The sequence below is a fragment of the Corynebacterium sp. HMSC076C10 genome, assembly GCF_001812455.1.
GTDB lineage: Bacteria > Actinomycetota > Actinomycetes > Mycobacteriales > Mycobacteriaceae > Corynebacterium > Corynebacterium jeikeium_D.
The window spans coordinates 1-57,671 of record NZ_KV809111.1 but is presented as its reverse complement, the minus strand read 5'-3'; the positions used below and the strand labels follow the sequence as shown (position 1 = coordinate 57,671).

The 57,671-nt window shown below is 58.8% G+C and carries 51 protein-coding genes and 1 pseudogene (1 of these 52 running past the window's edge); 47 read left to right on the top strand and 5 right to left on the bottom strand.

Features of this window, described 5'->3' with window-relative positions; genetic code table 11:
- The 43 genes and pseudogenes from HMPREF2857_RS05055 to secG form a co-directional block, all read left to right on the top strand.
- Nucleotides 1-46 carry the end of a replication-associated recombination protein A gene (locus tag HMPREF2857_RS05055; protein ID WP_232250888.1) on the top strand. It extends 1,280 nt beyond the left edge of the window, so the window shows 46 of its 1,326 coding nt (coding positions 1,281-1,326); its start codon lies beyond the left edge, outside the window; it ends in the stop codon at nt 44-46.
- 128 nt (nt 47-174) lie between these two features.
- Nucleotides 175-2,835, top strand: a complete 2,661-nt coding sequence (gene alaS, locus HMPREF2857_RS05050; protein WP_016422696.1) for an alanine--tRNA ligase — start codon at nt 175-177, stop codon at nt 2,833-2,835.
- A gap of 37 nt (nt 2,836-2,872) precedes the next feature.
- Entirely contained in the window at nt 2,873-3,376 is a 504-nt protein-coding gene (ruvX, locus tag HMPREF2857_RS05045; RefSeq protein WP_070642991.1) for a Holliday junction resolvase RuvX, read from the top strand.
- A 259-nt stretch (nt 3,377-3,635) separates the two neighbouring features.
- On the top strand, nt 3,636-4,862 hold the full coding sequence (gene mltG, locus HMPREF2857_RS05040; RefSeq protein WP_070642989.1) for an endolytic transglycosylase MltG: 1,227 nt from the start codon (nt 3,636-3,638) through the stop codon (nt 4,860-4,862).
- Nucleotides 4,863-4,876: 14 nt separating this feature from the next.
- The gene (locus HMPREF2857_RS05035; RefSeq protein WP_070642987.1) at nt 4,877-5,692 is read left to right on the top strand and encodes a shikimate dehydrogenase; all 816 of its coding nucleotides are present in this window, start codon (nt 4,877-4,879) and stop codon (nt 5,690-5,692) included.
- Nucleotides 5,693-5,718: 26 nt separating this feature from the next.
- Nucleotides 5,719-6,330 (top strand): prepilin peptidase, encoded by a 612-nt coding sequence (locus tag HMPREF2857_RS05030; protein WP_070642985.1) that lies wholly within the window; start codon nt 5,719-5,721, stop codon nt 6,328-6,330.
- 94 nt (nt 6,331-6,424) lie between these two features.
- A complete protein-coding gene (gene aroC, locus HMPREF2857_RS05025) occupies nt 6,425-7,612 on the top strand; it encodes a chorismate synthase (RefSeq protein ID WP_187400145.1) in 1,188 nt (395 codons plus the stop codon).
- A gap of 40 nt (nt 7,613-7,652) precedes the next feature.
- The gene (locus tag HMPREF2857_RS05020) at nt 7,653-8,174 is read left to right on the top strand and encodes a shikimate kinase (RefSeq protein WP_048731844.1); all 522 of its coding nucleotides are present in this window, start codon (nt 7,653-7,655) and stop codon (nt 8,172-8,174) included.
- A gap of 87 nt (nt 8,175-8,261) precedes the next feature.
- Nucleotides 8,262-9,371, top strand: coding sequence for a 3-dehydroquinate synthase (aroB, locus tag HMPREF2857_RS05015; protein ID WP_070642984.1), 1,110 nt, complete (start codon nt 8,262-8,264; stop codon nt 9,369-9,371).
- The gene (aroQ, locus tag HMPREF2857_RS05010) at nt 9,368-9,844 is read left to right on the top strand and encodes a type II 3-dehydroquinate dehydratase (RefSeq protein WP_016422704.1); all 477 of its coding nucleotides are present in this window, start codon (nt 9,368-9,370) and stop codon (nt 9,842-9,844) included. The genes aroB and aroQ overlap by 4 nt, the downstream gene beginning before the upstream one ends.
- Complete coding sequence (locus HMPREF2857_RS05005; RefSeq protein WP_070642983.1) at nt 9,841-11,013, top strand: M24 family metallopeptidase; 1,173 nt, start codon at nt 9,841-9,843, stop codon at nt 11,011-11,013. The genes aroQ and HMPREF2857_RS05005 overlap by 4 nt, the downstream gene beginning before the upstream one ends.
- Nucleotides 11,014-11,100: 87 nt before the next feature.
- A complete protein-coding gene (efp, locus tag HMPREF2857_RS05000) occupies nt 11,101-11,664 on the top strand; it encodes an elongation factor P (RefSeq protein WP_016422706.1) in 564 nt (187 codons plus the stop codon).
- Nucleotides 11,665-11,712: 48 nt separating this feature from the next.
- A pseudogene (nusB, locus tag HMPREF2857_RS04995) lies at nt 11,713-12,234 on the top strand (transcription antitermination factor NusB); the annotation flags it as partial.
- Nucleotides 12,235-12,669: 435 nt separating this feature from the next.
- Complete coding sequence (gene pyrR / locus HMPREF2857_RS04990) at nt 12,670-13,239, top strand: bifunctional pyr operon transcriptional regulator/uracil phosphoribosyltransferase PyrR (RefSeq protein ID WP_070642981.1); 570 nt, start codon at nt 12,670-12,672, stop codon at nt 13,237-13,239.
- Nucleotides 13,236-14,189 carry an aspartate carbamoyltransferase catalytic subunit gene (locus HMPREF2857_RS04985; RefSeq protein WP_016422709.1) on the top strand — a complete coding sequence of 318 codons (954 nt, stop codon included), beginning with the start codon at nt 13,236-13,238 and terminating at the stop codon, nt 14,187-14,189. Before pyrR ends, HMPREF2857_RS04985 begins: the two co-directional genes overlap by 4 nt.
- Nucleotides 14,190-15,551, top strand: coding sequence for a dihydroorotase (locus HMPREF2857_RS04980; RefSeq protein ID WP_049193729.1), 1,362 nt, complete (start codon nt 14,190-14,192; stop codon nt 15,549-15,551).
- A gap of 38 nt (nt 15,552-15,589) precedes the next feature.
- Nucleotides 15,590-16,822 (top strand): glutamine-hydrolyzing carbamoyl-phosphate synthase small subunit, encoded by a 1,233-nt coding sequence (carA, locus tag HMPREF2857_RS04975; RefSeq protein ID WP_371441564.1) that lies wholly within the window; start codon nt 15,590-15,592, stop codon nt 16,820-16,822.
- 24 nt (nt 16,823-16,846) lie between these two features.
- Nucleotides 16,847-20,206 (top strand): carbamoyl-phosphate synthase large subunit, encoded by a 3,360-nt coding sequence (carB, locus tag HMPREF2857_RS04970; RefSeq protein ID WP_070642978.1) that lies wholly within the window; start codon nt 16,847-16,849, stop codon nt 20,204-20,206.
- A gap of 1 nt (nt 20,207) precedes the next feature.
- On the top strand, nt 20,208-21,077 hold the full coding sequence (pyrF, locus tag HMPREF2857_RS04965) for an orotidine-5'-phosphate decarboxylase (protein ID WP_070642975.1): 870 nt from the start codon (nt 20,208-20,210) through the stop codon (nt 21,075-21,077).
- A gap of 421 nt (nt 21,078-21,498) precedes the next feature.
- Complete coding sequence (gene mihF / locus HMPREF2857_RS04960; RefSeq protein WP_016422714.1) at nt 21,499-21,825, top strand: integration host factor, actinobacterial type; 327 nt, start codon at nt 21,499-21,501, stop codon at nt 21,823-21,825.
- 5 nt (nt 21,826-21,830) lie between these two features.
- Nucleotides 21,831-22,403 carry a guanylate kinase gene (gene gmk / locus HMPREF2857_RS04955; protein WP_016422715.1) on the top strand — a complete coding sequence of 191 codons (573 nt, stop codon included), beginning with the start codon at nt 21,831-21,833 and terminating at the stop codon, nt 22,401-22,403.
- Between the two features lie 117 nt (nt 22,404-22,520).
- Nucleotides 22,521-22,799, top strand: coding sequence for a DNA-directed RNA polymerase subunit omega (gene rpoZ, locus HMPREF2857_RS04950; RefSeq protein ID WP_005510796.1), 279 nt, complete (start codon nt 22,521-22,523; stop codon nt 22,797-22,799).
- Nucleotides 22,800-22,826: 27 nt separating this feature from the next.
- Nucleotides 22,827-24,107, top strand: a complete 1,281-nt coding sequence (gene coaBC, locus HMPREF2857_RS04945; protein ID WP_070642973.1) for a bifunctional phosphopantothenoylcysteine decarboxylase/phosphopantothenate--cysteine ligase CoaBC — start codon at nt 22,827-22,829, stop codon at nt 24,105-24,107.
- Nucleotides 24,108-24,225: 118 nt separating this feature from the next.
- Entirely contained in the window at nt 24,226-25,443 is a 1,218-nt protein-coding gene (gene metK / locus HMPREF2857_RS04940) for a methionine adenosyltransferase (protein ID WP_070642972.1), read from the top strand.
- 49 nt (nt 25,444-25,492) lie between these two features.
- Nucleotides 25,493-27,529 carry a primosomal protein N' gene (locus HMPREF2857_RS04935; protein WP_070642969.1) on the top strand — a complete coding sequence of 679 codons (2,037 nt, stop codon included), beginning with the start codon at nt 25,493-25,495 and terminating at the stop codon, nt 27,527-27,529.
- Nucleotides 27,530-27,589: 60 nt separating this feature from the next.
- On the top strand, nt 27,590-28,093 hold the full coding sequence (def, locus tag HMPREF2857_RS04930; protein ID WP_016422719.1) for a peptide deformylase: 504 nt from the start codon (nt 27,590-27,592) through the stop codon (nt 28,091-28,093).
- Between the two features lie 94 nt (nt 28,094-28,187).
- On the top strand, nt 28,188-29,162 hold the full coding sequence (gene fmt, locus HMPREF2857_RS04925) for a methionyl-tRNA formyltransferase (RefSeq protein ID WP_016422720.1): 975 nt from the start codon (nt 28,188-28,190) through the stop codon (nt 29,160-29,162).
- The gene (locus tag HMPREF2857_RS04920; RefSeq protein WP_070642967.1) at nt 29,163-30,620 is read left to right on the top strand and encodes an RsmB/NOP family class I SAM-dependent RNA methyltransferase; all 1,458 of its coding nucleotides are present in this window, start codon (nt 29,163-29,165) and stop codon (nt 30,618-30,620) included. It begins immediately after the preceding gene.
- A gap of 11 nt (nt 30,621-30,631) precedes the next feature.
- A complete protein-coding gene (gene rpe, locus HMPREF2857_RS04915) occupies nt 30,632-31,300 on the top strand; it encodes a ribulose-phosphate 3-epimerase (protein ID WP_070642965.1) in 669 nt (222 codons plus the stop codon).
- Nucleotides 31,301-31,316: 16 nt separating this feature from the next.
- Nucleotides 31,317-32,369: a bifunctional diaminohydroxyphosphoribosylaminopyrimidine deaminase/5-amino-6-(5-phosphoribosylamino)uracil reductase RibD gene (gene ribD, locus HMPREF2857_RS04910; protein WP_016422723.1), complete on the top strand. Its 1,053-nt coding sequence runs from the start codon at nt 31,317-31,319 to the stop codon at nt 32,367-32,369.
- 69 nt (nt 32,370-32,438) lie between these two features.
- Entirely contained in the window at nt 32,439-33,026 is a 588-nt protein-coding gene (locus HMPREF2857_RS04905; protein ID WP_016422724.1) for a riboflavin synthase, read from the top strand.
- Between the two features lie 11 nt (nt 33,027-33,037).
- The gene (locus tag HMPREF2857_RS04900; RefSeq protein ID WP_070642964.1) at nt 33,038-34,300 is read left to right on the top strand and encodes a bifunctional 3,4-dihydroxy-2-butanone-4-phosphate synthase/GTP cyclohydrolase II; all 1,263 of its coding nucleotides are present in this window, start codon (nt 33,038-33,040) and stop codon (nt 34,298-34,300) included.
- Entirely contained in the window at nt 34,301-34,783 is a 483-nt protein-coding gene (gene ribH, locus HMPREF2857_RS04895) for a 6,7-dimethyl-8-ribityllumazine synthase (protein WP_016422726.1), read from the top strand. It abuts the gene before it with no gap.
- A 2-nt stretch (nt 34,784-34,785) separates the two neighbouring features.
- Nucleotides 34,786-35,280 (top strand): PH domain-containing protein, encoded by a 495-nt coding sequence (locus HMPREF2857_RS04890; protein WP_069358696.1) that lies wholly within the window; start codon nt 34,786-34,788, stop codon nt 35,278-35,280.
- A gap of 29 nt (nt 35,281-35,309) precedes the next feature.
- On the top strand, nt 35,310-37,358 hold the full coding sequence (gene uvrC / locus HMPREF2857_RS04885) for an excinuclease ABC subunit UvrC (RefSeq protein WP_070642962.1): 2,049 nt from the start codon (nt 35,310-35,312) through the stop codon (nt 37,356-37,358).
- A 112-nt stretch (nt 37,359-37,470) separates the two neighbouring features.
- Complete coding sequence (gene rapZ, locus HMPREF2857_RS04880; RefSeq protein ID WP_070642960.1) at nt 37,471-38,361, top strand: RNase adapter RapZ; 891 nt, start codon at nt 37,471-37,473, stop codon at nt 38,359-38,361.
- Nucleotides 38,362-38,384: 23 nt separating this feature from the next.
- A complete protein-coding gene (yvcK, locus tag HMPREF2857_RS04875) occupies nt 38,385-39,332 on the top strand; it encodes a gluconeogenesis factor YvcK family protein (RefSeq protein WP_048731879.1) in 948 nt (315 codons plus the stop codon).
- A gap of 191 nt (nt 39,333-39,523) precedes the next feature.
- A complete protein-coding gene (gene whiA, locus HMPREF2857_RS04870) occupies nt 39,524-40,522 on the top strand; it encodes a DNA-binding protein WhiA (protein ID WP_049190810.1) in 999 nt (332 codons plus the stop codon).
- 183 nt (nt 40,523-40,705) lie between these two features.
- Entirely contained in the window at nt 40,706-41,710 is a 1,005-nt protein-coding gene (gene gap, locus HMPREF2857_RS04865) for a type I glyceraldehyde-3-phosphate dehydrogenase (protein ID WP_048731894.1), read from the top strand.
- Between the two features lie 110 nt (nt 41,711-41,820).
- Nucleotides 41,821-43,032 carry a phosphoglycerate kinase gene (gene pgk, locus HMPREF2857_RS04860; protein WP_070606620.1) on the top strand — a complete coding sequence of 404 codons (1,212 nt, stop codon included), beginning with the start codon at nt 41,821-41,823 and terminating at the stop codon, nt 43,030-43,032.
- Between the two features lie 69 nt (nt 43,033-43,101).
- Nucleotides 43,102-43,890 carry a triose-phosphate isomerase gene (tpiA, locus tag HMPREF2857_RS04855; protein WP_049190741.1) on the top strand — a complete coding sequence of 263 codons (789 nt, stop codon included), beginning with the start codon at nt 43,102-43,104 and terminating at the stop codon, nt 43,888-43,890.
- A gap of 202 nt (nt 43,891-44,092) precedes the next feature.
- Complete coding sequence (gene ppc / locus HMPREF2857_RS04850; RefSeq protein WP_070642959.1) at nt 44,093-46,921, top strand: phosphoenolpyruvate carboxylase; 2,829 nt, start codon at nt 44,093-44,095, stop codon at nt 46,919-46,921.
- Between the two features lie 101 nt (nt 46,922-47,022).
- On the top strand, nt 47,023-47,259 hold the full coding sequence (gene secG, locus HMPREF2857_RS04845; protein ID WP_005510775.1) for a preprotein translocase subunit SecG: 237 nt from the start codon (nt 47,023-47,025) through the stop codon (nt 47,257-47,259).
- Nucleotides 47,260-47,376: 117 nt separating this feature from the next.
- On the opposite strand, the gene pgl is transcribed toward secG, so the two are convergent.
- From pgl to zwf, 3 genes are read right to left on the bottom strand one after another with little or no spacing between them, the layout of a single operon-like run.
- Nucleotides 47,377-48,144: a 6-phosphogluconolactonase gene (gene pgl, locus HMPREF2857_RS04840; protein ID WP_049190739.1), complete on the bottom strand. Its 768-nt coding sequence runs from the start codon at nt 48,142-48,144 to the stop codon at nt 47,377-47,379.
- The gene (locus HMPREF2857_RS04835) at nt 48,141-49,157 is read right to left on the bottom strand and encodes a glucose-6-phosphate dehydrogenase assembly protein OpcA (protein ID WP_070642957.1); all 1,017 of its coding nucleotides are present in this window, start codon (nt 49,155-49,157) and stop codon (nt 48,141-48,143) included. The genes pgl and HMPREF2857_RS04835 overlap by 4 nt, the downstream gene beginning before the upstream one ends.
- Before the next feature lie 50 nt (nt 49,158-49,207).
- Complete coding sequence (zwf, locus tag HMPREF2857_RS04830; RefSeq protein ID WP_070547093.1) at nt 49,208-50,812, bottom strand: glucose-6-phosphate dehydrogenase; 1,605 nt, start codon at nt 50,810-50,812, stop codon at nt 49,208-49,210.
- 134 nt (nt 50,813-50,946) lie between these two features.
- Between zwf and HMPREF2857_RS04825 the strand changes: the two genes are divergently transcribed.
- From HMPREF2857_RS04825 to HMPREF2857_RS04815, 3 genes are read left to right on the top strand one after another with little or no spacing between them, the layout of a single operon-like run.
- Nucleotides 50,947-51,309, top strand: a complete 363-nt coding sequence (locus tag HMPREF2857_RS04825; protein ID WP_049190738.1) for a GntR family transcriptional regulator — start codon at nt 50,947-50,949, stop codon at nt 51,307-51,309.
- Nucleotides 51,306-52,025 (top strand): AAA family ATPase, encoded by a 720-nt coding sequence (locus HMPREF2857_RS04820; RefSeq protein WP_048731886.1) that lies wholly within the window; start codon nt 51,306-51,308, stop codon nt 52,023-52,025. The genes HMPREF2857_RS04825 and HMPREF2857_RS04820 overlap by 4 nt, the downstream gene beginning before the upstream one ends.
- On the top strand, nt 52,022-52,741 hold the full coding sequence (locus tag HMPREF2857_RS04815; protein WP_049190735.1) for a hypothetical protein: 720 nt from the start codon (nt 52,022-52,024) through the stop codon (nt 52,739-52,741). The genes HMPREF2857_RS04820 and HMPREF2857_RS04815 overlap by 4 nt, the downstream gene beginning before the upstream one ends.
- A gap of 268 nt (nt 52,742-53,009) precedes the next feature.
- Here the strand turns inward: HMPREF2857_RS04815 and tal are convergent, their stop codons facing one another.
- Nucleotides 53,010-54,125, bottom strand: coding sequence for a transaldolase (gene tal, locus HMPREF2857_RS04810; protein WP_070642955.1), 1,116 nt, complete (start codon nt 54,123-54,125; stop codon nt 53,010-53,012).
- Nucleotides 54,126-54,295: 170 nt separating this feature from the next.
- A complete protein-coding gene (gene tkt, locus HMPREF2857_RS04805) occupies nt 54,296-56,395 on the bottom strand; it encodes a transketolase (protein ID WP_070642953.1) in 2,100 nt (699 codons plus the stop codon).
- A gap of 289 nt (nt 56,396-56,684) precedes the next feature.
- Between tkt and HMPREF2857_RS04800 the strand changes: the two genes are divergently transcribed.
- Nucleotides 56,685-57,599: a heme o synthase gene (locus HMPREF2857_RS04800; RefSeq protein ID WP_172954651.1), complete on the top strand. Its 915-nt coding sequence runs from the start codon at nt 56,685-56,687 to the stop codon at nt 57,597-57,599.
- Nucleotides 57,600-57,671: the final 72 nt, after the last annotated feature.

The following is a 57,671-nucleotide window of genomic DNA, read 5'->3' as shown; positions in this document are numbered from 1 at the left end:
ACGCATTCGCCGAATTATCCGGGGGAGCCGCCGGAAATCGAAGTAGCCGAGATCGGTCGGAATCTACGGGGTGCCGGTGGGGTGGTTTTAAAGTTGCTCGAACCGAGCGGGTAGACTGCTAGTTTTGTATTAAACATCTCGGACGCTCGACGTGAAACGAGGAAGTAGAACACCGTGCAGACTCATGAAATTCGAAATCGCTTCATCCAGCATTTCGTAAAGGCGGGACACACCGAGGTCCCCAGTGCCTCCCTGGTTTTGGATGACCCGAACCTGCTGTTCGTTAATGCCGGCATGGTGCCGTTCAAGCCCTACTTCCTCGGCAATGAGACTCCGGACTTCTCCACCGCGACCTCAATTCAGAAGTGCGTGCGCACACTGGACATTGAAGAGGTGGGTATCACCACCCGCCACAACACCTTCTTCCAGATGGCGGGTAACTTCTCCTTCGGAAATTACTTCAAGGAAGGTGCCATCACTCATGCATGGAGCCTTCTGACCGGTGCTGTTGAGGACGGCGGCTTTGGCATCCCGGCTGAGAAGCTGTGGGTGACGGTTTTCCTCGATGACGATGAGGCCCATGACATCTGGCACGAGAAGGTTGGTGTGCCGGAAGAGCGCATTCAGCGCCGAGGCATGGCGGACAACTACTGGTCCATGGGTGTGCCTGGCCCGTGTGGCCCGTGTTCAGAGATTTTCTACGACCGCGGCCCGGAGTACGGCGCTGACGGTGGCCCAGAAGCGGACGAGGATCGCTACATCGAGATTTGGAACCTCGTCTTCATGGAAAACGAGCGTGGCGAAGGAACAGGCAAGGACTCTTTCGAGATTCTTGGCCCGCTGCCGAAGAAAAACATCGATACCGGTATGGGCATCGAGCGCGTTGCTTTCCTGCTGCAGGGTGTCGACAACGTCTACGAAACCGATCTGCTGCGTCCGGTTATCGACGAAGCTGAGCGGCTCACCGGTTCGAAGTACAGCTCCAACCACCAGGACAACATCCGTTTCCGCGTCATCGCTGACCACAGCCGCACCGGCTTGATGCTGATGCTCGACGGTGTCACCCCCTCGAACTCCGATCGTGGCTATATCCTGCGTCGCCTGCTGCGCCGCATCATCCGCTCTGCGCGTCTGCTCGGCGCTAACGGTCCAGTGCTGGAGAAGCTGATTGGTATTGCGGCCGAGACCATGACCCCGTCGTACCCAGAGATCGCGGAGAACTGGAACCGTATTCGCCGCGTCGCCGTCGCCGAGGAAAAGACCTTCACCAAGACTCTGTCCGCTGGTGAGGAGCTGTTCGAGCGCGCTGCCACCAAGGCCAAGGCAGAGGGTAAAACCGTTCTATCCGGTCACGACGCCTTCACCCTGCATGACACCCACGGCTTCCCAATCGACCTGACCATCGAGATGGCCGAAGAGGCCGGCCTGACCATCGACCGCGAGGAATTCGATCGCGAGATGGCTGAGCAGCGTGCGCGCGCAAAGGCCGACAGCCAGGCAAAGAAGCAGTCTCACACCGACCTGCATGTCTACCGCGAGTTCATCGATGAACACCCGACGTCCTTCACTGGTTACGATCGGCTTGCCGACGAATCCACGATTCTTGGCATCATTGCCGATGGCCAGAAGCAGTCGTTTGCCGCAGAGGGCGATGAGATTGAGGTTATCCTCGATCGCACTCCGCTCTACGCCGAGGCCGGCGGTCAGCTGGCTGACCGTGGTCGTATCGTGACTGATTCCGGCGCTGTGGTCCACATCAACGATGTTCAAAAGGTGGGCAAGAAACTGTGGCTGCACAAGGGCATTGTCACCGCTGGTGAATTCACTCCGGGCGTCTCCGCTGAAGCTTTGGTCGACGAGCAGTGGCGTCACGGTGCTCGTCAGGCGCACACTGCAACTCACTTGATTCACGGTGCTCTGCGTCAGGTACTGGGGGATACTGCAACTCAGGCTGGTTCCATGAATAAGCCGGGCTACCTCCGTTTCGACTTCAAGTACGGTGAGCAGCTCACACCGGAACAGCTCCGTGAGATTGAGCAGATCACCAATGAGGCTGTCGACAACGACTGGGCTGTCAATACTGCCGAGATGCCTTTGGAAGAGGCCAAGGCAGCTGGTGCCATGGCATTGTTCAACGAGAACTACGGCGACATCGTCCGCGTTGTCGAGGTCGGTGGCCCGTTCTCAATTGAGCTGTGTGGCGGTACCCACGTTTCGCATTCTTCGCAGATTGGTCCGGTAGCTGTGCTGGGCGAGTCCTCGGTCGGATCGGGCGTGCGCCGTATTGAGGCTTACTCGGGTATGGATTCCTTCCGCTACCTGTCCACCGAGCGTCTCCTGGCTGAACGACTGGCCACTGAATTCAAGGCTCCTTCTGCTGAGCTGCCAGACCGCATTGCAGCACTGGCTGAAAAGCTCAAGGCTGCAGAGAAGCAGCTCGCTGATTTCAAGGCCGGACAGCTGCTGGCCAATGCCGCGTCTCACCTGGAGTCCGCTCGCACCATCGGCGATGTCACCTACCTCGGCCTTAAGCTTCCCGACGGTACGGAGATGAAGGACATCCGTTCGCTGGCTAATGACTTGGCGAAGCGCCTTGCGGATCGCCCAAGCGTCATTGCGTTGATTTCCAACGCTGGCGGCAAGGTTCCGTTTGTGGCCTCGGTTTCGGATGAAGCCGTCAATCGCGGTATTAAGGCCGGCGATTTGGTGAAGCTGATGGGCGCTGAGGTCGGCGGCAAGGGCGGCGGTAAACCGGCAATGGCACAGGGCTCCGGCTCTGATGCTTCAGGAATCGACGCAGCATTGGCCGCGGTTGAGGCCGAACTGTCCAAGTAGCCAATTAACGGCTGTGCTATCGGAAGAGCAGTAAACAATGGCTAAGCCCCGTATTGATACCCCCGGTCAGGATGATCCCGGTCGGGGTCGACGGCTCGGAATCGACGTCGGCGATGTCCGCGTTGGCGTCGCGGTCTCTGACCCCGACTGTATCCTGGCGACCCCGGTTGAAACAGTCACTCGGGCAACGGGGCGAAAAGATCCTGACGGGCCGGATATTGACCGGCTCGTGGAACTTGCCACTGAACATGAGGTCGTCGAGATTGTTGTCGGCATGCCCCTTATGCTCGACGGCTCGTTCGGGACTTCTGCGCGGAAAGCTACTGACGTTGGATTCCGGCTGCAGCGCCGACTCGGTGATCGAGTCGTAGTGCATTACGCCGACGAGCGGATGACGACGGTAATGGCCCAATCACGGCTGCACGCAGCAGGTATTGATGTTAAGTCCGGGCGGAAGATTATTGACCAGGCTGCGGCAGTAGAAATTCTGCAGTCCTGGTTGGACAGACGGGCAAAAGCTTTGGACGAAAATACCGAGTAGGGGCACACAAAAGTTACCGAAAGGTGACAATTCACCCACCTTTGCGCAATTATTAAGTGTGTAATACCTAAGCACGTTTGTCGCGTGCATAGGATTTGAAAAGTTGAAGTGGCGATTCACACCTACAATGCAACCTAGTGCTACGACTTCGTCGTAACGCTATGTCGCACCAGTCGTTATTAGTCGCGTGTCGTACCCGAATGGGAAGACTCCTTGCTGATACCGATGGGAGAGTGAGCTGCATTCGAGGAGATTATTGATGAGTAAAGACGCGCAGACTGCGCGCCGCACTGATAGCGGCGGTGCCGACCGGGACCGCGCTGGTGCTCGCAGCGGTGGGGCAAAGCCTCGAGTTCGTCACCGCCAAACGGCAGTGGCAATCAATGTAACTTCTGTCCTGTTATGCGTGTTGGTCCTCGGAGTGATTGGCCTCGTCTGGAATCGTGGCGGCATTGTTGACGATTACGATGGCAAAGCTGAGGGTCCATTGACGATTGTTGAGGTCAGTGAAGGCACGTCACTTACTGATTTGTCCAACCAATTGGTGGAAAGCGGCGTCGTCAAGTCTTCCCGTGCGTTCATCCAGGCCGCGAATGAGAACTCTCATTCAAGTGAATTGCAGCCTGGTTTCTACCGACTCCATCAGCGGATGAAGGCCGACGAGACCGTCGAGGCTCTTCTGGATGTCGAAAATCAGGTCGGTACCGTTGACATTCCGACTGGCGCCCGTTTCGCCGATACCCGCATTGTGTCCTCATCGGATGTACGTAAGGGAATTTTCTCGCTTATTTCTGAGGCCACTTGTGTTGAAGACAATGACTGCGTATCCAAGGCCGATCTCGAACGTGCTGCTGGCGAGGCCGATTTGGCCGCGCTGGGTGTTCCAGAATGGGCACGGGACGCGGTAGCTGCGCGTGGCAACGACCCTCGTCGTCTTGAGGGACTCATTACGCCGGGTATTCATCACCTTGACCCGCAGCAGACGCCCGAACAGATGCTGGCAAAATTGGTCAAGGAATCGGTGAAGAATTATGAGGACACGGGTCTCATGGCTTCAGCGGACATGGTTGGTCTTACTCCATACGAGCTGATTACCGCAGCTTCTTTGATCCAGATGGAGGCCCCAGATGGCGACTTCGATAAGGTCGCTCGCGTTATTCTCAACCGTCTCGAAGAACCGACGCAGCTGCAGTTCGACTCGACAGTCAACTACGACCTGCCAGATCAGGAAATCGCAACCACGGATGAGGACCGCGCGCGAAAGACCGCGTGGAACACCTACGCCAAGGAGGGGCTGCCGGAAACCCCCATTGCTTCGCCCTCCATCGAGGCGATTCGTGCCATGGAAAATCCGGCAGACGGCACCTGGCTGTACTTTGTCACGGTGGACAAGGAAGGAAATACTGTCTTTAGCACGACCTTCGAAGAGCACGAGGCCGCTATCGACGAGTCACGCAACAATGGCGTGCTGGATTCCAACCGCTAAGAGGTAGAACTCCTATGCCTATAACTCATCGCGCAGCCGTGCTGGGAGATCCGATTGATCACTCGTACTCGCCGGCTATTCACAACGCCGGTTACCGCGCTGCGGGAATGAATGACTGGCACTATGACCGCATTCGCTGCAACGCCGAAGAACTTGCCGACGTCGTTGGTGGCGCAGACCCCAGTTTCCAGGGGTTTTCCGTCACGATGCCCGGCAAGTTTGCCGCGCTGGACTTCGCCGATGAAGTCAGTGAGCGCGCGAGGCTCATTGGTTCAGCGAACACTCTGGTCCGTCGCGATTCGGATTGGTTTGCCGACAACACCGATGGCGACGGCGTACTGGGAGCACTGCGCGAGATAGACTGCACGAACGCACCACGTGGCCGCGCCGTTGTTGTTGGTGCCGGTGGCACAGCACGGCCGGCACTTTGGGCGCTGTCGCAGCTGGGGGTCAATCATGTGACCGTGGTAGCGCGCTCCGAGCGCGCATATGACATTGAACCATTAGCTGCCGCGCTGGGGATGGAATTTGTTTGGGTGACTTTTGATGTTCCAAACCTGGCAGATATTGCTGGTAATGCCGACGTGCTGGTCTCTACGGTGCCGTCAGCCGCAATTGAGTCGGTTGCTGGCTACCTCGCTCGAGCACCGAAGATTCTCGACGCCATTTACAATCCCTGGCCAACCCCACTTGTGAAAGCAGCGGAACGCGGAGGGACACAGGCGGTCGGTGGATTGTCCATGTTGCTACATCAAGCGGTGGGACAGTTTGAGCAGTTTACTGGACGCACTCCCGATGTCGAGGCGATGCGTGCAGCGCTGCCGAACTAGCTCACAACCGTTACAATCCCAAAGTTATGGGGTGGGGAATAACTGAGATAGGGCTGTCTCCGATTGGACAGCACAGGATTGACCCGGTCTACCTTGACCGGGTTTTCTATTTCCTAGTCGTGATGCTTGTACTCGGCTGGGGCGGTATTGGCTGCTGGTTGGATGTGACTCGGCGAAGACTACCGAACTGGTGGTTAGTGCTAGGGGCAGTGGGTCTGATAGCAACCACTGGAATGGTGCTCCAGCAAAAGAGCACCTTGGCTGACAATCTCGCCAGTGCAGTCGCAGCCATAGGAATAGGAATAGGCCTCTGGTTTGGCCTCTATGTAGCAGTCTTCATCTTCAACCCACGCTCTATGGGGGCTGGAGATGTGAAGCTCGCAGCAATTCTCGGGGGCGGTGTCGGTCTGGTATCGGGCGAGCCAGTGGCGACAGCAATTTGGATTGCAGTGGCAATTCTGTTGGCTGCCGGACTCACTCTCCTCATGGCAGGAGTCACCGCGGGAAAGCGGGCCTGGGGTGACCGTCGTAAAGCAAAAACAGCGCCTGTACCGGCGAGCGTGCCTCATGGGCCTGCGATGCTTGCAGCAACCGCCATTGTGTGGGGGATAAGCGGAGGGTACCTACAAGTCCCCTGAAGCGGTAGACCAGCGGCGATGAATTGGGGCATATTTGAAACTTGTATGCCCCCAAATGCACAAGAAGTACGGCAAACGTGACATTATGATACCTATGCTTCGTTGGACTACCGCGGGTGAATCTCACGGCAAAGCGCTTATCGCTCTCGTAGAAGGCGCGCCAGCCGGACTTCCCCTGACTACAGATGACGTATCACGCCACCTCGCACGCCGCCGCCTCGGCTATGGTCGCGGGGCGCGAATGAAGTTTGAGGCTGATGAGGTCACCCTGCTGACTGGCATTCGACATGGTGAGACGCTGGGATCGCCGATTGGCATTATGGTCGGCAACTCCGAATGGCCCAAGTGGACTGAGGTCATGAGCCCGGATCCAGTTGACCCAGTTGTTTTGGATACAGCTCGTGGCGCCACCTTAACCCGCCCGCGCCCGGGGCATGCCGATTTCAACGGCATGCTGAAGTACAACCACACCGATGCTCGAAACATCCTGGAGCGTTCATCGGCTCGCGAGACTGCAGCACGTGTGGCGGCATCGGTTGTGGCACGCTCAATTCTGCGTGAGACTCTCGGTGTGGAAGTTGTCAGCCACGTTATTTCCATCGGTCGTTCGGAGCCCTACGAGGGGCCACTGCCGACCTTCGCTGATCAGGACAAGATTGACGAGTCGCCAGTGCGTGCATTCTCCGCAGCTGCGGAGGAGTCGATGATTGACGAAATCAAGGCCGCCAAGAAGCAGGGCGACACCCTCGGTGGCATCGTCGAGGTCGTTGTCCACGGTCTGCCGGTGGGTCTGGGATCGCACATTTCCGGTGATGCCCGTCTGGATTCGCAGCTTGCGGCTGCCTTGATGGGAATTCAGTCCGTCAAGGGCGTGGAGATCGGCGACGGTTTTGAGGAAGCCCGTCGCCGTGGCACCGAGGCTCACGATGAAATGGTGCGTACCGACGACGGCGTGGATCGGGAAACTAACCGCGCCGGTGGCCTGGAGGGTGGCATGACTAATGCTCAACCTCTCGTTGTGCGTGCTGCGATGAAACCAATTTCGACCGTTCCGCGTGCGCTGAAGACCGTCGATATGGCCAGCGGCGATGCAGCTACCGCAATCCACCAGCGCTCTGATGTCTGCGCGGTCCCGGCCGGCGGTGTTGTCGCAGAGGCAATGGTCGCGCTGGTACTGGCGCGTGCAGTGATGGAAAAGTTCGGCGGCGATAGCCTGGAGGAAACCAAGCGTAACGTTGAGGGCTACTTGGAGCAGACTCGACGTCGCCTTGATTGGAAATAGCGCCACAGTCGCGCACACGAAGAAGGGTAAAACGAGGGGAATGTCCGTTCCTACTATTGTCCTTGTCGGACCGCCCGGATCGGGAAAGTCCACCATCGGTCGTCGACTGTCTCGTGCATTGAGCACAAGACTCACCGATACCGATGAGATGATTGAACAGCGCATGGGCAAGACTTGTGGGGAAGTCTTTTCCGAGCTGGGAGAGCCGGAATTCCGCCGTATCGAGGAACAAATCGTGGCGGAGGCTCTGACCCACGACGGAATCGTCTCACTTGGCGGTGGTGCCGTGATTTCGCAGGCGACCCGTGACCTGCTGGCAGACCATAACGTCGTCTACCTCGAGATCAGCATTGCAGAGGGGGTCCGTCGTACAGCGGGTAACAATTCGCGCCCGGTGCTCCAGGCGGATGATCCTGAGGCTCATTACCGCGCGCTCTATGAGGCTCGCCGAGCTTTTTACGAAGATGCAGCCACTTTCAAGGTGCGTTCCGACGAACGTTCCCCGCAGCGCGTTGTGGCCGAGATCCTCAGCTACCTCGATGAAACCTGCGACGAGGCTTAACTGGCGACTCTTAAAAGGCGGCAGCTAATCACTGCCGTATAACCAGCAACTCCATACATTTCTTACGCTAACGACTAGGGACTGACAATGAACTCAACCCGCACAATCCGTGTTGAAGGCCCATCGCCGTACACGGTGACCATGGGGCATGGACTCACCGAGCAGATTGCGGAGGCCGCTACCTTTGCTTCCCAGGTTGCGGTAATTCACCAGGGGAGCGTTCAAGAGCTGAGCTTCGGCGTCATCAAGGCTCTGGCGGACAAAGGAGTCGACTCCTTCAGCATCCAGGTTCCGGATGCGGAGGAGGGCAAGACGCTCGCAGTTGCTGAAACAGTTTGGGACACTTTTGGTGAACGCGGTCTGGGCCGGCGTGACGCGGTAATCGCGATTGGCGGCGGTGCAGCTACAGACTTCGGTGGATTCGTCGCCGCCGCGTGGATGCGTGGAGTGAAGGTTATCCAGGTCCCGACGACGCTGCTCGGCATGGTCGACGCAGCTGTCGGCGGTAAGACCGGTATCAACACTGCAGCCGGCAAGAACCTGGTCGGCGCTTTCCACGAGCCTGCCGCGGTGTTCTGTGACCTTGATGTCCTGCGCACCTTGCCGAAGGCCGAGCTGATCGCGGGCTCGGCAGAGATTATCAAGGCTGGATTTATCGCGGACACGAAGATTCTCGATCTTTACGAGGCAAACCCGCAGGCCTGCCTCGATGTTGACGGTGACCTGCCAGAACTGGTCGAGCGCGCGATTGCTGTCAAGGCACGCGTTGTCGCTGAGGATCTGAAGGAATCTGGCCTCCGTGAGATCCTGAACTATGGCCACACTTTCGGTCATGCCGTTGAGCACTTTGAAAACTACCGCTGGCGCCATGGCCATGCCGTAGCTGTAGGCATGGTTTATGTTGCCGAGCTGGCCAAGATCACCGGACATATTGATCAGGAACTCGTAGACCGCCACCGTCGCATCCTAGAGTCCATTGGGCTGCCAACGACCTACCAGGCAGGTCGTTTTACCGAGCTCTACGATGCTATGACCAGGGATAAGAAGAACCGCGACGGTGCGATCCGATTCGTTATTCTAGAAAACCCCGGTGAAACAGCCCGTCTTGAAGGCTCGGGAATGGATGACCTCGAGCGTGCATACGAACTGCTCTGCAACAATGGGCACGCCGCATCGGAGGAGTCAGCCCGCTCATGACCTCTCTTCGCGCAGCAACTGATGCCACAACGGCGATTCCGACCGTGCTTGTTCTGAACGGCCCGAACCTCGATCGTCTGGGCAAGCGTCAGCCAGAAATTTACGGTGCCACTACTTTGGCCGATGTCGAATCTGAACTTCGCACCCTAGCCAAGGAGCTTGGCGTCGTAGTGGATTGCCGCCAATCCAACTATGAAGGTCAACTCATCGAGTGGGTTCACGAAGCTGCCGACTACGGTTGGCCAGTCATTATCAATCCAGGGGGGTTGACACACACCTCCGTCGCCCTACGTGACGCGCTTGCCGAAATTGCCGACGGCGCGGGCTTCCACGAGGTCCATATTTCAAACATTCACGCCCGGGAGGAGTTTCGGCACCACTCGTACCTGTCGGCGCTTGCCGCGGGCGTTATCGTCGGATGCGGAACTGATGGGTATTCCATGGCACTGAGAAGGGTGAGTACGAAACTATGACAGATATCTCCACGAACTACGCCGCCCGCCGAGCCGCTCTTATCGACGCATTGTCCGACAACGACTGCGACGGTTTCCTCACAGTCGATCCGACGCATGTTGGTTGGCTTACAGGTTTCCACGGCTCGAATGCTGGTTTGATTGTTGCGGCCAGTGGGGAAGCGCTGCTTTCCACCGACGGCCGCTATACGGTTCAGGCTGGCAAACAGGCACCGGACGTGGAGTTACTCACCGCTCGCAACACCGGCGTGGCACTCGTCGGTCAATGCCGAAAGCTGGATATCTCGCGTCTTGGTGTTGAATCTGAGTTCCTCACTATGGCCGCTTACCAAGAGCTAGAGGATGCCCGGCCACAGGCACTCGAGCTGGTATCGACTACGGGCGTCGTCTCTAAACTGCGGGAGGTCAAGTCCGATACGGAACTCGTCGCTCTGCGCCACGTCGCCGACATCGCGGTCCGCGCATTCGAGGACTTGCTTCACGACGGCATCGTGGTCGCCGGCCGCACGGAGCGCGAAGTCGCCGCAGAGTTGGAGTACCGCATGCGCATGCATGGCGCCGATCGGCCAAGCTTCGACACGATTGTCGCGAGCGGCCCGAATTCCGCCAAGCCACACCACGGAGCGGAAGATCGCGTAATCGAGGCAGGTGACCTGGTCACTATTGACTTTGGCGCCTTTGCCGGGGGCTACAACTCAGATATGACACGTACCCTCTTTGCCGGTGAGGCGGGAACGTCGTCAAACGAAAACGATCCGAACAATACGTCGTCGGATTTGGACGGCGCGATTGTTGCCGGGGTGGAGTTCGCAGACGAGAAGGCCCGAGAGATTTACAATGTCGTGCTGGAAGCCCAGCTGGCTGGCGTAAAAGCGGCCGTGCCAGGGGCTGATGTTGTGACTGTTGACGCAGCATGCCGGAACATTATTGAAAAGGCTGGTTATGGGGAGCACTTCGTTCATTCCACCGGCCACGGAATCGGTATTGAGGTGCATGAGGCTCCATTTGCTGCTCGCACTGGCAAGGGGAAGTTGGCAGCTGGCATGACGTTGACCATCGAGCCTGGTATCTATGTGCCGGGGTTCGGCGGTGTGCGCATCGAAGATACGTTGATTATCACGGACAACGAGCCGGAAATTATTACGCAGCTGCCGAAACCGCGAGCCTAACATCACGGCGTTTTATTTTTCTCTCGATGAGATACGGAGTATCGTGGTTTCGTCAGAGAGCTTTTTAACAATTTCAGGAGAGTTTAGTTGGCTACCACCGCAGATTTTAAAAACGGTCTAGTTATCAAGCACGACAACAAGCTTCAGCAGATCGTGGAGTTCCAGCACGTCAAGCCAGGTAAGGGTCCGGCATTCGTCCGCACCAAGCTGAAGGACGTTCTGACCGGCAAGGTTGTTGACAAGACTTTCAACGCTGGCGTCAAGATTGAGACTGCTACCGTCGACCGCCGCGACATGACGTACCTGTACCACGACGGTGAAGGATACGTCTTCATGGACGACAAGACCTACGACCAGATTTCCATCCTGGACGCTCAGATGCCGGAGGGTGCTAAGTTCCTGCTTCCGGAAACCACCTGCCAGGTGTCCTTCCATGAGGGCAACGTTCTTTTCGCTGAAATGCCTGTTTCGGTTGAACTGAAGGTTGAGCAGACCGACCCGGGTCTGCAGGGCGACCGCTCCACCGGTGGCACCAAGCCGGCAACTTTGGAGACTGGCGCTGAGATTCAGGTGCCGCTGTTCATCGAAACCGGCGACGTACTGAAGGTCGACACCCGTGACGGCTCCTACCTGTCCCGCGTCAACCACTAATTCCCTCATCTAGTTCACCCTTTTGTTGAGAGCGATACATACACATCCATGACTGAAAAGGATCACAAGTCCGTCGAGACCCCGGATGCGCAGGAGTCCGCGAAAGTTCGCGAACCTAACTACAAGCGCCACGGCGCGCGCTACCGTGCGCGCCGTCGTGCGGTAGATCTGCTATTTGAGGCCGAGCAGCGAGGCGTCGACGTCGTCAAGCTTCTTGAAGAGCGGCTGGAAATGGTCCGTAATCCCGATTTGGATGTGAACCCAATTGCGGAGTACACCGAGCAGATCGTGCGCGGTGTAGCTGCGGAAATTATCGGTATCGACTCGACGATTTCTTCGTACCTGACGGAGGAATGGCCGCTGCGCCGTCTACCGGCAGTCGACCGTGCTATTTTGCGTCTTTCCACCTGGGAGCTGTTCTACAACTCCGACGTGCCTCCGCGTGTGGCTGTGGTGGAAGGCGTTGAGCTGGCATCGGAATACTCCACTGATGTGGCGGCACCGTACATCAACGCAGTTCTCGATGCCGAGGCCAAGATTGCCGACCAGGCACGCCTGGCAGCCGCAGCTGTGAGCACTTCGGTGGGCGAGTCCCAGTTCGACGAGGCTATTCAGGCACAGGCTGCTGCAAATGAGGAAGCTGACAAGGCACTGGCTGACTCCGATGAGATGGCTAAGATTACCGGCCTGGACATGAGCGATATTGCCAAGCTGGTGGCTGAAGACGTGGCTAAGAGCGAGAACGGGTCCTAGTCAATCAAAGCGGCCGGGCTCACTGCGAGCCGATCGCAGTCGGTTCTCGCGGATTGTCTGAAACTCCAAGTCCCTTTTTTGGGGGCTTGGAGTTTTGTTGCATTTAGAGGCAATTTAAGTGTGAGTGCTATTCTGGTCAGCGGAAGTTTGCACCGCGACCGTAGTTGCGGGGTCATGCAAGCTGATAATCAAATATCCACAATCAAGACATCCTTTAACGGACCGCACTGAGAGGCGGGGAAGGAGGTCACGATGAGCGAAGGAACGCCGCAAACAACCGAGCTGCTCAATGCAGACGAAGTTGCACGTACCATCGCGCGCATCGCGCACCAAATTATTGAAAAAACTGCGCTGGATAGCCCAAATGCTGGGCGCGTAGTTCTCCTCGGTATTCCATCTGGTGGCGTACCGCTGGCGGAGAACCTAGCCGATTTGATTGAACAGTTCTCCGGCATTCGCCCGGAAACTGGATCGCTTGATATCACCCTGTACAGGGATGACTTGCGCAAGGGCCCGCACCGCGCCCTGCAGCCCACGAACATTCCAAACTCCGGAATCGACGGCACCACCGTTGTTCTCGTAGACGATGTCCTCTTCTCAGGTCGCACGATTCGCGCCGCACTCGACGCTATTGCTGACATCGGTCGCCCGCGAGTAATTCAGCTTGCAGTGCTGGTTGATCGTGGTCATCGTCAACTACCAATTCGCGCCGATTACGTCGGTAAGAATCTGCCAACTTCCCGCGACGAAGACGTCGATGTGCTGGTAGAGGCACTTGACGGCCGTGACGCGGTTATTCTCACCCGGGCGGAGGAACAGTGAAACACCTGATTAGCATTGCGGATTTGACCAAGGATGAAATTGTCGGCCTGATGGATGAGGCCGATCGTTTCAAGGAGGTCATCCGCGGTCGGGAAATTAAGAAGCTGCCGACCCTGCGCGGCCGCACTATTTACAACCTCTTTTACGAGAACTCCACGCGTACCCGCTCTTCTTTTGAGACTGCGGGTAAGTGGATGAGCGCCGATGTTATTAATATCTCGGCTTCCTCTTCCTCTGTGAAGAAAGGCGAGAGTCTGAAAGACACCGCGCTGACTTTGGATGCTATCGGCGGCGATGCCATCGTCGTTAGGCACCCATCGTCGGGCGCGGCACAGCTGATCGCCAAGTGGACTGAGGAATTTGGCAACGGCCCATCGATCATCAACGCAGGTGACGGAAAGCACCAGCATCCGACGCAGGCTCTCCTGGATGCGGTGACGTTGCGTCAGCGCCTCGGTGGAATTGAGGGGCGCAAGGTCGTCATCGTTGGCGATATTTTGCACTCTCGCGTCGCTCGCTCTAACGCCGATCTGCTAAGCAAGCTCGGCGCCGAGGTCGTCTTCGTCGCGCCACCGACGCTGCTGCCGTTTGGCATCGAGACCTGGCCGGTGCGTGTTGCCTACCGCATGGAAGACGAGATCCGCGATGCTGATGCCGTGATGATGCTCCGCGTTCAGCAGGAGCGCATGAACGGAGGCTTCTTCCCATCCCATCGCGAATACGCCACTCGCTACGGGCTGTCGAAGGCTCGCGAGAAGATGCTTCGCGACGACTGCATTGTGATGCACCCAGGCCCGATGCTTCGTGGCATGGAAATTAACGATGCCGTCGCTGATTTGCCGCGCACTGCCGTGCTGCAGCAGGTAGCCAACGGTGTCCACGTCCGTATGGCAGTTCTTTTCACACTGCTGACCTCAGGTGTTTCCGCCAACTTGGAAGGGCAGGCATAAATGTCGAATCGCAATGAGTATGACGAAGCCTCGTACCCCGAGGTAGGACCGCTGGCAGCGTCCGCGAGGGGACAGCTGCTGCTGAAGGGTGTGCGTCCCTACGGTGAAGGCGAAGATGTCGACGTTCTGATTGAAGATGGCGTCATCGCTGAGATTGGTGAAAATCTCACGGCCGAGGACGGGGTAGAGGTCCTGGAGTTCGACTCCCTCGTTCTCTTGCCAGGCCTGGTTGACATCCATGTGCACCTGCGGGAGCCGGGCCGTGAAGATACGGAAACCCTGGCCACTGGTTCCGCTGCCGCAGCACGCGGTGGTTTCACCGCAGTGTTCACCATGGCCAATACCGCGCCGGTAACCGATGACCCCTCGATTGCTGAGTCGGTGTGGCTCAAGGGCCAGGCGCTGAACCTCTGCGACGTTCACCCGGTCGGATCCATTACTAAGGGGCTGAAGGGTGAGACGCTGACTGAGTTCGGCATGATGGCAGACTCGCAGGCGAAGGTACGCATGTTCTCCGATGACGGTAAGTGCGTTGACAATCCGCTGATTATGCGCCGCGCGATTGAATACGCCCGCGGCGAAGACGTATTGCTGGCGCAGCACTGCGAAGATCCGCGTCTGACCGCAGATGCATCGGCTCACGAAGGTCCGACCGCCGCACGACTCGGCCTGACCGGGTGGCCGCGCGTAGCTGAGGAGTCCATCGTGGCCCGAGATGCCATTATGGCTCGCGACTACGGCGGACGCATGCACATCTGCCACGCTTCCACCGAAGGCACGGTTGAGCTGGTCAAGTGGGCAAAAGAGCATGATATTCCGCTGACCGCCGAGGTTACCCCGCATCACCTGATTCTCACCGATGAGAAGTTGGAGACCTACGACGGCGTCTACCGCGTCAATCCGCCGCTGCGCGAGCAGCGCGACACCCTGGCTCTGCGTCAGGCTCTGATTGACGGGATCATTGACTGTGTCGCTACCGACCACGCTCCGCACGGCTCTGAAGAAAAGTGCTGCGAGTTCGAGCACGCTAAGCCCGGCATGCTTGGTCTGGAGACCTCGATGCCAATCATCGCCGAAGAGTTCGTTTTGAAGGGCGATTGTGATTGGCGCTGGCTGGCCAAGGTCATGAGTGAGCGTCCCGCTCAAATCGTGAAGCTACCGGGGCACGGCCGTCCGATTGCTGTCGGTGAGCCTGCCAACCTGACCGTTGTTGACCCGGGCAAAAAGTGGACGGTCCGCGGTGAAGACCTGGCGTCGAAGTCTGAGAACACTCCATATGAGGAAATGGAGATGGCCGTGTCCGTGGCAGCTACCGTGCTGCGCGGTAAGGTGACCGCTCTTAACGGAGAGGTCGCTGGATAATATTCATGTCAACGCATAAACATTCACATGCGTCCCGTATGATTAATGTAAATTCCTCGCACGCTACCCAACTGAAAGGCAATAACGTGAGCAACGAGTCGCAGGCCGCGGCCGCTACAGCGGCAGTCCTGGTATTGGCAGATGGCCGAGTGTTCCGCGGACGCGGTTTCGGCGCCACCGGTACAACCCTGGGTGAGGCAGTTTTTACCACCGCTATGACGGGCTACCAGGAAACCCTGACGGACCCGTCCTACCACCGCCAGCTGATTGTGGCTACCGCACCACAGATCGGCAACACCGGTTGGAACGATGAGGACTACGAGTCCCGCGGAAACAAGATTTGGGCAGCTGGCTTTATTATCCGCGATTTGTCGCGCATTCCCTCCAACTGGCGCTCGGAGCGCAGCTTGGAAGATGAGCTGAAGGCACAGGGCATCATCGGTATCCGCCAGATTGATACCCGCGCGCTGGTGCGCCATTTGCGCGACAATGGCTCGATTGCCGCTGGTATTTTCTCCGGTGAGGACGCACAGCAGCCCGTCGATAAGCTGGTGGAAATCGTTCGCGCTCAGCCTGCGATGAAGGGCGCGGACCTGGCTCGCGAGGTCAGCACCGATGACGCCTATGTTGTGGAAGCACAGGGGGAGAAGAAGGCACGTGTTGTGGCCTACGACCTGGGCATCAAGTCCAACACCCCGCGTGAGCTGGCTAAGCGTGGCCTGGAAGTCGTAGTTGTTCCGGCTAACACTCCGTACGAAGATATTAAGAAGGAATACCAGCCGGACGGTGTCTTCTTGTCCAACGGCCCGGGTGACCCGGCAACTGCTGATGAGATGGTTGCGGTCGCCAAGGCTGCCCTCGATGACGGCATGCCTTTATTCGGTATCTGCTTTGGTAACCAGATTCTTGGCCGCGCACTCGGCCTGAATACCTACAAGCTGGTCTTCGGTCACCGCGGCGTCAATGTTCCGGTGAAGGACCACCGCACTGGCCGTATCTTTATCACCGCTCAGAACCACGGCTTCGCACTTGAAGGCAAGGCCGGCGAGAGTTTCGATACCCCGTGGGGCGAGGCAGAGGTTACGCACACCTGCCTTAACGACGACGTCGTGGAAGGTGTCGCACTGAAGAACGGAATGGCCTTTTCTGTGCAGTACCACCCGGAGTCCGCAGCCGGCCCGCACGATGCGCACTCTCTCTTTGATGACTTCCTGGCGCTGATCCAGAAGGTCGATTTCAACAAGTCCGCAACCGGAAACTCGAACAAGTAGGAAAGGGCTAAGGGACCTAACACCATGCCACGTCGTACAGACATCAACCACGTACTGGTTATCGGCTCCGGCCCGATTGTTATCGGTCAGGCCTGCGAGTTCGACTACTCTGGCACCCAGGCTTGCCGCGTGCTGCGCGAAGAGGGCCTGCGAGTCACGCTGGTTAACTCCAACCCGGCAACGATTATGACCGACCCGGAGTTCGCAGACTCCACCTACATCGAGCCGATTGAAACCAAGTACATCGAAAAGATCCTGGCCAAGGAAGCTGCAGAGGGTAACCCGATTGACGCTGTCCTGGCAACTCTCGGTGGCCAGACTGCACTAAACGCCGCCATTCAGCTGGACCGCGAGGGCATTCTGGAGAAGTACAATGTTGAGCTGATTGGTGCTGATATTCCGGCCATTCAGCGCGGTGAGGATCGCCAGATGTTCAAGGACATCGTCGCCAAGATTGGTGGCGAGTCCGCTCGTTCCCGCGTCTGCCACAACATGGAAGAAGTCCATGAGACTGTTGCAGAGCTCGGTCTTCCGGTGGTTGTGCGCCCGTCGTTCACCATGGGCGGTCTGGGCTCCGGTCTGGCTTTCAACCAGGAAGACCTCGACCGTATTGCAGGTGGCGGCCTAGCCGCATCGCCCGAGGCCAATGTTCTGATCGAGGAGTCCATCCTCGGATGGAAGGAATTTGAGCTCGAGCTTATGCGCGATGGCGACGACAACGTCGTCGTGGTCTGCTCCATTGAAAACGTTGATGCCCTCGGTGTCCACACTGGTGACTCGGTGACTGTCGCTCCGTCGATGACTCTGACCGACCGCGAGTTCCAGACCATGCGTGACCAAGGCATCGCAATTCTGCGTGAGGTCGGCGTTGACACCGGTGGCTGTAACATCCAGTTCGCCATCAACCCGAATGACGGCCGCATCATCACCATTGAGATGAACCCGCGCGTCTCCCGCTCATCGGCGCTTGCTTCCAAGGCAACTGGTTTCCCGATTGCAAAGATTGCCGCCAAGCTGGCTATCGGCTACACCCTCGATGAGATCACCAACGACATCACCGGTGAAACCCCGGCTGCGTTTGAGCCGGTGCAGGACTACGTGATTGTCAAGGCTCCACGCTTTGCTTTCGAGAAATTCCCAGGCGCTGACGACACGCTGACCACCACCATGAAGTCCGTCGGTGAGGCCATGGCTATCGGCCGCAACTACATCGGCGCGCTCGGTAAGGTCATGCGCTCGCTGGAGAACAAGCCAGCTGGTTTCTGGACTGTTCCGGATGAGGACTTCGCCGGTGAGCGCGCAAGCGATGTCAACGCTGTCCTTGAGGACCTGAAGCGTCCGACTGAAGGTCGTATCTACGACGTTGAGCTGGCTCAGCGTCTGGGTGCTTCCATCGAGCAAATCCACGAAGCTTCCGGCCTGGATCCGTGGTTTATCGCCGAGATGGAAAACCTGCAGGATATCCGCAAGGAGCTTATCGACGCTCCGGTGCTGACCTCCGACCTGCTGCGTGAGGCTAAGTACTGGGGCCTGTCCGACGCTCAGATTGCTGCGCTGCGCCCTGAATTGGCCGGGGAAGACGGCGTGCGCGAGCTGCGCTGGCGCCTGAACATCCACCCGTTATTCAAGACTGTCGATACCTGCTCCGCCGAGTTCGAAGCACAGACTCCGTACCACTACTCGGCATACGAGCTGGACCCGGCTGCTGAGTCCGAGGTCGCTCCGCAAGCCGAGAAGGAAAAGGTCATCATCCTCGGTTCCGGCCCTAACCGCATCGGCCAGGGTATTGAGTTCGACTACTCCTGTGTCCACGCGGCGCTCGAGCTCTCCCGGGTTGGGTACGAGACCGTCATGGTCAACTGCAACCCGGAAACGGTTTCCACCGACTACGACACCGCAGATCGCCTCTACTTCGAGCCATTGACCTTCGAGGATGTCCTCGAGGTCTACCACGCTGAGAGCCAGTCCGGAAAGGTCGCAGGCGTCATTGTTCAGCTCGGTGGCCAGACCCCGCTGGGCCTGGCGGAACGTCTGCAGGCCGCAGGCGTTCCGATCGTCGGCACTAGCCCAGAGGCAATCGACCTGGCTGAGGACCGCGGTGAGTTCGGCAAGGTGCTGGCTGAGGCCAAGCTGCCGGCGCCGGAGTTCGGTACCGCCACCTCCTTCGCAGAAGCTCGCCAGGTTGCCGCTGGTATCGGTTACCCGGTGCTGGTCCGTCCGTCCTACGTCCTCGGCGGCCGTGGCATGGAAATCGTCTACGATGAGGCCACTCTGGAGGACTACATCAACCGCGCTACCGAGCTGTCCAATGAGCACCCGGTACTGGTTGACCGCTTCCTGGACAGCGCCATCGAGATCGATGTTGATGCACTGTGTGATGGGGAAGAGGTCTACCTCGGCGGCGTTATGGAGCACATCGAGGAAGCCGGTATTCACTCCGGTGACTCCGCGTGTGCGCTGCCTCCGATGACTCTGTCTGCAGGCATCATCGACAAGGTGCGTGAATCCACCAAGGCACTGGCACACGGCATCGGTGTCAAGGGCCTGATGAACGTTCAGTACGCACTCAAGGACGAGACGCTCTACGTCATCGAGGCCAACCCGCGTGCATCTCGTACCGTACCGTTTGTCTCCAAGGCAACCTCGGTTCCGCTGGCTAAGGCCGCGTCCCGCGTCATGATGGGCGATACTATCGCGGAATTGCGCGAAGAGGGCATGATCCCGTCCAACTTCGACGGCGGCTCTCTGCCTGCTGACGCTCCGATCGCGGTTAAGGAAGCGGTCCTGCCGTTCAACCGCTTCCGCGACTTCGAGGGCCGCGCTCTTGACAGTCTGCTGAGCCCGGAGATGAAGTCCACCGGTGAAGTCATGGGCCTGGCCGACAACTTTGGTGCCGCTTTCGCCAAGGGCGAGCTGGCCGGTTTCGGTGAGCTGCCGACCGAGGGCACGATCTTCGTTTCGCTGGCAAACCGCGATAAGCGCACTCTGGTCTTCCCGATCCTCACGCTGGCGGATATGGGCTTCCGCATCCTGGCAACGGAGGGTACGGCCGGTATGCTGCGCCGCAACGGTGTTGAGTGTGAGGTCGTCGCAAAGCGTACGACTGATTCCGAAGCGCCGACGGACGAGCGCGACATCGTCGACATGATTCGCGACGGTGAGGTTGACATCATTATCAACACCCCGTCCGGTTCTGCTGGCGCACGCTCTGACGGATACGAGATTCGCGCCGCTGCTGTGAGCCAGGGCGTAACTTGTGTGACCACCGCTCAGGGCGCCGTCGCCGCACTGCAGGGCATTCTGGCACTGCGCAACGGTGAGATGAGCGTTAAGGCTCTGCAGGAACTCCACCCGGCAGAGTTGGCTGCTCAGGAGCAGGCCTAACATGACCGCGAAGGCTGAAGGTTCCGCAGTGGGGACAGTCAAAGGTTTCGGCGATCGCCTCAGCGAGGTTGTCGCCGAGCGCGGTCGGCTCTGCGTGGGCATCGACCCGCACCCGGGGCTGCTGGATGCCTGGCAGTTACCGCATTCGGCTGACGGTCTAGAGCGCTTTGCCGCCACATGCGTCGAGGCGTTCGGTGACATCGTTGCCGTCGTCAAGCCCCAGGTGGCGTTCTTCGAAGCCTACGGTTCCAAGGGCTTTGCCGTCCTGGAGCGGACGTTGGCGGATCTGAAGGACGCCGGTGCGCTGTCGATTGCAGATGCCAAGCGTGGCGATATCGGTTCGACGATGGCTGCATACGCTGATGCCTGGCTATCGGATGGCTCGCCGCTGGCAGCCGACGCTCTGACGGTTTCTCCGTACCTCGGGTTCGGTGCTCTTGATCCGGCGGTTTCGTTGGCGTTGGAGAACGGACGCGGCCTGTTCGTGTTGGCCGCAACGTCCAATCCGGAAGGTGCGTCCGTACAGAAGGCGACGGTTTCGGGTGAGAGTCTGGCTCAGACCATGGTCAACCAGGCAGCCGCTATTAATGCCCGCCAGATTGACGCTGGTGCAAAGGCGGGCAGCATCGGCGTTGTTGTTGGCGCAACGCTTGACGACGCCCCGGTGCTCAGTGACCTGCGTGGTCCCATTCTCATGCCCGGTGTGGGAGCTCAGGGTGGAACCCCGGCCGATGTAGATCGTCTGGCAGGGGAATCCAAGGGGCTTGCACTGCCAAATATTTCGCGTGCAATTCTCTCCGCTGGGCCTGATCCTGCTGCGCTGCGGCGCGCAACTATTGAAGCTGCGGCTCCGTTCCTATCCGAGAGTTAGCAGCGAATCGACGATTTGGCAGAGCCCCGCAGGGCGCACCTCATAGAACAGGTGCCCCTGCGGGCTTCTTCCGTACCTAGCTGCCGAGATTTTCCTAATGAGCCTCAGGTGGCGGCGGAGTAGGTATGGGCAAGTTACTGTGACGATTCCTGGGAGATTTCGTACAAAAACCGTGGTCAATTTCCATTCTCCTGGGCAAACGGTGCTACAATCGCCGGAGTTGGTTGACCACGACCGAAAGGTGGGGCGGATAAAGCCCTGGTGTCATTTTTATCGACACCCCGTCAGCATTTGCCTCAACAACCGGTAAGTGCGGTACGGTCTCCAATCGTTAAGCACGGTGTCGTTGCCTGCCCTTGGTGGACGCGAGGCTCGTGCAAGTAAATAAGAAGCTAACCAATCTATTTTTACGGAGGAACACGTGGCCCTTCCGCAGTTGACCCCGGAGCAGCGTGCAGCAGCACTCGAGAAGGCAGCTCAGGCCCGCAAGGTACGCGCAGAGCTCAAGGACAAGCTGAAGCGTGGCGCTATCGACCTGCCAGAGGTTCTCAAGCAGGCTGACGAGAACGAGATCATCGGCAAGATGAAAGTCTCCGCTCTGCTCGAGGCTCTGCCGAAGGTCGGCAAGGTCAAGGCACAGGACATCATGAATGACCTGGAGATTGCTCAGACCCGCCGCCTGCGTGGCCTGGGTGACCGTCAGCGTCGCGCTCTGCTGGAGCGCTTCGGCTACGCAGTGGAGGACTAGTCGCAGTGGCCGGGAATGAAAACGGTCAGCTGGTAGTCCTTGCCGGCCCTGCCGGTGTGGGAAAATCCACTGTTGTCAGTCGGCTCCGTGCCGAGGTTCCCGGACTGTACTTCAGCGTTTCCATGACCACCCGCGCCGCACGGCCGGGTGAGGTCGATGGCCGCGACTATTTCTTCGTGACCCCGGAGAAGTTCCAACAGCATATTGATGCAGGAGAGATGCTCGAGTGGGCTGAAATCCACGGTGGTCTGCAGCGTTCTGGTACGCCGCGTGGCCCGGTGGATAAAGCTCTCGCCGAGGGACGTCCGGTACTCGTTGAGGTGGATCTGGCGGGAGCCCGCTCCATCCGTAAGGTAGCGCCGAATGCTCACCTGCTGTTCTTGGCTCCGCCAAGCTGGGAGATTCTCGTCAGCAGGCTCACTGGTCGTGGCACGGAAACCGAGGCGCAAGTCAAGCGTCGCCTGGAAACCGCGCGAGTGGAAATGGATGCTCAGCACGAATTCGATGAGGTTGTTGTCAACGACAATGTCGATGATGCTGTGGCGGCCATCGCTCGGGCGCTGACTACTGGCAAGTAACAGGGCGACTCCACATCATCGATAGTAGAAATCGTTTCCAAGCAATGGTGTTTCTATTGCTCCGACGGTTTCTATTGTCACCCCAGTAACTCACGTTCTATTGAGGAAAGATTTCTCGTGACCCAGGAAAATACCGCCACCGAGGCAGTGTTCGACCCGCCAATTGGTATTACCAATCCGCCGATCGATGAGCTGCTTGGTAAGGCTTCTTCGAAGTACGCTCTGGCTATCTTCGCTGCCAAGCGTGCACGCCAGATTAATGACTACTACCAGCAGATTGACGAAGGCATGCTGGAGTACGTTGGCCCGCTGGTTACTCCGGGGGTCGCTGAGAAGCCTCTGTCCATCGCTCTTCGTGAAATCAACGCTGGTCTGCTGGACCACACTGAGGGCTAGAGCATTTCCTTAAGGGGAGATATCTGTATGCATGCCGCCGGTAATGCTGACGTATCCGAATGTTTAAAGGTTGTCGTCGGGGTTGCCGGCGGCATCGCTGCATATAAGGCCGCACACGTTGTTCGTGGCTTCAAGGAACTCGGTCACGATGTTCGCGTCGTTCCCACCAAGTCCGCATTGAACTTTGTAGGTGCGGCTACTTTCGAGGCGCTGTCGGGGAACCCGGTGTCGACTACGGTTTTTGACGCAGTCGATGAAGTTCAGCATGTCCGGGTGGGGCAGGAGGCCGACCTCGTCGTCGTGGTTCCCGCGACTGCCGACTTTATGGCGCGTGCCGCACACGGGCGTGCCGACGACCTTCTCACCGCAACTTTGCTTGTGGCGACCTGCCCGGTGGTTCTGGCCCCTGCCATGCACACCGAGATGTGGAACCATCCAGCTACGCGGGATAATGTCGCGATTCTTCGTCGCCATGGCACTATTGTCCTCGATCCGGCCCATGGCCGTTTGACTGGTAAGGACACTGGTCCAGGTCGTCTGCCGGAGCCAGAGCAGATAGTTTCGTTGGCATTAGCGGCAGTCGAGAATCCGCGCCACTTCCGCCGCGACTTCGAGGGCGTGCGCTTCATGATTACTGCCGGTGGCACCCGTGAGGCTATCGACCCGGTACGTTTTATCGGCAACCACTCCTCAGGGCGTCAGGGCTTCGCGCTAGCTGAGATGGCAGCACAGCGTGGCGCTCAGGTCACTGTGGTGGCAGGACATACAGATCAGTTGCCGACACCGCTGGGCGCGAATGTTGTAAAGGTTGATTCCACTTTGGAGATGGCCAAGGCCGCCCACGAACACTCCAAGTTGGCCGATGTCTGCATTTTTGCCGCTGCCGTCGCCGACTTCCGTCCGGCATCGACCGCTGGGGCCAAGATGAAGAAGGGCGTCGCAGACGACGCTTTGAGCAACATCCAGCTCGTAGAAAACCCTGACATTCTGGCTACCACTGTGGAGCGTCGTAAAGCGGGCGAGATTCCGGCAACCACGACGATGGTGGGCTTTGCGGCTGAGACCGGCGACGAGACGACGACGCCGCTCGAGCTTGCGAAGCAGAAAATTGTGCGCAAGGGCTGCGATTTGCTCATGTGTAACGACGTCTCGGGTGGGCAAACTTTCGGTGCGACGGACAATGTCGGATGGTTGCTGTCTCTCGATGGCGAGCAGTGGGACGTGCCGCGAGGCTCAAAATTCTCGGTAGCCGGTTCGATTTTGGATGCAGTCTCCGAGCTGCGACAGGAACCTCAGCCAGCGGAGTAGCCGGTGCCTACTACGGCGACTGAACCGCTTGGTCTATAATTATCGAATCAAACGAAAACCCACGCCGCAGCGACATCGCAGGGCTGGGGAAATGATCTAGAAGAAAGTTGTACTGCTCGTGGCCTCTAATCTTCGGCTGTTTTCCAGTGAATCTGTTACCGAGGGGCACCCAGATAAGATTTGCGACTCGATTTCGGACTCCATCCTTGACGCTATGCTCGCGCAGGATTCTGCATCGATGGTCGCCGTTGAGACTGTGGTGACTACCGGTTTAGTCCATGTTGTTGGCGAGGTTCGCACGAAGAGCTACGTTGACATCCCCGGAATTGTCCGGAGTCGACTGAAGGAGATCGGTTTCGATTCTTCTGAAAAGGGCTTTGACGGCAAGACCTGTGGCGTCTCCATTTCGATCGGTGAGCAGTCTTCAGACATCCACGACGGTGTGCACACTTCTCTGGAAGCACGCAGCTCTGATGGCGAAGTCGAAGCAGAAGATCTCAAGGGCGCTGGCGACCAGGGGCTGATGTTCGGCTACGCTACCAACGAAACTCCGGAGTACATGCCGCTACCGATTGCACTGGCGCACCGTCTGGCTCGCCGCTTGACGCAGGTACGCAAGGAAGGCATCGTCCCATCGCTTCGACCGGATGGTAAGACTCAGGTCACCTTCGCTTACGACGAAGACAATAACCCGGTGTACTTGGACACCGTAGTGGTGTCCACGCAGCACGACCCGGATGTGACCCAGGAGTGGATTACCGAGCAGATTAAGACTCACGTAGTCGATTGGGTGCTCGACGACGCTAACTTGCGCGAGCGCTTTGTTACCGAGGAATTGAATCTGCTGGTCAACCCGTCTGGCCAGTTTATTATCGGTGGCCCGATGGGCGATGCCGGCCTGACCGGCCGAAAGATTATCGTCGACACTTATGGCGGTATGGCTCGTCACGGTGGCGGCGCATTCTCGGGTAAGGACCCGTCAAAGGTGGACCGCTCCGGCGCCTATGCCACCCGTTGGGTTGCGAAGAATGCCGTGGCCGCAGGTCTGGCTGACCGCCTGGAGATTCAGGTCGCCTACGCTATCGGCCGCGCTCGCCCGGTAGGCCTTTACGTCGACTCTTTCGGCACCGGTCACGTTTCGGACGACGCCATCCGCGAGGCTATCAACAAGGTCTTCGACCTTCGTCCGGCCGCTATTATTCGTGACCTGGACTTGCTGCGCCCGATTTATGCGCAGACCTCCACCTACGGTCACTTTGGCCGAACTGACTTGGACCTGCCGTGGGAGCAACTCAACCGTGTTGAAGAGCTCCGCGCAGCCGCTGGCCTGGGATAAACACCACCCGCCAGCATGACCCTGGGGTGGGGAAGTAGAGTAAGACTCTATGACCGACGCCCCCTTCGCACCCGCCGCCGCAGCTGAGAAGCTGCCAGTCGCGCGGGTGCTTCCACTTTTGGGGCTGCCGCAGTTGGATCGCCCCTTCGATTACCTGGTTCCGCGCGCGCTAGCGGAGGAAGCGGTTGTCGGTTGCCGCGTGCGGATTCGCTTCCACGGCCAATTGGTCAATGCGCTGGTACTGGAGCGCTGTGCCACGCCCACTCACGACGGCAAACTGTCCTATCTCAAGGATGTCATCAGCTCTGAGGTTGTCTATCCGCCACAGCTTCGACGGTTGGTGGATTCTCTGGCGGAGTATTACGGCGCAACACGCTCAAACATCATTCGATCCGCCATCCCAACCCGTCATGCACGGGCCGAACGTGCCCGCAAGGAGAAGATGCCCCCAACGTGGGAGGAATTGGGAAAGCTTGCCACCGAGGATCCGGACCTTTCCGCGTGGGGCAACTATGTCTTCGGCGAATCCTTTGTCGATTCCGTCCGCAAGGGCGCCCCGGCACGCGCAGCGTGGCAGCCAGTTCCAGGGGAACAGGTGGCAGCCATGCTCGCCGCGCTCAGCGTTTCGGTCGCCCGCGATGGTGGCGGTGTTCTCATCATTGTGCCGGACGCACGCACGCAGGCACGCTTCGAGAGCGCTTTTCGCGAGCTCATTTCTGCCCGTCAGCTCACTCTTCTCGGGGCTGGTCTCGGTCCCGAGTCCCGCTATCGCCGCTACCTGGATATCCTGCACGGCCAGGGGCGCATAGTCGTCGGAACGCGCTCGGCAGCGTACGCGCCAGTGCAGAATCTGCGTTTAGCAGTGATTGTCGATGATGGCGATGACAACCTCGTAGACCCCCGCGCACCCTACGTCCACTCTCGCGAGGTGCTGGTCACGCGAAGTGCGCAGGAGGGATGCGCTCTTATTTTTGCATCGTATAGCCGTACAGCAGAGGTGCAGCTGCTGGTCTCCTCAGGTTGGGCGCACAATCTGGTTGCAGGCGCCGACGCCCTGGCTGAATCCATGCCGGAGATGATTGCCTCCACGGACACTTCCGAAGACCCGGATGACGTGAGTAGGGGACGCCTTCCTGCCATCGCTTTTCGACGGGCAAAAGCCGCGCTGCGCGAAGAGCTTCCGATTCTGGTCCAGGTACCCCGCAAGGGATATGTACCGACATTGTCGTGTCGCTCCTGTGGCGCGCCTGCGCGCTGTCGCTGGTGTAACGGTCCACTGGGAATTCCACCGTCCGATAACCCGGACGATCCGGCGCCGCCGACCTGTCGGTGGTGTGGCCGCATCGACATCCACCACCGTTGCCATAGCTGCGGTTCCACCAAGATTCGGCCAGTCGTGGTCGGCAGTGAACGTACGGCGGAAGAGTTTGGTCGTATTTTCAGTCCATTCCCAGTCGTCGCTTCCTCTGGCGAACGGATTGTTGACGACATTCCCGAAGGCCCGAGGGTCGTGGTGGCCACGCCGGGAGCCGAGCCTTATGCGCCGGAGGGCTACGGAGCAGTGATGCTGCTGGACACTTGGGCGATGCTCGGCCGGCAGGACTTGCGCGCTCATGAAGAGGCCTATGCGCATTGGTCTCGAGCTGTCACGCTTGCGCGCCCGCGGGAGCGAGGAGGGGCAGTGGTTATCGATGCGGATGCTGCAGTCCCGACTGTGGCCGATCTTCTGGCATGGGACGCGGTAGGCGCTGCGAACAGGGAATTGGCCGACCGTACAGCCGCCGCTCTGCCTCCGGCCTTTCACGTGGCAGCGGTGGACGGGACTGAAGAGGGCCTGCGTAACTTCATGGAGTCCCTGGAGGTTCCATCGGGCGCGGAAATCCTGGGGCCGGTAGACCTTCCCCGCAACGCCAGACCACCAGCAGGCGTGGAACCGGGTACACCTATTCAGCGGATGTTGGTGCGCTGTGACCGTCGGCAAGCACGGGCGGTGGGAGCGGCGTTGAAGGCAGCACAGGTCGTTCGAGCGACCAGGAAGGACCCGACGCCGGTGCGCGTTGTCGTCGATCCGATTAATTTCGGCTAGCTGCTAAAATGAGCGCGTTATCGCTTGATTCACACCAGTTTTCTTGGAGGCTCTAAGTTCATGGCAGTTCGTGAGGTACGTCTTTTCGGCGATCCGGTGTTGCTGTCCAAGGCGGATACCGTCACTGATTTCGACGCGACGCTGTCGCACCTGATTGATGACATGTTCGACACGATGGACGAGCAACAGGGCGTCGGGCTCGCGGCAAACCAGGTCGGTGTGCTGCAGCGCGTTTTCGTCTACGACTGCAATGGCACCCGCGGGCACATCGTCAATCCGGAATGGGAAGCCATCGGCGACGAGACTGTCCACGAAATCGAAGGATGCCTGTCTATCCCAGGTATTAATGGACCCGTGACTCGACACGCACGTGTGCGCGTTACTGGCCAGGATCGCCACGGCACACCGGTGAGCTTCGAAGCTGATGATTTGCTGGCTCGCTGTGTGCAGCATGAAAGCGACCACCTGGATGGTGTGCTGTTTTTGAAGCGTCTCGAGGGCGACGAGCGCAAGACCGCGATGCGTTCTCTGCGTGAGCAGGACTGGTTCCTCAACCGCGGTTAACTCACCTGCGCCTAGCCCCCTGGGTGTGGCGCCCCGAGTTTCATCACTAGATTAACTAGAACAACTAGGTCCACCAGGAAGGAATCCACTTACTGTGCGCCTGATTTTTGCCGGAACCCCGGAACCTGCTGTCGTTGCACTGAAGAAGTTGCTCGAAGACTCCCGTCATGAAATCGTCGCTGTTCTCACTCGCCCCGATGCCCGCCGTGGCCGCGGCAAGTCGCTTTCGCCCTCGCCGGTGAAGGCGCTGGCCTTGGAACACGACATTCCCGTGCTCACCCCGACGACCCTGCGCGATGAAGAGATCCAGCAGCAAATCCGCGAATTAAACGCCGACTGCATCCCGGTGGTCGCCTACGGCAATCTTGTGCCGGAGGAATTGCTCGATGTACCGACGCACGGCTGGGTCAATCTGCATTTCTCACTGCTTCCTGCTTGGCGAGGTGCCGCGCCGGTGCAGGCAGCTATCGCTGCCGGCGATGAAGTCACGGGTGCCAGTACTTTCCGGATTGAAAAGGGTCTGGATACCGGACCAGTTTTCGGTACCGTCACCGAAGCGATTCGCCCGACCGATAATGCCGACGACCTTTTGACCCGCCTGGCATACTCCGGCGCGGATCTTCTAGCCGCCACCATGGACGGCATCGAAGCCGGTGCGTTGCGTCCGACCGCTCAGCCAGAACAGGATGTCAGTTACGCCGCTAAGTTCGGGCCGGAGGATGCCCGAATCGTTTGGACTCAGCCGCGACATCTTCTTGACCGCCGCGCTCGTGCATTCACGCCTGCCCCAGGTGCGTGGACGACTCTCGACGGTGCACGTTTGAAGGTCGGAGAGCTCACCCCGCTTTCCGACGAGGACAGCGCTGCGGTCGACGAGGTGCGAAAGGCAGCTGCTCCGGAGGCGGCAGCCGCCACACCGGGTGAGTTGGTAGTGGAGAAGCACCGAGTATCTGTGCGTTGTGCCGATGGCTATGTGCAGCTGGTGAAGGTGCAGCCACAGGGTAAGAAGATGATGGATGCGTCCGACTGGGCGCGAGGTAGCCAACCCGGCGGAAAGGTCTGCGAGTAAATGGGCAACCACAAACCCCGCCACAACGGTGGCGGACGGCAGCGCGGCAATCGCAGCGGACAGAACCGCAATGACCGCAACCGTAACCGTGACAATCGCGGTGGGGACAACCGTGGTGGCATCGACCAGCCGCGCAAGGTCGCACTGAAGGTACTAGCCGACGTTCGCGAGAATGATGCTTACGCGAACCTGCTGCTGCCCAAGTTGCTGAAGGCACACAAGCTCAAGGGTCGGGATGCTGCTTTTGCAACGGAGCTGACGTACGGCACACTGCGGGCGGAAGGCCTGTTGGATGCCGTGATTGAGGCGTCGTCGTCACGCCCGTTAAACGATATTGCTGGACCGGTGATGGACGTGCTGCGCCTGGGCACGTACCAGCTGCTGCGTACGCGCGTCGACGCCTACGCGGCGGTCGATACCTCGGTGCGGGCAGTGGCGAAGGTGGCGGGACCTGGTGCGCGCGGGTTTGTCAACGCCATTTTGCGGAAGGTCTCCTCGAAGACCGAAAGCGAATGGGTGGCTGAGATTGCACCGGATCCCGCGACCGATCCGATTGGCTACGTGGCAATGAAGCATGCCCACCCGCGCTGGATTGCGATGGAGTTTGCCCGCGCACTCGGTGCACAAGCCGGTGAGCTGCAGCAAGCACTCGCTGCCGACGATGCCCGCCCGCTGGTGCACTTGGTCGCTCGTCCGGGCGAGATTACTGCTGAGGAATTGGCACTGATCACTGGCGGTGAAGAGGGACCGTGGTCGCCGTACTGTGTGCGATTGGACTCCGGTGCCCCAGGAGAATTGGAGCCGGTTCGACAGGGCTTGGCTGCGGTGCAGGACGAGGGTTCTCAGCTCATTGCGCGTGCCGTCACCATGGCACCCGTTGCCGGTGAAGACAGCGGCCGCTGGTTAGATCTGTGTTCCGGCCCCGGTGGTAAGTCAGCTTTCATCGGTGGCATCGCTGCTATTGAGGGCGCGAAGCTCGACGCTGTTGAGGTATCTGCGACTCGCGCAGAACTGGTGAAGAAGGCCACGGCCGGGCTGCCAGTGACTGTAACCGTTGCGGATGGTCGCGATACCGGGCTGGAGGCAGGCTTTGACCGCATTTTGGTAGACGCGCCGTGCTCTGGTTTGGGCTCGCTTCGCCGTCGCCCGGAAGCACGCTGGCGGAAGTCGCCGTCCGATCTGAACTCCTTGACTGCGCTGCAGTTTGAACTGCTCAGTGAAGCTGTGCGTCTGGCACGGCCGGGTGGCATCATCGTCTATTCCACGTGTTCTCCGCATCTGCGTGAAACCAGGGGCATTGTCGATAGGGCAGTGACGGAATTGCCGGTGACGGAGCTGAAGGCACACGAGCTGGTAACGCCGATGACCGATGTCGGACCGTATCCATCTGTGCAGATGTGGCCACACCGCCACGGTACCGATGCGATGTTCTTCTCAGTTTTGCGCAAGAACGACTAGGCTCAGAGGTTATGAGCGCACCAATTATTGCCCCGTCCATTCTCGCTGCTGACTTCGCTCGCCTCGACCGCGAGGTTGAGGCTGTAGCGAATGCAGATTGGCTACATATCGACGTCATGGATGGCCACTTCGTTCCCAACCTGTCTTTCGGCGCTCCGGTGCTGGAGGCCGTAGCTGCGGTGACGGACAAGTACTTGGATGTCCATCTCATGATTGAGAACCCGGAGAAGTGGGTCGACACCTACATTAAGGCGGGGGCGAGCTCCGTTATTTTCCATGTGGAAGCCGCCGACGACGCCATCGCACTGGCACGCCACATTCGTTCCCAGGGCGTGAAGGCCGGGTTCTCGCTGCGCCCGGGTACCCCAATTGAGCCGTGGCTGGATCACCTCGCCGAATTCGACGAGGTGCTGGTCATGAGTGTCGAACCCGGTTTCGGGGGCCAGTCCTTTATGCCGGATCAGCTAACCAAGGTCGAGAAGCTGCGTCAGCGCATTGATGCCGAAGGTCTGGATACTCTGATCGAGATTGACGGTGGTATCTCCGCCAAGACCATCGAATCCGCTGCCGCCGCCGGTTGCGACGCCTTCGTTGCAGGGTCGGCCGTTTTCGGCGCTGATGATCGTGCGGCGGCTGTCGATGAGCTGCGCGCATTGGCCACTACTGCTGCAACTAAGTAGACGGCGGTGAAGCACGGTGGCACAGTTTCCGGATCTCGTCTCCGCACAGCCGCTGACTGACGCTCAAGCTATGGCATTGGCCATAGAAGCCGGCCAGCGAGTTCGGGGCACCACCTATCCCAATCCACCGATTGGTTGCGTCATCCTCGATACCGCAGGGATTGCGGTAGGAGTGGCCGGAACTGAGCCGGTAGGTGGCCGACACGCAGAGCCACAAGCATTAGAAATGGCGGGGGCACGAGCTCAGGGCGGTACTGCAGTGGTCACACTAGAGCCGTGCAATCATATCGGCCGTACACCACCGTGCACCGAGGCACTTGCGGCAGCCGGAGTTTCCCGCGTCATATTTGCGGTCGCCGATCCTAATCCCGTGGCCGCTGGCGGCAGCGAGTGGTTGCGATACAAGGGAATCGACGTGGTCGAGGAGTTCCAACGCAATCGTGTGGCGGATGGCTATCTGCGTCCATGGTTACACTGGCAGCGCACTCGGCGCCCACACATCACGCTGAAGACGGCGGGCACGCTGGATGGTTTCGCCGCCGCTACCGACCGCACCTCGCAGTGGATTACGGGGGAGCAGGCGCGGGCACGGGTACATATCGATCGTGCACGTCGGCAAGCGATTGTCGTCGGAACGGGAACAGTGCTCGCTGACAATCCGCGATTGACCGCGCGCACACCAGACGGCGAGGAGCTGTCAACGCAACCCCTGCGCATCGCGATCGGCACCTCGGAGGTCGCCGCCGATGCGAATATCCGCGGCGATAACTTCCGCCACATTCGCACTCACGATGTGGAAGTGGCGCTGGAGACAATGGCGGATATGGGCCTTATTGACGTCCTGGTAGAAGGCGGCCCACGGCTCGCCAGCGCTTTCTTGGAAGCCGATGCTGTCGACGCGATTGAGTCCTACATTGCCCCGGCGTTTCTCGGAGCTGGTCTGCCGGTGACATCGGCCAATCATGAGACCACCATCACTGACATCTCCCGTTTCCGCACCGTCGCGGTCGAGACTCTGGGGGATGACATTTTGATTACGGCACTCCGCAGTGGCAAAGATCGCGGGTAGACCGGCTAGAGTTAATTTTGTAAAAATCTTTCAATTTATAACAAACGGTAAAGGATTTTCCTGACCACTATGTTTACGGGAATTGTTGAGGAACTCGGCGAAATTCGCGAAATCCACCGCGAAGCCGATTCCATTACTCTGACCATTCGCGCGACCACCGTGCTTGACGACGTGCACCACGGTGATTCCATTGCTGTCAATGGTGTTTGTTTGACCGTCGTGGAGTTTGGCGATGATTTCTTTACCGCTGATCTCATGCAAGAGACTCTGGATAGGTCGAGCCTCGGCCAGGTTGAGGTCGGCTCCAAGGTCAACCTCGAACGTGCAACCGCAGTGGGTCAACGCCTCGGCGGCCATATCGTGCAGGGACATGTCGATGGCACCGGCGAGGTTATTTCGCGCACGCCAGGGGAGCGCTGGGAAGTAGTGCGGATTTCGCTGCCGGAGCATCTCTCCAAGTATGTCGTGGAAAAGGGCTCAATTGCCGTGGATGGTACTTCGTTGACCGTCTCTGCAGTAGGCGAGGGGTTCTTTGAGGTCAGCCTGATACCGACGACGCTGACGGACTCCGTTATTGGTTCGACCGCGGTAGGCGCCAAGGTCAATTTGGAAGTCGATGTGCTAGCCAAGTACGTCGAGAAAATGTTGGAAAGATAAGCTACAAGACTGTGATTAAGTTCGATTCTGTAGAGCGGGCCATTGCGGACATCGCAGCCGGTAAGGCCGTGGTCGTCGTCGACGATGAAGATCGTGAGAACGAGGGCGACATCATCTTCGCCGCCGAGAAGGCAACGCCTGAACTTGTTGCCTTTATGGTTCGCTATTCCTCTGGTTACATCTGCGCGCCGCTGACCGCCGAGGACTGCGAGCGTCTGAATTTGCCACCGATGGTGTCAGAGAATGAGGATGCCCGCGGTACCGCATACACAGTGACCGTGGATGCCAACACCGGTACGACCGGTATTTCCGCCACAGATCGTGCGAACACCATTCGTACTCTGGCTGACCCCACGTCGAGCCCGCACGATTTCACCCGACCAGGACACGTGGTCCCGTTGCGAGCTCGCGATGGTGGCGTCCTCGTCCGTGCCGGCCACACCGAGGCTGCGGTCGATCTCGCCCGCCTGGCAGGGCTTCGTCCTGCTGGCGTGCTGTGTGAGGTTGTCTCCGAGGAAGACCCGACCGGTATGGCGCGCGCGGAGGAACTGCGTCGCTTCTGCGACAAGCACGATTTAGCGCTGATCTCCATTGAGCAGCTGATCGAATACCGTCGCCACAACGAGCACTTGATTGAACGCGTTGTCGAAACCAAGCTGCCGACCGACTACGGCGAGTTCCGTGCCATTGGGTACCGCAGCCTTATCGACGGTGTTGAGCATGTCGCTCTCGTTGTGGGGGATGTGTCTTCCAACGATGGTCAGGACGTCCTCGTGCGTGTGCACTCCGAATGCCTCACTGGCGACGCACTGGGATCTCGCCGCTGCGACTGCGGTCAGCAGCTGCGCAACTCCATGCGCATGGTTCACGAAGCGGGGCGTGGCGTCATCCTCTACATGCGCGGTCACGAAGGCCGAGGCATTGGTCTGATGCCGAAGCTGCAGGCCTACCATCTGCAAGATGAAGGCGCTGACACCGTTGATGCCAATCTTGCGCTCGGTTTGCCGTCGGATGCCCGTGAGTACGGCACTGGTGCACAGATTCTGCAGGATCTTGGAGTCACCACTATGGCGCTGCTGACGAACAATCCGACCAAGCGTGCCGGCCTAGGTGGTTATGGACTAGAGATGAGCCGCCGGGTACCGGTGCCAGTTGAGGTCAACGAGGATAACTTGAAATACTTGTTGACAAAGCGCGAACGCATGGGCCATGAGCTCCCTTGGTTGGATGAGTACATGGAGACCCACGGCATTTCGACAGAAGGAGCACAGTAGATGAGTGGCGCAGGTCTTCCTGAAATTTCCGTTCCCGATTCCACTGGTGTGACCGTCGGTCTGGTCACCTCTCACTGGAACGAGGAGATTACTGGGCAGCTTCGTCGTGAAGCGCTGTCCCAGGCCGAGGAGGTCGGCGCTGTAGTCACGGATGTGACTGTCGTCGGTGCTCTGGAGATTCCGGTTGTGGTGCAACAGCTCGCGCGAACTCACGACGCCGTGGTGGCGCTGGGGTGCGTTATCCGCGGTGGTACGCCGCACTTCGACTATGTCTGCGACTCGGTGACTGAGGGCCTGACGCGGATCGCACTGGACTGTGAAACGCCAGTTGGCAATGGTGTGTTGACCTGCAACACTGAACAGCAAGCAATTGATCGTGCCGGCGGTGAGGGCGCCGCGGAGAATAAAGGTCGCGAGGCCATGGCCGCAGCGCTGCACACCGTCGCAGTGTTGAAGTCCCTTCGTGAAGGTGGAGCTGAGTAAGAATGGGTAACTCCGAACGCCACAGCAATTCGACTGCCGTCGACACCGGTAGCGAAGACAAATGGCTGTTGGAAATCACCTCGCAAAAGCTGCGTCTGTGGGCGATTATCGCTGCAGTTGTGGTTTTCGCTATCCATATCTTCATGGGTATCGTGGTGGACTTTGGTAACACCGGAGCTTCGGTGACCATTATTGACCAGCTGGCTTTCCCGATGATTGGTTTGATCATCGCCGGGGTGATTCTGCTACTGACTCGGGCTCGCGTTCGCGTCAATGCCAGGGGCGTGGAAGTCCGCAATCTGCTCAATGCGAAGTTCTACCCGTGGGTCGATATCTACGGCCTGAGTTTTCCAAAGAAGTCCCGCTGGGCTCGCTTGGAGCTGCCTGACTTTGAGTTTGTGCCGATGCTCGCGATCCAGTCGGCCGACGGCAGCCGCGTCGTGGAAGACATCCGCCGGTTCCGTGAACTTGAAGACAAGTTCATGCCGGAGGACTAACCCAAGGACACGTTTTAAGGACACCGTAAGTGACTGACCCTTCTCAGTACCGTCCCGCCCCCGGCACCATTCCCACGGAGCCGGGGGTGTACCGTTTTCTCGATTCAACCGGGCGCGTTCTCTACGTCGGCAAGGCGAAGAATCTCCGTGCGCGTTTGTCTAACTATTTCCAGGACTTAACTCGGCTTCATCCCCGCACCCGCCAGATGGTGCAGTCCGCTTCGAAGGTGACGTGGACTGTCGTCCACAATGAAGTCGAAGCGCTGCAGTTGGAGTACACCTGGATCAAGCGCTTTAATCCGCGGTTCAACGTGATGTACCGCGACGACAAGTCGTATCCGATGTTGGCCGTCAGCGTTGGAGAGCTGTACCCGCGGCTCTTTCTCTACCGAGGACCGCGCCGGAAGGGCGTGCGTTATTTCGGGCCTTATTCACACGCGTGGGCTATCCGAGAAACGCTCGACTTGCTTACACGAGTTTTCCCAGCCCGCACCTGTTCAAAGGGAGTCTTCAACCGGCAGCAAGCCCTGGGGCGGCCCTGTTTGCTCGGCTATATCGACAAATGCTCGGCGCCTTGTGTCGGCCGTGTCAGTGCCGAGGAACACCGCGAAATTGTCCGTGGTTTTACCAGCTTCATGTCGGGAAATACGGGCCCGGTCACGAGGCGCTTAAAGAAGGAAATGGAGGAAGCTGCCGGCGAGTTAGACTTCGAGCGCGCCGCTAGTCTGCGCGACAACCTCGCTGCCATCGACAAGGTCATGGAGCGGCAGTCAGTCGTGCTTTCCGACGCCGCCGATGCCGACTTTATTGCGCTAGCAACCGACGAACTGGAAGCGGCCGTGCAGATTTTCCATGTTCGGGCGGGACGTATTTACGGTCAGCGCGGCTGGGTAGTGGAGAAGTCCGGCGAGTACGCGACTACGGAGTTTCGAGAGGGAGAAACTGACCCCAGCTTGGGTGGGCTGCTAACGCAGTTCCTGACACAGTTCTATGGCGACGCCGCCAAGCACGCGGATGTCGACGGCGATGAATCAACCACTGCCGCCCAGGTTGTGCCACGCGAAATTCTCGTTCAGGCCACGCCCGACGAGCTTGACGAGGTTACTGCATTTTTGGCCGATATTCGTGGCACTAATGTGGATATTCGCGTCCCACAGCGCGGTGACAAGCGGACGCTCATGGAGACCGTGCAGAAAAATGCAGCTGAAGCGCTGCGCCAGCACAAGCTAAAGCGAAGTGGAGATCTAACTACTCGATCGCAGGCTCTCTCCGAACTTCAGGACGCGCTGTTTATGGATGAAGCGCCGCTGCGTATCGAATGCACTGACATCTCGCATATTCAGGGCACCGATGTGGTGGCCTCGTTGGTGGTCTTCGAGGATGGATTGCCCAAGAAGTCCGACTACCGCCGCTACCGAATCAAAGATGCAGCGGGTGACGGTCGCTCGGACGACGTCGGTTCTATCGCTGAGGTTGTGCGCCGTCGTTTTCTGCGCCATAACGAGGACAAGCTCGCCATGCCCGATGATGCAAGCGAGATGTTCGTCGAAGAGACGACTGATGCCGTCGATGAGCAGTCGCGGAGTAACCGCAAGTTTGCCTACCCGCCACAGTTGTTCATCGTCGACGGTGGTGCACCGCAGGTCGCAGCCGCACAGGCGGTCCTCGATGAACTCGAGGTCACCGATGTGACGTTGGTGGGGATTGCCAAGCGCTTAGAAGAGCTGTGGATTCCCGACGATGATGAGCCGCTCATTCTGCCGCGTAATTCGGAAGCGATGTACCTAATCCAGCGAATTCGTGATGAGGCGCACCGCTTTGCCATTAATTATCACCGCCAGCAGCGATCTAAACGCATGCGCTCGTCGATGCTTGATGGCATTAAGGGGCTGGGGCCAGCACGCCGCAGTGAGTTGGTCAAGCACTTTGGTTCCGTTGCGGCGCTGAAGAAGGCCAGCGTCGAGCAGATCGAAGAAGTGGCTGGTTTCGGGCCGATGCTCGCGAAAACTGTTTACGATTACCTCCATCCAGACGAGAAGTCGTCAGAGCCAAACTCGGATGTCGGTCCGGGAGAGTAGGCGTAGAAGTAGGTAAACAAGTGGCTAAAACCGCACTTGAAACAGTGCTAGGGGGTTTACTTCCGCTAGTAAAACCGAGAGCGGTTGGGCGGAATTGTATTAGAGTGATGGCATGATTACTTCGGGTTATTCCCCTCAGGCTGAAAAGTCACTTGTGTTGATTACCGGCATGTCCGGTTCCGGACGCAATACGGCCGCCAGCGTCTTGGAGGAGATGGGCTGGTATGTCGCAGACAACCTGCCCCCGGAGTTGATTATGCGCATGGTCGAGTTGTCGTTTGAAGCGGACTCTCCAGTAGAGCGCCTCGCTATCGTCACCGACGTGCGCTCGCGCGCGTTCGCCGGCAGTTTGGGGGAGGTGCTCGACGGACTCCGCAATGAGGGGCGCCAGCCCTATGTCATCTTCTTTGATGCCAACGACGACACCCTCATCGCCCGCTACGACTCTGTCCGCCGCACCCATCCGCTGCAGGAAAATGGCACGCTTTCACAGGGTATTGCCGCTGAACGTCAGATGTTGCTGCCAATAAAGGGCATGTCGGATTTAGTAGTGGATACTTCTGACATGAGCGTGCACGATTTGCGCCGTGAGTTAGAGCATCAGTTGTCGGATACCGCTAGTAAGATTCAGCAGATCACCATCGAATCTTTTGGGTTTAAGCACGGTGCACCGCGCGATGCCGACATGCTTTTCGACGTCCGTTTTCTCCCCAATCCCTATTGGGTACCTGAGCTGCGTGCGGGCCGCGGTACCAATAAAGCAGTGGCCGAATACGTGCTGTCCCAACCTGAGTCTCAGGGGTTTTTGGACAACGTCACAAACTTGATTGAATTGGTTTTGCCCGGGTACCGCCGTGAGGGCAAGGGTTTTATGACTATCGCTGTGGGATGCACCGGAGGCCATCACCGAAGTGTGGCCATGTCGGAGGCGCTGGCTAAGAAGCTCGAGGGAGTTTCCGGGATCAACGTCAACGTCGTCCACCGCGATATTGACCGCAACTAGCGGTTTTCGTGGAGGTGTAGAAATTGACATCAATTACCAGTCTGGGTGGCGGTCATGGTCTATTTGCCACGCTGAGAGCTGACCGTCAGGTTGCGGACCATGTCACTGCGGTGGTCACTGTTGCCGACGATGGCGGATCCTCGGGTCGCCTTCGTCGTGAGCTGGGGCAGATTCCCCCTGGAGACCTTCGCATGGCACTCGCCGCGCTTTCCGCAGATACTGAAAAAGGCGATCTGTGGGAAAAGACACTGCAGCACCGCTTTGGCGGAACTGGCGCACTGGCAGGGCATGCGATTGGCAATCTGATTATCGCTGGCCTCACTAGTGTGATGGGAAATGAAGTCGACGCGCTTGACGAAATTGGCCGGTTGCTGCAAATCCGGGGTCGCGTCGTCCCCATGTCGCCGATCCCGCTAGAGATTGAGGCCGAAGTCGTTGGCTTGGAGCAGGATGCTCGCGTTGTGCGCCAGGTCCGTGGCCAGGTCGCAGTGGCCACGACACCTGGCCAGGTGCGCCGAATCCGGCTGATTCCTGAGACTCCGCCGGCATCCGAGGAGGCCATTGAAGCTATCCTCAATGCCGATTTGGTGACGCTGGGTCCGGGTTCGTGGTTTACTTCGGTTCTGCCACATCTTCAGGTGCCCGGGCTGCGGGATGCTCTGCAAGAAACCAATGCCACAACCGTCGTGGTGCTGAATCTTGTCGCCGAGCCGGGGGAGACCGCCGGTTTTTCTTCCGAACGGCACATCCATATGCTCACGCAGCATGCACCTAACTTGAAGCTCAATTACGTGCTTGTCGACGACAACACGCCGCTCGCGGATACCGAACGAGAATACCTGCAGCGAGCGGCGGATAGCCTAGACGCGCAGGTTGTCTTCGCCGATGTGCAAGAAGTTGATGACCACGGAGCTCTGACGGGTCGGCATTCGCCGGAGAAACTAGCTGTCGCACTTCGTCAGTTCCTCTAAAGCGTCCGGCCAATCGAGGGTTTTTATGCATTCTCCTGCGAGGATGCAACAGACAATCAACTAATTGCCACTCGATTGGTTCCGGATACTATCCTTGAGGTTTATTGCTAAAGCTCAAATGGGGTTAATTTTACCTAAATTAACCAGGCCCAAACCCAGCTCGTACACATGAAATGAGGATGGACAGCATCGTGGCATTGACGGCGAAGGTCAAAGACGAACTAGCCCGCGTGTCAGTTTCGCAGGAAAGCGCTCAGGCAGCGGAGATTGCGACCCTGTTCCGCTTCGCAGGAGGACTCCACCTGGTGGCAGGTTCGATTGTGCTGGAGGCTGAGTTGGATTCCGGCGCTGTCGCACGCCGCCTGCGCTCCATGCTGGCCGAACTCTACGATGTCAAAGCCAGCCTCAATGTCTTATCTCCCGGTGGCTTGCGAAAGACCTCGAAGTACATCGTGCGGGTAACTGATGGCGCGGAACTCGTCGTTAGGCAAACTGGCCTGATTGACTCTGCGGGACGTCCCGTACGTGGGCTACCACGCAAGCTGATCATGGGGCAGAAAATTGATCAAGAAGCTGCATGGCGGGGTGCTTTTTTGGCACATGGTTCACTGACTGAGCCGGGGCGTTCCTCAGCTTTGGAAGTCACTGCTCCTTCTGCTGAAGCGGCACTCGCATTGGTGGGATGTGCTCGTAGGCTCGGAATTACGGCTAAGAGCAAGGAGAATAAATCCCGCGGTGGCGATCGCGTAATCATCCGGGAGGGCGATGCAATCGGTGCGCTGCTGACGCGAATGGGAGCCCAGACTACTCGCCTGCAGTGGGAAGAACAGCGTATGCGTCGTGAAGTGCGAGCGACGGCCACCCGCTTGGCAAACTTCGACGATGCCAACCTGCGGCGCTCGGCTCGTGCGGCCGTTATTGCAGCAGCACGAGTAGAGCGTGCATTAGAGATTCTCGGAGACGATGTACCAGACCATTTGGTGTCTGCAGGACAGCTGCGCATCGAGCACAAGCAGGCTTCATTGGAAGAACTTGGGCAGCTGGCCAATCCGCCAATGACCAAGGACGCCGTCGCAGGACGCATCCGCCGTTTGCTCTCCATGGCGGACAAAAGAGCAAACGAACTCGGAATTCCCCCCACAACTGCAGTCGTTACAGACGAACTTTTTGACAAAGAAGTTGACGAGTAAAGCACCTGTTATGCCTAGTCAGGTGCGTAATTTTTGATAAATCTCCGTTTATTTGGGGTTTTCGCACCAAACCACCGCTGCGCGAATGAAAAACCCAACGTACACTTCTGTAGTGAACCTGTTGGAGCGCAATCAGCGCCCTGACAAGTGGCATCGATTCGCCAATCCATTAAGGAGATTATTGTGACGGTTCGTGTAGGTATTAACGGTTTTGGTCGCATTGGCCGCAACTTCTTCCGCTCCCTGCTCGCTGCGGGCGCTGACCTGGAAGTCGTTGCTGTAAACGACCTCACTGATAACAAGACCCTGGCTCACCTGCTCAAGTACGACTCCATCATGGGCAAGCTTGACGCAGAGGTCACCTACGACGATGAGTCCCTCACCGTCAACGGCAAGCGCATCGCCGCATACGCTGAGCGGGACCCGAAGGACCTGCCGTGGGGCAAGCACGAGGTCGACATCGTCATTGAGTCCACCGGTTTCTTCACCGATGCCAACGCTGCCAAGGCTCACATCGAGGCTGGCGCCAAGAAGGTCATCATCTCCGCTCCGGCTAAGAACGAAGACGCAACCTTCGTTGTCGGCGTCAACCACACTGACTACGACCCTGAGAAGCACAACATCATTTCGAACGCTTCTTGCACCACCAACTGCCTGGCTCCGATGGCTAAGGTCCTGGACGACAAGTTCGGCATCGAGCGCGGTCTCATGACCACCATTCACGCATACACCGGTGACCAGCGTCTGCACGACGCTCCGCACAAGGACCTGCGTCGCGCCCGCGCTGCTGCACTGAACATTGTTCCGACCTCCACCGGTGCTGCAAAGGCAGTCGCTCTGGTTCTGCCGCAGCTCAAGGGCCTGCTGGACGGCTACGCACTGCGTGTTCCGACCCCGACCGGCTCTGTCACCGACCTGACCTTCACTGCGAAGAGCGAGGTCACCGTCGAGTCCGTCAATGCTGCCATCAAGGAAGCTGCTGAGGGCGAGCTCAAGGGTGTTCTGGGCTACAACGAGGACCCAATCGTTTCCAAGGACATCGAGGGCGACCCGCGTTCCTCGATCTTCGACGCACCGCTGACCAAGGTCATCGGCGATCAGGTCAAGGTTGTCTCCTGGTACGACAACGAGTGGGGCTACTCCAACCGCCTCGTCGACCTGGCTGTCTACGTCGGTGAGCGCCTCTAATAACTCACCTGGTTAATCCCAGACCCCGAACGGGCCGGGGTGGTTGTGCCTGAGTAGGGCACGCCACCCACGGCCCGTTTTTTACACACTTTCACAAGGATTTCATTGAGATGACTGTTAAGACTGTCAAAGACCTGATCAACGAAGGTATTGAAGGCCGTTACGTCCTCGTCCGCTCCGACTTTAACGTTCCGTTGAAGGACGGCGTTATCACCGATCCGGGTCGAATCGATGCTTCGCTGCCCACCCTGTCCGCGCTTGTCGAGGCCGGTGCCAAGGTCGTTGTTATGGCTCACCTGGGTCGCCCGAAGGGCGAGGTTAAGTCCGAGTTCTCCCTGGCCCCGGTCGCTGAGGCGCTATCTGAGCGCCTGGAGCAGTACGTCGCGCTCGCCGGTGATGTCTCCGGTGAGGACGCGCACGAGCGCGCTAATGGCCTGACCGAGGGCGATGTACTCCTGTTGGAGAACGTCCGCTTCGATCCGCGCGAGACCTCCAAGGACGAGGCAGAACGCGCCGAATTCGCAGCCGAGCTGGCCGCACTTGTTCCGGACGGAGCATTTGTTTCCGACGGTTTCGGTGTTGTTCACCGCGCCCAGGCTTCCGTCTTCGACGTCGCTAAGAAGCTGCCGCACTACGCCGGCAACCTGGTTCAGGCTGAGCTTGAAGTTCTGCGCAAGGTTGCAGAGACCCCGGAGAAGCCGTACACCGTCGTGCTCGGCGGTTCCAAGGTTTCCGACAAGCTGGGCGTTATTGAGGCTCTCGCGCCGAAGGTTGACTCCCTGGTCATCGGCGGCGGCATGTGCTTCACCTTCCTGGCTGCCAAGGGCTACGCCGTTGGTGCATCCCTGCTGCAGGAAGAGATGATTGACACCTGTAAGGATCTGCTGGACCGCTACGGCGACAAGATTGTTCTGCCAACCGACGTAGTCGTGGCCGACAAGTTCGCTGCTGACGCTGAAAACAAGGTCGTCGATGCCACCGAGATTCCGGAAGGCTGGATGGGCCTGGACATCGGACCGGCTTCCGCCGAGGCATTCGGCAAGGTGCTCGCTGAGTCCAAGACTGTGTTCTGGAACGGCCCGATGGGCGTGTTCGAGATGGAGGCTTTCGCAGCTGGCACCCGCGAGGTTGCACAGGCCATCATCGATGCCACCACTAACAACGGTTGCTTCTCCGTCGTCGGTGGCGGCGACTCCGCAGCAGCAGTACGTACTCTGGGGTTGAACGAGGAGGGCTTCAGCCACATCTCCACCGGTGGTGGCGCGTCGCTGGAGTTCCTCGAGGGTAAGACTCTGCCGGGCGTCTCCGTCCTGGAAGACTAAGATTTTTCCACCACCGGATTTTCAACGCTTAAAAATCCGCTAATTGATAGGGAAGTGAATTCCACCACTATGGCACGTACACCATTTATTGCTGGTAACTGGAAGATGAACCTGAACCATCTCGAGGCTATCGGTGTGGTGCAGAAGCTCGCGTTCGCTCTGCCGAAGGAGTACTACGACAAGGTTGACGTCGCTGTCATCCCGCCGTTTACCGACCTGCGTTCGGTCCAGACTCTGGTTGAGGGCGATAAGCTCGGCGTCACTTACGGCGCGCAGGATGTCTCAGTCCACGAGTCCGGCGCTTACACCGGCGAGATTTCCGCATCGATGCTGGCAAAGCTCGGCTGCACCTGGGTCGTCGTCGGTCACTCCGAGCGTCGCGATATGCACGCAGAGGACGATGAGCTGGTCGCAAAGAAGGCCAAGGCAGCACTGCGCGAGGGCATGAACCCAATCGTCTGTGTCGGCGAACCGCTGGAGGTCCGAGAGGCCGAAGAGCACGTCGAGTACGTTGTCTCTCAGGTCAAGGGCTCCCTGGCTAATCTGACCAACGCTGAGCTGGCCAAGACCGTCATCGCTTACGAGCCTGTCTGGGCTATCGGCACCGGTAAGGTCGCATCGGCTGCAGACGCGCAGGAAGTCTGTGCAGCTATCCGCGAGACCGTCGCAGAAATTGCGGACGAGAACATCGCAAAGGAGATGCGCATCCTCTACGGTGGTTCCGTCAAGGCCGAGAACGTCGCTGAGATCGTCGGCAAGCCCGACGTCGACGGCGGCCTCGTCGGTGGCGCTTCGCTCGACGGTGAAGCATTCGCGAAGCTCTGCGCACTTGCTGCAGATGCCGCCCAGAACGCCTAAGTGCATATAAATTCAGAACAACTGATAAGATAGGCGCCATGCGCGACCCCGGATTGGTTTTATTGATTCTCATAAAACCGATTCGGGGTTATTGCCTTTAGGCGGACTCAATCCAGGCACACCGACTGGCAATAATTCAGCGCAATACATTTCCCGAGGCTTTCCACTTGGAATGCCCGGCAATTTTCAAAGGACGTGCTCAATGAACGAACAAGTACATGGTGACACTGACCGACACACTGCAAGCAATGAGCAATCCTCATCGACCGCTACCGCGAAGCAGCAGGACTTGCTCTGGGAGGATATTCGCCACCTGGGTCGAATTCTTGGGCAGGTAATCCGCGAGCAAGAGGGTGACGAGGTCTTTAACCTGGTCGAAAATGCTCGCCGCGCAGCCTTCGAACTCCATCGTGGCGATGGCGACATCGAGAAGCTCACCGGCCTCTTCCGCGATATTGACCCGGCCGAGGCAAGCCCTGTCATCCGTGCTTTCACGCACTTCGCACTTTTAGCCAACCTCGCTGAGGATTTGCACGAGGAGCTGGGCATCGAGGCCTCTCTAGATGCTGGCGATCCGCCGAAGGACTCCACACTGGAGGCAACATGGCAGAAGCTTCGCGACGCCAAGGTTTCCAGCAGCGCCATTGCGGACATGATGGACCACATTGAGGTCGTCCCGGTTCTGACCGCACACCCAACGGAAACTCGTCGTCGCACAGTGTTCGATGTGCAGAAGCACATCACGGCCGCAATGCGTCGCCGCCACGAGATCCAAGCAGCCCCGTTGAATGCACGTACCGCGGACCGACTTGCTGAGATTGATGCCGATATCCGTCGCCGTATCCTTACGCTGTGGCAAACGGCTCTGATTCGCATGAATCGCCCGGATATTCGCGACGAGGTCGAGGTTGGTCTTCGCTACTACCAGCTTTCTCTGCTGGAAGCTGTGCCACAGATTAACCGAGACGTCGTCAAGCACTTGCGTCAGCTCGGCGGCAACAAGCTGCCGGCTAACCCAACGATTCGCATGGGATCGTGGATCGGCGGCGACCACGACGGTAACCCATACGTGACAGAGGAGACGCTGCGCTACGCCTCCGATAGGGCAGCGGGTACCATCCTGCGTCACTACTTCTCGCAGTTGCATCTGCTGGAGCGCGAGCTCAGTCTCAGCGATCGCCTGACCAAGGTCACCGTGGATCTAGTCGCCTTGGCCAGCCGAGGCCACAATGACGTACCAAACCGCGAAGATGAACCGTACCGTCGTGCGGTTCACGGTATCCGCGGTCGCGTGGCGGCAACAGCGGTGAACTTCTTCGACGAGTCCATCATTGAGGGCGACTGGTCGGAATTCACTCCGTATGACAGCGCCGAGGAGCTACTTGAAGAGCTCTCGATTATCGACGACTCCCTGCGGTCCAGCCACGATGACCTCATCGCCGATCACCGCCTGCGCGACCTGATGGATTCAGTGGAGGTATTTGGTTTCCACCTGTACTCGATTGATATCCGCCAGAATTCGGACTCTCATGAGGAAATCCTCACCGAGCTGTTCTCCGCTGCCGGTGTGGTGGACAACTACGCGGGATTGAAGGAAGCCGACAAGGTCGAACTGCTGACCAAGGAACTGCAGTCCTCCCGTCCGCTGGTTTCGACTTCCGCAGATCTTTCCGAAGCTACGGCTCGCGAGCTAGGCATTATGCGTGCGGCATCTCGTGCGGTGCGCAAGTACGGTCACGACGCGGTACCGCACTGCATCATTTCGATGTGTACATCGGTCTCCGACCTGCTGGAGCCGATGATTCTGCTCAAGGAAGTCGGTCTGATTCGCCCGAATGGCTCGCAGCCGACCGGTTCTGTTGACGTCATCCCGCTGTTCGAAACCATCGAAGACCTGCAGGCTGGTGCCGACGTCCTGCGTGCTGCGTGGGACATTCCGGTCTACCGTGCATACGTCTCCGCACGCGGAGATCTGCAGGAAGTCATGCTCGGCTACTCCGACTCCAACAAGGACGGCGGGTACTTCGCTGCAAACTGGGCGCTTTACGACGCGGAGGTCGCCATCGTGGCAGCTGCGAAGGACAACGACATTCGCCTGCGTCTCTTCCATGGCCGCGGAGGTACTGTCGGCCGTGGTGGCGGTCCGTCCTACGAGGCAATCCTGGCGCAGCCTTCCGGCGCAGTCCAGGGGTCGGTGCGTATCACTGAGCAGGGCGAGATTATCTCTGCCAAGTACGGTCACCCTGCAGCGGCACGCAGGAACCTCGCCGCGCTGGTTTCGGCAACGATTGAGTCGACTCTGCTCGACGTCGATGACCTGAAGAACCCGGCTCGCGCCCACGAGATTATGTCGGAGATTTCCGACCTGTCGCGTGAGGCCTACTCGAAGCTCATGCACGAGGACCCGGGCTTTATTGACTTCTTCACTTCCTCGACTCCGGTCGATGAAATCGGCAGCCTGAACATCGGGTCGCGTCCGACCTCACGCAAGCAGACCCAGACCATTTCTGACCTGCGCGCAATTCCGTGGGTACTGTCCTGGTCGCAGCAGCGTTCTATGGTGCCGGGCTGGTTTGGTGTCGGCTCTGCACTGCAGGAGTGGATCGGCGAGGACGAAGACGGTTCCCGCCTGGCTGAGCTCCGTCAGCTCAACGAGATTTGGCCGTTCTTCAATTCGGTGCTGTCGAACATGGCGCAGGTCATGTCCAAGGCTGACCTGAACCTGGCGCGCGCCTACGCTAGCCTGTGCCAAGATAAGGCCGACGGTGAGCGCATCTACGGCATCCTCAAGGCTGAGTTCGACCTGACTTTGGAGATGTTCCTGAAGGTAACCGGGTACAAGCACCTGCTGGAGGACAACCCGCTGCTCAGGCGCTCGGTGGACATGCGCTTCCCGTACCTTATGCCGCTGAACATCATCCAGCTGGAGATGCTGCATCGCTACCGTGCCGGCGATAATCGCGACAAGGTGCGTCGGGGCATTCAGCTGACCATGAATGGTCTGGCAACTGCACTGCGCAACTCCGGCTAGGAATTCGCCTAGGGATACGGCTAGGGATACCTAGCCAGCGGAGCAATTGCGCTAGTATAGTTGGAGTTCTTAAAGAAGCGACGTTTCAAAAGGAAGTGCGCGTGTACCTCGCCATTCAGATTGTCCTGGTCATCACATCCATCCTGATGACGCTGTTCATCCTGCTCCACAAGGGTAAGGGTGGCGGACTGTCCAGCCTCTTTGGTGGCGGCATGCAGTCGAATCTGTCCGGTTCGACTGTGGTGGAGAAGAACCTTGACCGCGTCACTATTGTGACCGTGATTATCTGGTTGCTCTGCATTGTCCTGTTGCTGCTGTTCAATACTTTCGGCTGGTAGGTTCCGCACGCAGCACGCCCCACCGCAGGCCTTTAAGCAATAAAAATTCCCGTCGATAGCATTTCGCTTATCGACGGGAATTTGCTGTTTCTGGGCTGTTAGCGGTGAAGCGGATGCCTAGAGCTGCGCAGCCGCAGCATCGTCAACAAAGACAACGGTTTCCTGAACACCGCGAACCCCGGCCGCCGGCCACTGCGCTGGGTCGTCCTGCTGAGCGATAGCTGCAATTGCCTCAGCCTTTTCGCCGCCCGCTACAAGTAGCCACACACGCTGAGAGCTGGCGATGGCCGGCATCGTCAACGTGATACGGGTCGGCGGTGGCTTCGGGCAGTTATGCACGTCCACGACCAAGCGTTCCTGCTCAGCCAGCGCTGCGGTATACGGGAAAATCGAGTTGATGTGTCCCTCTCCGCCCATACCAAGAAGGTGAAGGTCAAAGCCATTTGGAGCCTTCTCCCGAACGATAGCTTCGTAGCTTTCGGCGGCCTCCGTGGTGGTCACGCCGCTGTCGGCAGCGGCAAACTCGAAGATGTTTTCCTCCGGCACGCCGACAGGGGACAAGAGACGCTTACGAGCAGCCAACGCATTGCGATCTGCCGAGTCGGCAGCGACAAAGCGTTCATCTCCGAAGAACACCAGGACTCGGTTCCAGTCGATGTCTCCGGAATCGTCGGCAAGCGCACTGAGCAAAGCGGTACCCGCGCCGCCACCGGTGAGAACGACGCGTACGAAACCGTCATCGGTGACCGGAGAGGCGTTGCCATGTTGGACGGCGACAACCGCATCGATGAAGCGCTGACGTGCAGCCTCGACGATGCCCGCCTGGTCAGCGGCGCGGTGGAACTGAGGGGCAGGGACGGTATTCGAGGCGTTATCGGTGGTCACTTGTCAGAGACTCCTGGTTCGTTAGCGAAGCTAGTTGTTGTGGACGTCGGAGGTTGCATTCCCACCGTGTGAATCTGGCTGAGGCCACGCAGGGCACGTCCGTAGGCAGTATCGTGGTCGAGGTGACGCAGCTCCTCTGCCAAACATTCGGAGCGTGTTGGACGCGATACTGCGACCTTGAACGGGGGCTTTTCTCCGTTGGTGACTGATGCAGTGGTGGCGCTCTCAATATCGATGCGCAAAGTCTGGCCATTTTCACGCTCAAAGGCGACGGAGGTCACCGGTGGCTTGGCGCGGCCCTTTTCGTCCACCGGAATCTTCTTCTCACCGGTGGAGTAACGGTTGACCGGCAGCCCCAGGCGATCTGCCAACCATCCAGCGGCGACCTCGACCGATGGCGAGTCCTGTGGGCCGTAAATGGACACGGAGGTCACCGGCGAGTGCGGCGGCAAGTCGAAAGCGGATGCCAACACACCGCGCCAGTTCGTCAGCCGCGACCAGCTCAGATCGGAATCACCCGGTGTGTATCCCGTGCGGCGAGTGTAGATAGCGTTGCTATTCGGGTCACACAACGAATCGGTGATGCGACGCTGTGCAATCCGACCAATTGGTGTTGCCGCCGGTACCTGTGGGGCCTCGGACGGCCACCATGCCACAACCGGCGTATCCGGTAGCAACAGGGGAGTCACCACCGAGCTGTGGTGTTGCCCAATCTCACCGGCCATGTGCATAACGACGATCTCAGCGGCACCGGCATCACCACCGACGCGGAGTTCCGCGTCAAGGCGATTGTCCAGGCGTGGATCATCGGAGACCAATACCAGCACACGGGATGGGTGCTCGCGGGAAACGGAGTTGACCGTGGAAATAATGTTTTCCAGGTCGTCTTCGCTTTTGGCCAAAACAATCAGGGTGAGGACACGGCCCGTGGTAACGATGCCGCCCTGCTCTCGAAGCTGCACCAACTGACGAGCAATGCTCGCGGTGTCAGTGTCTGGCAAATTGACAATCATGAAAGTGTTCTTTCTGTCAGAAAATTCTTAAGAACTGAGAGGTCGGCGGCCTATGGCCGTCGCCAAGCGCGACCGTCGCGCTCGAGCATGTGGTCAGCGGAGGAAGGCCCCCACGAACCTGCGGGGTAGCCCTCGGGACGACCGCGCTTGGCCCAGTACTCGATGATGGGGTCAAGAATCTTCCAGGACAGCTCGACTTCCTCGTTGGTGGGGAAGAGGCTGGCCTCGTCGAGAAGCGCATCCAGAATCAGGCGCTCGTAGGCCTCTGGCGACTGCTCGGTAAACACCTCGGAGTAGGAGAAGTCCATGTTGACATCGCGCACCTCCATGGCCGAGCCCGGGACCTTCGAGCCGAAGCGCATGAGCACGCCCTCGTCTGGCTGAACACGGATGACCATTGCGTTCTGGCCGAGAGCGGCAGTCATTGTCTCTGCGAAGGGCAGGTGAGGTGCGGACTTAAAGACCAGCGCAATTTCAGTGACGCGGCGGCCGAGGCGCTTGCCGGTGCGCAGGTAGAAGGGGACACCGGCCCAGCGACGGGAGTTGATCTGCAGCGTACAGGCGGCGTAGGTCTCGGTCGTGGATTCGGGGTCGAAGCCATCCTCATCGCGCAGCCCCGGCACGAAGTTGCTGCCCTGCCAATCCGCCGTGTACTGGCCACGCGCGGTGTATTTCGAAAACGGACGCACTGGCTCGACGGCACGCAGAACCTTGATCTTTTCCGCTTGCAGCTCTTCCGGGGTAAAGGCGATGGGCTCTTCCATTGCCACCAGCGCCAGGAGCTGGAGTAGGTGGTTCTGAATCACGTCACGAGCTGCACCAATACCGTCGTAGTAGCCAGCGCGACCGCCCAAACCAATGTCCTCGGCCATGGTGATCTGGACGTGGTCAATGTAGTGAGAATTCCACATCGGATCGAACAACTGGTTGGCAAAACGCATGGCCAGAATGTTCTGGACGGTTTCCTTGCCCAGGTAGTGGTCGATGCGGAACACAGCGTCTTCTGGGAAGACCGAGTTCACAATCCGGTTGAGTTCCTGAGCGGAGGCTAGGTCGTGTCCGAATGGCTTCTCAATAATCACGCGACGCCAATAATCCTCGCCCGACTGCGCCAGCCCCGAACGATCGAGCTGATGACAGACATCGGGGAAGTTAGCTGGCGGAATGGACAGGTAGTAGGCCCAGTTGCCGGCGGTGCCGCGGGAGCGATCGAGCTCCTCAAGTTGTGCGGCCAGGCGATCGAAGGCCTCGTCATCGGTAAAGGTACCGGTGACAAAGTGAATGCCCTCAGCCAGGCGCTGCCAGACACTCTCACGGAAGTCTGTGCGGGCGCCCTGTTCCACTGCGGTGCGCACATAATCCTCAAAGTCCTGTTTCGACCATTCGCGACGACCGTAGCCAACCAACGCGAAGGAGGCAGGCAGTAGACCGCGGTTGGCCAGATCATAGATGGCAGGCAGAAGCTTCTTTCGGGCCAGATCGCCCGTCACTCCGAAAATCACCATGCCACCCGGGCCGGCAATACGCGGCAGGCGTTTATCCTGCGGGTCGCGCAGCGGGTTGATGTATCCGTCGTGGTTGGTGCTGTCGTCTCCGTTGTGCGGAGAGCTGGCAGTAGGGGAGTTCGAATCGTTGCGTTGCAGAGAATCACTCACGGTTTACATAATGTCATATCGAGAAAAGTCCGGTGGAATCGTTTCCGATTCCTCCGATGGGGCCTTGACGGGCCCCTTTCTTCTGCCATAGGTTTATGACCTAGGTGGTATACCCATAAACCACGGAGGTGGATATGCAGGCGAAGGAGGCGGACCCTCGGCCCATCTACGTCCAGATCGCCGAGGATCTGAAATCAATGATTTTGTCCGGGGAGCTCTCGGCTGAGGATCGTGCCCCTTCAACCAAGGAGCTCTCGGAGTTCTATCAGGTCAACCCAACCACGGCCGCCAAGGCCATGACGGAACTGTCGATGGTGGGGCTTGTGGAGAAGAAAAGAGGACTCGGCATGTTTGTCACTCCAGACGCCCGTAACCGCATTCGCGCTGAGCGTCGTGAAGCGTTCCAGCGCACCTACATCGAGCCATTAAAAGCGGAGGCCGGCATTCTCGGCCTCACGCTCCACGACATCATCGCCATGCTGGAGGAGGAGAAATGAGCATCTACGGCGTGATTGGCCCCAACGGCGCCGGCAAGACTTACTACCTGCGTACCCTCGCGCAGATGCCTACGGCGGCCCTGGCGAAGGCTGCACCCGACACCCAGGTCTTCGGTGCCACCCCGCGCGAATATTTCCAGATCCTGCGCACCGGCTGGGATCAGCTCGATGTGCCCCACGCGGAGTCCCTCCTCGATTTCCCCGCTGACACCCCTATCAAAAAGCTCAGCCTGGGCCAGCGCCAGCTGCTCATCGCCGCTGCCACCCTGGCATCGGGCAAGGAAGCATTGCTTTTCGACGAGCCCTTCAACGGCCTCGATGTCGAGCACCGCGCCACATTGCGCGGCATGCTTATCGACTCGGCCGAATCGGCCGACATTGTGGTCACCTCGCAGCACTCCCAGGATCTAGCCGGCCTAGTGGACACCTTGATTGTCATCCACAAGCAGGATGCGTACGGGCCCTATGACGTCGATAAGCTGCGCGCTAGCCATCCGGTGCTGCGCGGCCCTACGGATCTCGTGGCGCAGGTGGCCGGCCCAGTGCTCGCTAAGAAAACCCTCGGCGAGCGCTGCGAGGCAATCCTGGCTACAGAGCTCAGTTCGTCTGCCGCTGCGCATGCCCGCGCCCTCGGCGTTGAGGTGAGCTACCTCGACCCCGCGGCCCTCATCGACCTCGCAAGCACCTCCTCCTACATCGAACGGAGCAAGAAATGAGCACCGGAGCTTTCATCGCGACCAACAAGAAAACCTTCCTCGGTGTTGCCGCCGTGGCCATCCTGTACTCGGCCTTCGGGCGCATGCTCGTAGGCAGCGGAACCGGTAACACCTTGCTTGGCATTATCGCGCTGGGCATCCTCTTCCTCATCACAGCCCGGCGTTCGGTCACCCTGCGCGACTACGGCGTGAGCACCTCCCGCTGGGTACGCTCCGCAATCATCGCAATCTTGGGCACATCGTTGGTGGCTACCGCCTTCATCGTCACGGCGATGGTCATCGAACAGAACAAGTCCGGTTACTACCGCGGATTCGATAGCTTCATTGTCACCTCCGGACCGGCCCTGTTTCCGGACACTAACGGGGAGCTGTACATGATTGAGGATTCCGGGCAGAACTACACCACAGTTCTGCTCACCGCGCTGTGCGTCTTCTTGAGCTTCCTCATGGCTACCGTGGCGAGCACCGCAGTCGGCACCGTCGCCGGCGCGAAGGGCACTCGTGCAGGATCGATCACCATTGGCCTGGCCCTGGTCACGCTCTTCCTCTTTAGCTATCTGCTGGACGTGACCGACTCCGTACCGGGCGCCCCCTGGCCGGCTGTGCCGATCTTTGCCTCAATCATCACCGTAATCTCTGCGTTCGTGATGGCCTGGGCATTAAAGGAAGAGAAACGCCCGCTGCCCACTGTGCGCCCCGCCTTCGCCGCGTCCTAGCTCCATTAAAAAAGCTCCCCTGCGCGGGGAGCTTTTTCATGTCCAACGTTGAACATGCGGGTTAAGTAACACAACAGGCGAACCGAAACTGACAACCCCAAAAGTTACGGGCTGCAGATGTGAAACTGTGCAAGTTTATGACACCTTCAGGCTATTTTTCGGGCCGTTTTTGACATAAACGCAGTCAGTAACTCGGATCGCCAGGCGACCTGCTGGCGCCAGCCAGAAACGCAGCCACTACCAACAGGCACCTAGATAATCAGCAGGCTTACTTCAGCTGCTCCATGCGCTGTGCAATCGACTCGAGCAAGGACTGCCAGGAGTCCACGAACTTCTCCACGCCCTCGCGCTCCAGGACAGCGAAGACGTCATCGAGGTCGATGCCAATCTCGCTGAGCTGAGTCATAACGGCGTTGGCTGCGTCACCCTGGCCGCTGACGGCGTCGCGAACCTCGCCCTCGAAGCCCGCGGCAGCACGCAGCGTCTTCTCCGGCATGGTATTCACAGTCTGCGGTGCAGCCAGCTCAGTGACGTAGAGGGTGTCCGGGTAAGCCGGGTTCTTCACACCGGTCGAAGCCCACAGCAGGCGCTGCGGCTTAGCACCGGCGTTTTCCAGCTGTGCCCAGCGAATATTCTGCGCCGAGAAAGTCTTCTCGAACTTGGCGTAAGCTGCACGGGCATTGGCCAGACCAGCCTTGCCGCGCAGAGCCAGGGCCTCCTCGGAGCCGATCTTGTCCAGGCGAGCATCGATTTCGGTGTCAACGCGGGAAACAAACAGCGACGCAACAGAGTGAACCGAAGCCAGGTCTACGCCGTTGTCCTTCGCACGCTCAATGCCCTCGATGAACGCATCAATGACCTGCAGGTAGCGTTCCACCGAGAAAATCAGGGTGACGTTTACCGAGATTCCCTCGGACAGGGCCTGGGTGACAGCCGGCAGGGAAGCATCGGTCGCCGGAATCTTAATCATCGCGTTCTGCTTGCCGACGCGCTCCCAGAGCTTACGGGCCTGCGCAATCGTGGCCTCGTAGTTGTCGGCGTAGCGAGGATCGACCTCGATGGAGACACGGCCATCGACACCGTCGGTTTCTTCAGATACACCAGCGAAAAGGTCACAGGCATCGCGGACGTCGTCGATTGCCATCGCGAACACAGCATCTGCCGGGTTCGCACCCTCCGCAGTGAGCTGCGCCAGCTGAGAGTCGTAATCCTCACCGGCGGTCATCGCCGAAGAGAAGATAGCCGGGTTAGTAGTGACACCGACAACCCGCAGCTCTTCAATAAGATTCTTCAAATCGCCCGAGGTAAGGCGCTGGCGCGAAAGATCGTCGAGCCACGCCGAGGTTCCTACCTTGGCGAGCGCTTCCATCGTGGTGTTTCCCATAGTGTTTAACGCCTTTCTGTCAATACCGCTTCGTTGCCTAAAGACTTCGCTAAAAGTTGTATGTCCTTAAACTACTGTGCGTCACAAACAATACTGGCGCTACCGGAGCGCGGTACGGTTTTCACAAATCCCGTCCCGACAACGGCCGATAGCGCCAGGTTTTAACAAACTTACTTAGCAGCCTCGATGGACTCCTTGGCGGCATCGATAACAGCCTCTGCTGTGATGCCGAACTTCTCGAACAGCTCCTTGTACGGAGCCGATGCACCGAAGTGCTCCAGGGAGACAGCGCGACCAGCATCACCAAGGTGGCGGTACCACGGCATTGCAATACCGGCCTCAACCGAGACACGAGCGCGGACGGACTTCGGCAGAACCTGCTCGCGGTAGGCATCGTCCTGCTGCTCGAACCAGTCAAGACACGGAACGGAGACAACGCGGGCGCTGACGCCTTCCTCAGCCAGCTTGTCAGCAGCTTCGACAGCGAGGTGAACTTCCGAACCGGTAGCCATCAGGATGACGTCCGGGGTCTCCTTGGCGCCGTCGACAAGCACGTACGCACCACGACGGACGCCCTCGGCGGCCTTCTCCTTGGTACCTTCCAAGACCGGAACGTTCTGGCGGGTCAGGGCCAGAGCCTTCGGGCCTGCTTCGCCCTGAAGAACAGCGGCCCAAGCCTGAGCGGTCTCGTTAGCGTCAGCCGGGCGGACAGTGGACACACCCGGGATAGCGCGCAGCGAAGCCAGCTGTTCAACAGGCTGGTGCGTCGGACCGTCTTCGCCCAGACCAATGGAGTCGTGAGTCCAGACATAAATAGGGGAGATGCCCATCAGCGATGCTAGGCGGACAGCCGGACGCATGTAGTCCGAGAAGATAAGGAAGGTGCCGCCGTACGGACGGGTACCACCGTGGAGCAGAATGCCGTTGAGAATCGAACCCATGGCGTGCTCACGGATACCGAAGTGCAGGTTGCGGCCGTACGGGTCGGTGGTCCAGGTGCCGGTGGTGATGGACTTCGGGCCGAAGGACGGCTCGCCCTTCAGGACGGTGTTGTTGGAGCCAGCCAGGTCAGCCGAGCCACCCCACAGCTCCGGCAGGGTCTTGCCCAGTGCCTGCAGCGCGGCCTCAGAGGCCTTGCGGGTAGCAACGCCCTTCTCGTCCGGCTCCCAAGTCGGCAGCTCAGCGTCGAAGCCCTCCGGCAGCTCGCCAGCGGTCAGACGGTCCAGCAGAGCTTTGCGCTCCGGGTTAGCCGCAGCCCACTCATCAAACTTGACCTGCCACTGTGCATGAGCCTCAGCACCACGCTCAACCAGCTTGCGGGTGTGCTCAATGACCTCGTCAGCGACGTCAAAGCTCTTGTCGGTATCGAAGCCGAGAGCTTCCTTGATGCCGACAATCTCCTCGCCACCAAGAGCAGCACCGTGCGAAGCGCCGGTGTTCATCTTCGTCGGAGCCGGGTAAGCGATCACAGTGCGAACGCGAATGAAGGTCGGACGCTCCGTATCCTTCTTGGCCTCCTCGACAGCAGCCTCGAGTGCTGCGACGTCCTCGCCGCCGTCGACCTCAATGACCTGCCAGCCGTAAGCACGGTAGCGATCCGCGACATTCTCGGTGAAAGCAATGGTGGTGTCGTCCTCGATGGAGATGCCGTTGTCATCCCAGAAGACAATCAGGTTGCCCAGCTGCTGAGTGCCGGCCAGCGAGCCGGCCTCGGCAGTGACACCCTCCTGAACGTCACCATCAGAAGCGATGACGTACACGTAGTGATCAAACGGAGACTCACCCGGAGCAGCTTCCGGGTCGAACAGCCCACGTTCCCGTCGCGAAGCCATGGCAAAACCGACGGCCGACGCCAGCCCCTGACCCAGCGGGCCAGTGGTGATTTCCACGCCGTCAGTGTGGCCGTATTCCGGGTGACCCGGGGTGAGAGCGTCCCACGTACGCAGCGCCTTCAGGTCATCGAGCTCCAGGCCAAAACCGCCGAGGTACAGCTGGACGTACTGCGTCAGAGAGGTGTGACCACAGGAGAGAATGAAACGGTCACGGCCGATCCACTTCGTATCCTTCGGGTCATGGCACATAATGCGCTGGTAAAGAGAGTAAGCCAGCGGTGCGAGGCTCATCGCAGTGCCGGGGTGCCCCGAACCTGCCTTTTCAACGGCGTCTGCGGCCAGCACACGGGCCGTATCAACGGCCTTCGTATCCAAGTCAGACCAGTCCGAGGGGTAGTTGCGCACAACCCGTGCTTCATGCTCAGTCGACAGTGTCACGTGAATGACTCCTAGTATCCAAATGGATTAGTAAAATTCTCCTCCATACTAACTAGGATTGCGCGCTCCGGGTTCAAACCAGGCCGAATAGCTGAGAGATAAGTCTCAGAGGGCGCGCCGCACATGCTTTACGACGGTCATTATTGGAACCGTTATGATTACCGGTAAACTGATTGCCTGCCCCTCATTTAATTTTGCGGAAAAACTCGTCGGGAACTTTCCGACCGTTACATCCGACTATCTGTAAACGGGGGGTTTGTTTATGGCGCGTGAAAGGGACATTGCTTTGTTGGAAACAGTCAAGGCGTATATTGCACTGACTAAGCCAAGAATTATCGAGCTCCTGCTCGTCGCGGCCATTCCCGCAATGCTTCAGGCTGATCGCGGTCATGTTCACGTTGGACTGATTCTTCTCACCTTGTTCGGTGGTTGGCTGGGTGCAGCGGCTGCGCACACCTTCAACATGGTCATGGATTACGACATTGACCAGAAGATGCGCCGTACTCGCCGTCGCCCGCTCGCGCGCAACCAGGTTAGCCGTCGAGCGGCAGCGATTTTCGGCACTGTCTTGATGATTGCGTCGTTCCTATGGCTGTGGTTGCTGTGTAACTCGCTGCTGGCCGCCGTTTTCATTCTGATTACGATTGCCTTCTACATCTTCGTCTACACGTTGTGGCTGAAGCGCCGTACTGATCAGAACGTAATTTGGGGTGGCGCTGCGGGGTGTATGCCGGTGATGGTCGGCTGGGCCGTGATCACTGACAACAACCCGGAGATTACGGGGCTGGCTCACTGGTGGCAGGCATTCATCCTGTTCCTGCTTATCTTCTTCTGGACTCCGCCGCACACCTGGGCATTGGGCCTGCGCTACAAGGAGGACTACAAGGCCGCTGGCGTGCCGATGATGCCAGTGGTTAAGCCGGCAATCGTCGTTTCCAAACGCATTATTTACTACACCGCCGCGACCGTGATTACCACTCTGCTGTTGGTTCCGTACGCGGGTTGGATCTATCTGATTGGCGCCGTTGGCGCTGGTGCCTGGTTCCTGTGGGGCGCCATTGACCTGCACCGCCACGTTAAGACCGGTGGTAAGATCAAGCCGATGAAGCTGTTCTTCATGTCGAACAACTACTTGTCTATCGTCTGTGTGGCGCTTTCTCTCGATGCCGTACTCGGATTGCAGACAATTTCGAGCATGTTCTAGGGCAGTTGCTGAGCTCCTTTGAAGAGGCCCTTTCCGGTTGTGAACTGCTCCCCATTAGTTGGACTGAGAAAT

Bases quoted from the DNA above. Each gene is read 5' to 3' on its own strand.
- ruvX (WP_070642991.1), top strand. From the start codon at position 2,873: ATGGCTAAGCCCCGTATTGATACCCCCGGTCAGGATGATCCCGGTCGG.
- mltG (WP_070642989.1), top strand. From the start codon at position 3,636: ATGAGTAAAGACGCGCAGACTGCGCGCCGCACTGATAGCGGCGGTGCC.
- HMPREF2857_RS05035 (WP_070642987.1), top strand. From the start codon at position 4,877: ATGCCTATAACTCATCGCGCAGCCGTGCTGGGAGATCCGATTGATCAC.
- HMPREF2857_RS05030 (WP_070642985.1), top strand. From the start codon at position 5,719: ATGGGGTGGGGAATAACTGAGATAGGGCTGTCTCCGATTGGACAGCAC.
- aroC (WP_187400145.1), top strand. From the start codon at position 6,425: ATGCTTCGTTGGACTACCGCGGGTGAATCTCACGGCAAAGCGCTTATC.
- HMPREF2857_RS05020 (WP_048731844.1), top strand. From the start codon at position 7,653: ATGTCCGTTCCTACTATTGTCCTTGTCGGACCGCCCGGATCGGGAAAG.
- aroB (WP_070642984.1), top strand. From the start codon at position 8,262: ATGAACTCAACCCGCACAATCCGTGTTGAAGGCCCATCGCCGTACACG.
- aroQ (WP_016422704.1), top strand. From the start codon at position 9,368: ATGACCTCTCTTCGCGCAGCAACTGATGCCACAACGGCGATTCCGACC.
- HMPREF2857_RS05005 (WP_070642983.1), top strand. From the start codon at position 9,841: ATGACAGATATCTCCACGAACTACGCCGCCCGCCGAGCCGCTCTTATC.
- pyrR (WP_070642981.1), top strand. From the start codon at position 12,670: ATGAGCGAAGGAACGCCGCAAACAACCGAGCTGCTCAATGCAGACGAA.
- HMPREF2857_RS04980 (WP_049193729.1), top strand. From the start codon at position 14,190: ATGTCGAATCGCAATGAGTATGACGAAGCCTCGTACCCCGAGGTAGGA.
- carA (WP_371441564.1), top strand. From the start codon at position 15,590: ATGATTAATGTAAATTCCTCGCACGCTACCCAACTGAAAGGCAATAAC.
- carB (WP_070642978.1), top strand. From the start codon at position 16,847: ATGCCACGTCGTACAGACATCAACCACGTACTGGTTATCGGCTCCGGC.
- pyrF (WP_070642975.1), top strand. From the start codon at position 20,208: ATGACCGCGAAGGCTGAAGGTTCCGCAGTGGGGACAGTCAAAGGTTTC.
- coaBC (WP_070642973.1), top strand. From the start codon at position 22,827: ATGCATGCCGCCGGTAATGCTGACGTATCCGAATGTTTAAAGGTTGTC.
- HMPREF2857_RS04935 (WP_070642969.1), top strand. From the start codon at position 25,493: ATGACCGACGCCCCCTTCGCACCCGCCGCCGCAGCTGAGAAGCTGCCA.
- def (WP_016422719.1), top strand. From the start codon at position 27,590: ATGGCAGTTCGTGAGGTACGTCTTTTCGGCGATCCGGTGTTGCTGTCC.
- HMPREF2857_RS04920 (WP_070642967.1), top strand. From the start codon at position 29,163: ATGGGCAACCACAAACCCCGCCACAACGGTGGCGGACGGCAGCGCGGC.
- rpe (WP_070642965.1), top strand. From the start codon at position 30,632: ATGAGCGCACCAATTATTGCCCCGTCCATTCTCGCTGCTGACTTCGCT.
- HMPREF2857_RS04905 (WP_016422724.1), top strand. From the start codon at position 32,439: ATGTTTACGGGAATTGTTGAGGAACTCGGCGAAATTCGCGAAATCCAC.
- ribH (WP_016422726.1), top strand. From the start codon at position 34,301: ATGAGTGGCGCAGGTCTTCCTGAAATTTCCGTTCCCGATTCCACTGGT.
- HMPREF2857_RS04890 (WP_069358696.1), top strand. From the start codon at position 34,786: ATGGGTAACTCCGAACGCCACAGCAATTCGACTGCCGTCGACACCGGT.
- rapZ (WP_070642960.1), top strand. From the start codon at position 37,471: ATGATTACTTCGGGTTATTCCCCTCAGGCTGAAAAGTCACTTGTGTTG.
- pgk (WP_070606620.1), top strand. From the start codon at position 41,821: ATGACTGTTAAGACTGTCAAAGACCTGATCAACGAAGGTATTGAAGGC.
- tpiA (WP_049190741.1), top strand. From the start codon at position 43,102: ATGGCACGTACACCATTTATTGCTGGTAACTGGAAGATGAACCTGAAC.
- ppc (WP_070642959.1), top strand. From the start codon at position 44,093: ATGAACGAACAAGTACATGGTGACACTGACCGACACACTGCAAGCAAT.
- HMPREF2857_RS04835 (WP_070642957.1), bottom strand. From the start codon at position 49,157: ATGATTGTCAATTTGCCAGACACTGACACCGCGAGCATTGCTCGTCAG.
- HMPREF2857_RS04825 (WP_049190738.1), top strand. From the start codon at position 50,947: ATGCAGGCGAAGGAGGCGGACCCTCGGCCCATCTACGTCCAGATCGCC.
- HMPREF2857_RS04820 (WP_048731886.1), top strand. From the start codon at position 51,306: ATGAGCATCTACGGCGTGATTGGCCCCAACGGCGCCGGCAAGACTTAC.
- HMPREF2857_RS04815 (WP_049190735.1), top strand. From the start codon at position 52,022: ATGAGCACCGGAGCTTTCATCGCGACCAACAAGAAAACCTTCCTCGGT.
- tal (WP_070642955.1), bottom strand. From the start codon at position 54,125: ATGGGAAACACCACGATGGAAGCGCTCGCCAAGGTAGGAACCTCGGCG.